Here is a 57074-nt window from a genome sequence, read left to right as displayed (position 1 = left end):
AGGGGGAGAGGGGGTGGGGCCTGAGGGGGGGGGGGGAAGGGGAGGTCCCCCGCCGCTTCTTCCCCCCCCTCCCGTTCGGGCCCCGCTTTTTCTTTGCCGGGACGGGGAGGGGGGCATCCACCGGCACCGGACCGGGGGCGGCTCGGCGCCGTAGCCGTGTGCGGCAACATGAGCTTCCGCACAACCCAACAGCGCTGCGGCCCGAACGAAGTCCGCAGAGACTGACCCCTGTTGGGCCGGATTTCACGTTGACCAACCCACCCAAGAAAGATAGATTTACCTATGTCGAAAGGGGGCAGGGCAAGGCCCCCGGAACCCACGATCCACCGAGGAGATCACCTTGGCCGAGGACACCGAGGACGCCGAGCAGACCGAGTTCTGGATGGTGTGCGAGACCGGCGACATCGAGACGTTCGACGACTACCACGACGCCTACGAGGCGCTGACCTCCGCCGTCAAGCGTGACGTCGAGGAGCACGGCGAGGAGACGGCCCGCGAGTCGGGTGTGGTGCACCCGTACGGCTACACGATCAACGTCATGCGCAACGGCCGTGACGTCACGGAGGACTGGGAGCGCAACGAGCCGGACAAGCCGCTGAGCATGGCCTGAGTGCCGCCCGGCTCCCGCTTGTCAGCAGCGAGCCGGGATCCACCGAATCGCCGGGATGCGGCTGCCCCACACGCGAGCTCGCTCGTGAACGTCGTCGGACGCACGAGCCGGCCGGAACGCCGCGCCCGGCACCCATCCCCTCTTCCGCCCTCCAGGGCGCCTTCCACGCGCCCCGCAGCTTCCGGCCGGGGAGCAACCGGCCTGCTTCGAAAGGACTCAATCATGCCTATCACCATCGCCCCGCACGCCCCCGAGGCGCGCGCCGCACACGGCGGATACACCGCCTTCCCCGTACGCGTGGCCCCTCTGCTCACCATGCGCCTGACCGTGATGCGGGAGTACGCGGCGGCCCGTAACCACGTCGCGGTCTGGGCCGAGACCGCCAAGCAGGTGCACGAGGCCATCGCCGCCGTGTGCTTCGCCCAGGTCGGCCGTCGCCGCAAGTACCGCCGGATCGCCAGCCGTGTCGCGCTGGAGGCCATCGTGGCGTACGAGAAGGCGTACGCCGTCTCTCTCGCGCGCGACGCAGCGGGCCACTACCACCCCGAGCCCGGCACCGAATACCCGTTCGCCGTCTCCGACATCGGCCGCGCAGCAGCCGATCTCCTCGGCGACGAGTGGTTCGCGGACTCCGGTTCGTGGGGCGTGCGCGGCTACGTCCAGGCAGACGGCGAGAACGGCGGCTACACCCTCGCCGTTTCCGACAGCGGAGTCCTGTACGTCGAGACCCTCCCCGAGGCACACCGCACCGACGTCGTCGACGTGTGGTCCAGCGACCGTCTCGGCGACATAGCCGCCCGCGTCGCCGACACCATCCGTGCGCTGCGCAAGGGCGACTGACCCGCCCTGCGCGGCCGTGCCCCGGCCACTAAACCGGCCGGGGCACGGCCGCCCCGCCCCGGCTCCACCACCCGCCCGGAGACCGACCGGGCAGTCCCCCCGAGTGAGAGGAACTCGCACGATGATCAGCAAGACCGAGCCCAACGGCTACACGGTGCACGCATTCAACGCGGCCGGTGACGTCCTCGGGCTCGACGGCCCCCAGTCGGCCGGAAAGGCGCGTGAGGGCGTGGACGGCCAGACCGCCGGACAGTCCCTGTTCATCGAGACCGGTCACCGGCTGGAGGGCAACGGCCTTCCGGTGCGCGACCGGATCCGCTGGTACGTCGTCACCGATCACAAGACCGGCCGCCACACCTGCCACGGACGGCCCGAAGGTGTCGAGCCGGGCACCCTAGGCGCCCTGGTGCGCTACCTCGAATTCTCACCGACTGAGCGGGTGGCGCTCGCGATGCTCGGACACGCCACCGAGGGCACCCCGTTTTGCGGCTCGTGCGAGGACACCGGCACCGTGACCCTGTACGACGGTTCCACCGACGGGGTCATCGGCAGCCGGGCGTGTGAGGACAAGGCATGCATCCAGCGCGGCCGGGCGCGGGCCCGGATCGCTGAACAGCGCCACACGGGAGAGCTGTTCATCGGGCATGAGGTATTCACGCCGCACATCTGCTCCGAGTGCCACTACGGCGGTTACACGCCCGTGCCCGGCCTGTACGCGAGCACAGGACCGGTCTACGTGTGCACGGCGTGGGAGTGCGGTCACACGGTCGACCGGAGCGCGTTCGAGGTCGCGGACGGCGAGAGGTTGGCCGAGGCGAACAACCGGCTTCACACCGCCCGTGCCCGCCGCCATGACGAGCCCCCCTTCTAGGCACCGCAGCCCCGCCACAGACGGTGCGCGGCCCGATCGAGTCGGGCCGGGGAGCACCGGACCACGCCATCCGGGGCACGGCCCCAACCCCACGGAGAGGAACACCACGACATGACCACGCAGGACGAACGCGGCGCGGCTCACCGACTCGCCACGGACGGCACCGACCGGCGGGAGTGGACGGAGGCTGAGGCGCTGAAGCGCGACCGGCGGGCGGAGGAGCGCACGCGGCCGGTGACGGCGGAGCTGGTACGAAACCGGGGCACCCGGGAAACGGTGGTGTGGCTGCTCGACGAGTCCGGCACTTTGTGCACCACGGCGCACGCAATCCGGCTGGACATCCGCCACGACGTCCGCCAGGACGACGCGGAGGCAGCGGCATCCCGTGCGCTGGTGAAGGCAGGGTTCCGTCCCGTGCTCGGCTGGACGTGGACAGAGGTAGGGGCCGAGAAGTCCCGGCGCCGGTGGCGTATCGCGATCGAGCCGACGGCCGACTACCTGTCGTACGTAGAGCGCCGCTACGGTCCGCGTCCGGAGATTCCGGCTATCGACGGCGCCACCGTCACGGCGCGCACGCAGCGCGGATGGTGGGACGTCACCACGTCCGACGGTGAACGGTACGCGCTGGCGTGGTCGCCGCAGATCGGCGGCGACCGGTGGACTGTGTGGGGCGGGGAGGACTTCACCCGGCTCGTTCGCTCCACCACCGACCAGGCGAAGGCGCTGTTCGTGCTCCGCCACCCGAGCCACGCTCGCGTGTGACGCGGTGTGGCCCCGGGGTGGTGCAGTCCCCGCGCCGCGTACGGGCCGGTGACCAGCTCGCAACGGCCTCACTCCGATCCCTCTCCGCTACTGACCATGCCCGCCCGGCCCGGGGTCGCGCCCCCGGGCCGGGCCCGCACCGAACGGAGCACACCCCGTGCGACTGCGCATCCCCAAGTTCCACCCCCTCTCCGACATGCCACTGTTCGAGTCGCAGCGCACGCTGCGCGGCCACGCCTTCTACCCGGGGGCGAGCGTGCTGCGCTCCCTCGCCCCCCGTGATCCTCGCCTCCCGGCCGAACAGGCGCCGTGCGTCGTCTACCACTCGCCATGGGGTCACCTGGTCGTCACCGAGATCGACCCGGAGAACCTGAACGGCTACGGCTGGACGTGCCTGTCGAACTACCCGGACGGCGCCGAGTGGGGAGACCTCGGGTACATGGGCGAGTTCGAGCGACGGCGTGGCACGCCGTACGAGTTCTGGGAGCGCGACCTGCACTCCAAGGACCGCAACGCGGCTGCCGCTATCACCCGCATCCTCATGCGCTACGACGACCCGCCCGCACGGCGTGACGTGCAGGAAGAGCCGGAGCCCGAGCACGCGCCCGCAGCCACGGCCGAATCGGCAACGCGCCCGGCCGCCGCACCCGTTGCCCGCGTACCCCGCGCGTCCCGTGGCGTGATGAGCGCCCGCCGCTGAAGCAGACAGCCGGCCCGGGGCACGCGCCCCGGGACACCACACCGAAGGGAGAACCGGCATGCCACTCATGTCGAGCGACGAATACCGACAGCTCCTCCGCGAAGTCGATGAGGAGATAGCCCGCGACCGGGCCCACATCCTGCCCAGAATCGCCGAGCATGACGGGCTTGCCCCTGAATTCCTGGACCGCGCGTTCCTTCAAGTCCGTGGCCTGTTCGGGTTCACGGCCGTGATTCCAGACACCCCGGAGAACCGGCGTGAGCTGGAGGGCCGGGAACTGACCTTCGGATACGACGTGATCAGCGGTCTGTGCGTGGCGCTCCTGGCGTTCCAAGACCTCCCGTGGATCACACCCCAAGACCTTCACCCCCTGGCCGACGGGCAGAGCGTCAACTGGCATCCCCGCGTGCCCTGGGACCGTCTCACGCGCTGCTCGTGCACGACTCCGCCCCACCACTGAGCCCGACAACCGGCCTGCCCGCACTCCACCGCGCCGTCTACAACGCCCTGCCCGCACCCACCGACCGCGCCGTGCGCCGAGACCGCTCTCTAGGCGGTGTCGGTCGAGCCTTGCTCCGGCAGCCGCTGACAGCCACCGCCCTCGCTGTCGTTTCTGCCGTGCCGCCGACCGCCAAACCCCCCTCGCACCCTCAGTCAATCGCGCGCCCTGCACACCCCGGAACGCCATGAGCGCCAGCCGCTGACGCAGGCGGCAGCGCGAAGCCGCGGCCCCCGTACCGACGTCCTCTTGGTCGGTACGGGGGCCGCGGCTTTGTTCGTTCGCTGCCTGTGCCGACGCCACCTACTGGCGCGGCTGGTTCACCCAGGACTGCGGGTTTCGAACAGTCGGCCCCGGCGGAGCTGATACGGGGTACTGGGGTACCTGCGGCGCCGGGTGGGCGGCCGGTACCGGCTGTTGTGCGTAGTGGCCGGTCTGGCTTGCCGGATTGGGGGGCTGGGATACGTAGCGGAGCTTGGTCCCTTCGTACACCGTGACGCTCCACGCGGGTTGGTCGCTGAAGAGGCGCCACATGGGCTTGCCGTCGACCGCCGTCTTCTCGTACCGGCCAAGCCGGAAGCCGATCGTCGCCCCCTGTTCGTCCTGCACCTCCATCTTGAGACCGATCCACTCGGGATCCAGGTCCTCGATCGGCCGTTCCGTCATCCCGTTACGGGTCATCCCTTCCCCTCTCATGCCGAGGCCGCGCGCTGCTCGGCCGGCCTGGGCGGCACCGGACCGGGAGGCGGCGTGGCCGCCGCGTTCGCGGGCGTGGTCGGATCGGTAACAGGCTGGCTCGTTGCCGACTCCTGTCCGGTCGACTGCGCCACTGCCGGGCCGTAATCCGGCTTCCCGGCTTGCTCTCCGCCGGGTCTGGCGGCGGCGACCTTGCGAACGGTCTCCGCGGACTCGCCGAGCCGATCGGCGACGGAACGGACGCCGTCGAGCTTGAGCATCTGACCGACGCTCTCGGCCTGCCGGTCCCACAGCTTCTGCTTTGCGGTCTCGGCTTCGCCGCGGAGCCGGGCGGCGTACGCGGCGATCTTCTCCTCGGCCTCCGTGGTGACGTCCTTGATTTCCTGCGCCGCCACTTCGTAGTCGGTCGCAAGGTCCTCCAGCTGACGCTCACGTGCCCAGTGCTCGGCCCGGCGCGCGCGTACTCTCTCGCGGGCCTCGACCTCGCGCGCCGATTTCCTCGGCCTGCGTTGAGCCATCGAACTTGCCTCCCCTGAGCGATGGGTTCTGGGCCATTGTGGCCGATGAATCCAGCCTCGCCACATGGGCAATTAGGGGCCTTCTCCGAATGACGCACCCAGAGGCATTCAGAGGCAATCAGAATGATTTGATCTTGCCTGTGGATAACGCGAACTGCGCGGTTTTCCGCAGGTCCGCTCGGGAGAGCGGACCTGCGGAAAACCGTGGCGCTTCGCGGTCCGCGAAGAAGGAAGGTGCAGGTCGGCTCGTTGGCTCGACTCGTTCCTCGCTCGCCAACTCCCCATCCCTGCACCCACCTTCTTCGCGGTCAAAGCTCTTGCATTCACAATGACACAAGGTAATCTGAGTGCATGATGACCATCCACAAGCTCTCAGCTGGGGATGGCTATCGCTATTACACGAGCGAGACCGTGACCGGTGATGTGCGCCGTTCTCCCGACCGCGACCTGGGCGATTACTACACGGCGGAAGGAAATCCGCCCGGGGTATGGGTCGGTGGCGGGATCGCGGAACTCGGCGTCTCCGGGACGGTGTCCGAGGAGCAGATGGAGGCCCTGTACGGCGAGGGGCTACACCCGAACGCGGACGAGATCATCAAGGCGGCAGTGGCCGAGGGACTCTCACCCGCCGAGGCCACCCGCCGGGCACGACTGGGACGCCGCTTCTACCGGTACGACCAGAACGCCGGCCCCCTCGCAGTGAAGATCCAGGACGAGATCGAGGCCTTCGAAGCCAGCAAGGGAGGGGAGGCCACGGCCGATGAGCGCAAGAAGGTGCGCGCCAAGGCCGGCGCCATCGCCTTCCGGGCGGACTTCGGCCGCTCTCCCAAGGATGCCGAGGAACTCGCCCGTTACATCAGCGCCAACACCGCTTCGAAGCAGCAGGCGGTTGTCGCGTATGACCTGGTTCTGCGTCCTCCGGAGGAGATCGGCAAGGGTCTGTTCGGTGAGGGTGACGAGGAGGTCTGTCGGATCACGATGGAGTGCGACGAAGAGGCGGTCCTTGAGACGATCGGCTGGATCGAGGAGCACGCGCTCGCCACCCGGACGGGCATCAACGGCGTTGCCCAGGAAGACGTGCGGGGCGGACTGGTCGCCACCCTCTTCAAGCACTACGACAACCGGCTTGGCGAACCCCTGCTCCACCATCACCTGGTCGTGGCGAACAAGGTCCGCGGGGCCGACGGCAAGTGGCGCTCGATCGACGGAAAGCTGCTGTACGCGATGGGAGTTGCCGCCTCCGAGTTCTACAACCAGGTCGTGGTCGAGAAGGTGTGCGCGCGGCTCGGGCTGGAGGCCGAGGAGCGTGAGGTCACCCCGGGCAAGCGGCCGGTCATGGGGATCAAAGGCTTCGACCGCGGGGTGCTGCAGCCGCATTCGAAACGCACGCGAGACATCGGCAGGCGGCTGGAGGAACTGCTACAGGCCTACCGCGAGGAGCACGGCAAGGAGCCGGGGACGGCGGCCCGGATGGCGCTCATCCAGCAGGCCACGCTGGAGACCAGGCCGGCCAAGAAGAAGGGACGGTCCCTGGCCCAGTTGCGTGCTGCGTGGCGCAGGCAGGCTGTCGCGGCGGTCGGCCAGGAACGGGTTGATGCGCTGCTGCGTACAGCGCAGGCCCAGGCGTCAGTATCAGGTGACGGCGGCAGCGATCTTGCCGAGATAGACGTAGTGCAGGCTGCTGAGGATGTCCTTGCCGTGGTCTCCGATTCGCGAGCGGTATGGGGCGAGCGACATGTGCTGGCCGAGGCGCGACGCCACGTCGTACGGCTCACCCGGGGCCGCAGCTCGGCTGCCGACGGGCTCGCCGAGCGGATCACCGAACGCGTGCTGGCTCATGGTTCGCTCAGCATCACACCGCCCGACCTGCACCGGCCGTTCGCCCCTCTGCTGCGGGCCGACGGCACAAGCATCTACCGGCGCCGCGAGTCCGTCCGCTACACCTCGCGGGAGGTTTTGGCCGCAGAGGACCGGGTCTTGAACGCGGCACGCACCGTGGTGGTCCCCGCGCTCGCCGGGGACCGGCTCACGGAGGTCGCCGACCGCTTCCAGGGCCATGAGCTGGATGCCGGGCAGCGTCGGCTCGCGAAGGCGTTCGCCTGCTCAGACCGGCTCGTTGTCGGCGGCATCGGCCCCGCCGGCGCGGGCAAGACCACCGCACTCCAGCTCGTCCGCGACGCCGTGGCCGCCGGGGGCGGACGGCTCATACCTCTTGCCCCCTCCTCGCGCGCGGCGAAGGTCATCGAAGGCGATCTCGACACCACGGCGTACACGCTTCATGGCTGGCTCGCCCAGCGCGACCGGCTGACCGAAGGCAGCATCGTCCACCGCGTGTTGAAACGGCGCAGAGGCAAACGCCGGAAGGCCGCCACCGAGGAGTACGCGCTGCGCCCGGGCGACGTCATCGTGGTGGACGAGGCGGGCATGGCGGGTTCACGGAATCTCGCGCGCGTGGTGGCCGAAGCGGAGTCCGCCGGCGCCTTGGTCCGGCTCATCGGCGATCCCGCACAGCTCGGTTCGGTCGAATCGGGAGGCCTGCTGCGCCAACTCGCCCGCGAAGGCGTCGTGGTGGAACTGGAAGAGCTCCACCGCTTCCAGATCGAGGGCGAAGGAGAGGCGACACTTGTCCTACGCGACGGTGACCCGGCCGACGCCTGGAGCTGGTACCTAGACCACGGGCGCGTCGTGGGCGGCAGCCGCGAGGAAATGCTCGGCGCCGTCTTCGCCGGGTGGCAGCGCGACGTCGAGGCCGGTTTGAAAGCGCTGATGATGGCCGACGACGCCGAGATGGTCCGCGAACTCAACCTACGGGCCCAGGCCTTCCAACTCGCCTCCGGCCGGCTCGACCTGAGCCGAACCGCCCAGTTGCGCGACGAGCTCCAAGCCGCGGTCGGCGACGTCATCGTGACCCGCAAGAACCAGCGCAAACTCTCCCTGCTCGGGGGCCGCGACTATGTGAAGAACGGCGACCAGTGGCTGATCGAACGGATCGACCGGCGCGGCAACGTCCACGTCCGACACAGCGGCCACGGCGGACGGATCGTTCTGCAGCGCGGCTACCTGCGCAGGCACGCCGAACTCGGGTACGCATACACCACACACCGTGCCCAGGGCGTCACCGTGGACGCCGCCCACGGCCTCATCACCGCGCGCACCTCGCGGGAGGCTGCGTACGTCGAGGCAACCCGGGGCCGCCAGTCCAACCACATCTACGTCGTCACCGACGACGCCCAGAACATGCGCGACGTGCTGGACACCGTGGCCCACAGCAGCCAGGCCTCCATCTCCGCTCACGAGATGATCGAGGCCGAACAGGAACGCGCCTACAGCATCAGCCAGCTCGTAGCCGAGTACACCGACGTCTACGCCCGTGCCACCAGCCAGCGGCTGCAGAGCCTCACCCGCCGTGTCCTTGGGCCTGAGGCTGAGATGTTCATCGCCGCGGACGCCTGGGAGGTCGCCGAGCGCTCGCTGCGCGCCGCCGAAGCCGAAGGCTGGGACCTCGGCCGGCTCATCCGGGTCGCCTTTGACGAGCGGGACTTCGCGGACGCGGAAGACCCGGCTGCCGTGCTGGCCTGGCGCATCGACTACCGCGTCGAAGTTGGAGGGCAGGCAGCCGAACGTGCCGCGCGCCGGGAGACCGAGCCGGGTCGCAGCCGCCCGCTGAAGACGCTCAGCACGGAACAGCTGCAGCGCCTCCTGGAACTCGCCGAGCAGCACCGGCGGACCGCCCTGGACGAACTGCTGCGTGCGGACGCCGCTGTCGACAGCCAGCCCCGGCCCATCGTGGCAAACGGACTTCCCCATCCCGCCTGGCCCGACCGGGCACACGGACACCTCACGCAAGCCCAACTCGCCGAGGCCATCGCCCAGGTGCGGGCCCGCATCCGCCGCGTGGAACACGAAGGGGACCACGAAACCGAACGCGCGGCTGCTGTGGAACACGCTCTGCTGCGGCGCGAGCAGCAGCTGCGCAGGGCGATGCCCGCGCGCGAACGGATGCGTGAGGACTGGCAGCGTGAACCTGGTCGTGGCGTCGGCCGCACCGCCCGCCAGCCGGTGGCGGCCACCCGCGCCGAGCGCACTGCCAACCTCCTCCGCCAGGACACGGCCCGGGAACGACTCAAGCGCGCCCACCTCATTGCCGCCAAGATCCGAGCCGAACAGCGGCTGCGCGACGAGCTCCCGCACGGTCCGGCACCGGTCCTGGACAACAGCGGTCACCTGCCCGACTGGATCGCTCCCTCTGCCGCCGTACGGGACTTGGACACTCCGGAGGGCTGGCGTCAACACTTGGTCGAGCGGCGCTTCGTGCTCTCCGAGCGCCTGGAGCAGATGGGACTTGCTCTGGCCGAGTCCCCACCGCCGTGGACCCGGGTCCTCGGACCGGTCCCCGTCGAGGGAACCGACCTTCGCGAACAGTGGGAGCGCACGGCGGCGGTGGCCGAGGTGTGGCGCATCCGCCACGCCCTGGGCGACGACGTTCCCGGCATTGGTGAGCAGCCGGCTGATCCCCGCGACGCCCATGCCTGGTCGATCTTCCAGCAGCGCATCGCCGAGGTCGGCCGCCGTGCCCGCGCGTCCGCCGCCGCGCGGCATCGGCCCGACGAGCCGTCCGGCGGGATACGGATCGCCGTCCGCACAGCCGAAAACTTCCAGTACCGACTGCTCGACGCCCACGTGTCCGAACCTGAGGACCGGGAGGCGGTATCGGCCGCCGCCGCAGCATTCGCCGAACTCGCCCTGCGCCAAGCCCTGGAGGGACAGGAAGCCCTTGAGGAGTGGGTCGAGCAGATACCTGCACCGGACACGGAGGACACCACTCAGCAGGAGCAGTGGCTGCAACTCATCGCAGCTCTCACCGCCTATCGGATGCTGAACCAGATCGACTCCGACGAGCCTTTGGGAGAGACTCCTGATGAGGCCGAAGAGCGTGAGCAGTGGACCGAGTTGCACGAGGCCATGACGCTCTTCCAGCGCTCCCGCATCCAGCAGCGCCTGGAGGAAGTCCACGCCCACCGCGACGCAGAACGAGCGCGGCGCGGCCTGGCCCCCGTCACACCTGGCGTGCCGGCGGACGACGCCCTCCGCCGGCGGCGGGCCGACAGTGCACAGGACGAACAGAACCATCACCGGCGCCGCGGACCCAACCCGGGACCGCGCAAGGGACCGGGAACGTGAGTGAGGAGAAGAGGGAATGGACGAGAAGGACGAGAACGTCACCACCAACGAAGGGCTCACCGAAGAGCAGCGGGAACTCCTCACGCAGTTCGCCGCCCGGCGAGCCGCCCGGCTCGCCGTAGCCGCCGGACGAGCACCGGAGCAGTCGGAACTTGAGGCTCGTCTGCGGGAGATGGACGAGGCCTTCGCGGCACACCCAGACCGCGACAGCCCGCTGGCCCAGGAGAATCACGAACTCAGGCGGTACACAGCGATCCTCGAAGAAGCCGTACGGGCCTTTATGGTTGGCGAGTTGGTCGCCGACACGAGGCAATAGCCAACTTTGCCACCGGGCTTCCCGAGCTTCGCCCGGGGCGTCGAGCCCGATGCGATGTCCACCGACGCGCCCGCCACGGTGATCGGGCGGGAAGCAGCCGCGTCCCTTTCCGGGGACTCCTTCCACGTCTTGGTCCACTGGAAGGTGACGCTGCAGCGGGCGAGCATTCACCATGACGCCTCGCGGCCGATCCGGATGACACGGCCGTGTGTACTTGCCGCAGGTAGCAGCGAGTCTGCGGATGGGCTGGCTTCATTGCGGATGCGCGGCTACTCCAAGGCGAAGCCGCCATCGATGTACCAGGAACTACTAGCCAGCGCCTGGTACATGGCGGCCCGCCACAGGTTCGGATCTTCCTCGGCCAAGCCGGCGGCCTCGTCCCGCAGGTGATCGCCGACCATCGACGGGGCCTTGCGTTTGAGGATGTAACGGAGGCTGCTCATTTCCCGAGCTGCCTGAGATCCGTACAGGGACGCGAGTCCGAATGTGCGGAAGTGCCGGTGAACCCGCGTCGTGAGGATGGTGTCCCACGCGGACGGCGGCTGCACATAGAATTCGACGGCTGCGGGGGCCACTTCGTGGACACGGGCGAAGAGCCACTTCTCTTTGCCGACGTCGTCGAAATAGGGGTGGAGTGTCTGCTCACCCGCGCTGTTCGGAGCGGTCTCGCCCTTCACCGTGTTGCACTTGTGGCACGCGGGAACCAGGTTGAACGGCACGACAGACAGCAGAGGATACGCCGTCTTTGGCAGCTGATGGTCGAGGGTCTCTACATCCCGGTGACCGCACAGAGGGCAGCGTCCCAAGGGCGCTGCGGCCTTCAGCTTGTCGTACTCGTCCCTGCCTGGATTACCCTTGCGGGACATGCGCTGCGTGTAGTTCTTGGTCAGCTCGGCTCTGTCGGCCTTGTCGGTGGGCTTGACCTTGAGGTCCGCCAGTGTGTGGAGGGCAGCCGCTGCAGCTGCGGTTTCGAACCGGTCGGCGGCGTTGACCACCTCCTCTTCCAGGGCCTTCAGTCGCGTCTTGGCCTTCGGCCGGGACTTGCTTATACAGGTCAGGTAGACCGTTCGGGCCGAGAGTTCAGGGATTGGCAGAGCCCACATCAGATCCGACGCTCCCAGTTCGCGGGTCCGTCTGAGTCTCGGACGGCGATAAGGGATCGGACGATAGCCTTGGCCTCGCCGCCAAGCTGGCCGTTGAACCGTCCAAGAACATGCTCGTACGAGAGCCCCTGGCGTACTGCGGCCTTCAGATCACGGTGGAATCCGGAGTCGGTCACTTCGAGCCCGAACACCTCGTGAGTGAGGACGCCGACATTCTCGCCGAACGTCTCGATGGTTGGGCGGTCGGCAACCAACTGGTTGCCATGGCGCCTCAGTTTCCACACGCAGGACGCCGGAACCTCTTGGAGGACGACGGGCGAGTGCGTGGCAACGACCGCCAGACCGTTACGGTCCGCGAGCAGGTCGGATAGAGCACGTATGAACGCGGCCAGTAGTGGCGGGTGCAGATGGGATTCCGGCTCGTCGATGATCACCAGCGAACGCTCAGTGACGTGCTCGACCAAGCGGGTCATGGTCAGCAGGACAACCTTGTGACCCGAGCTGAGGCTGCTGAACAACTGCCGCGCTTTGCGCCGGCGTGTATTCGCGCTCCGGGTGGCCTGGAAGTCCGCCAGCCATGTCTCGTCGAGGAGGCCGTTGCCAGCGTATTGCAAGGTTCGCAGGGCTTTCGCCCACCGATCTGCCCGCTCCCCGGTCAGGCATGCCTCCACGCTGTCCGCGAAGTCCTTCTTGATTTGGCCAGATGTTTTGACCCGTGGCGCACGCGATCCCCCAGTGGGGATCTTCAGCCCGACGTAGGCGTAGGAGATGGCCACATCGTCGTCGTGGATGAGCGGGAACTCGTCGAAGGCGCTGAAGGTGACGCTGACCAGGTTCGCGAAGGACCTGCGAGTGCCTCGGTTGTACTCAATGATGCGGCCGACGTCTTCCTCAGGAGCTTCGTAGTCGCCCACACAGCGTGTCAGGCTGTTCAGGAGGTAGGACTTGCCGACGCTGTTGCGGCCGGTTAGCACATGGATGTTCGTGGACGGTCGCGAGTTTGGAGACACCTCGAACGGAAGGATCACCGACTTTCCCCCACCTCCAGCGGGGACTGGTGCCTCGTAGGCCACTTGGAATCCTGAGACTCGAACGCCGCCCTGAGCGATGCGGCGGAACTGCTCCTCGACGGCGCTCGGTTTCACGAACCGCATGAGTGAATCGCGTGTCACTTGCTCGTGCTGGACGCGGTCGAAGATGCTCTCGTTGAAGGCTATGTCCTTCAGCGCGGTCAGGACTAGCACGCGAATGTCGTCGCCGAGTTGGCGCAGGCGTTCGTAGTACGAGTCATCTTGGCCCAATGAAAAGTGCCGCTCCCCGAGCACTTCGAAGCTCTCAGGCATGCGCGCAACTCGGCCCGGGCCCTCGTTGCTCTGATCGCGCCCTGGGTGCATCCCCAGCTCGCCGATCTTCACCTCGCCGATCCCGTGGCGGCGTCCGTCGTCGTCGTAGATCACCAGGTGGAACATGGTGACGAAGCCGTAGTCGTTCCATGAATCTCTGACAAGCAGGGCCTGCGACCGTACACCTTTCGGTTGTCGTTGGCCCCGCTCCACGACCGTGAACTGCACTCTTCCTCCGCGCCTTGTCCCGCCCGTGCTCCCACACGGCCGGCCACTGCTTGCACACGCGTGCAGCTGGACTCAGACAGATCAGCGTAGTCGTACCGGCCGCAACCACTCCAATGTGTGGCCTCCAGAGAAACGGACAACTCGGCCACGTCGCACGCTTTTCAGTTGGGTGATCGCCTCACTGCAAGCCCCCAGCGAGAAGCGTCTGTGCAGCGGAGCGAGGGCAACGTCGTACCACAAGGGGCGTCTGTCGGGGCGATGCTGATTGGTTATGCCTGCTCCGCAGCGTGGGCCTCGATGTAGAAGGTCGCAGCAGTGACGGCCGCGGACACCGCCAGCCGCGCCGTCGCAACATCCAGCGTGGGACGTTGACTTAGTCCGTGGCCTGTCCCGAACCCAGCGTTCCGTAGCTCCGCAATACTGTTCACGAGATTCGTGAGGGCACCAAGCGCCTTGCGGCGCTGTACGGCCCCTGGTTCGCTGCCCTTGGCTCCCGCCGGATCCAGGCCCAGAGCAATGTTGGCCTCCTTCAACAAGTACGGAATGTCCTTCTTCGTTTCTGGTCCGTTGCCGTGAAGGCCTAGCACTGCCTTAAGGACGGTCTCCACCAATTCCTTAGCTGAGCCGATTGCTTGCGCTGGGTCGTCTCGAATGCCACGCCGGATACGGGCGGCATGTTCGTCGACATCTGCAAGGCCGAGTTTTTTGGCTGCCGCCTGCAGTTCATCCACACCAACGTCAGCCACTTGGCTACCGTAGATGCCGCTGAAGAGGACAGGCTCGTGCTGGGCGAGCCACTCAGGAAGCCCAAGCATTCGCTCAGCGACGGCGAAGTTCACTGCATCGATGGCCCTGGTAGCGATCCTGTACGAACCGTCACCGACGGTTCGGCCGGACGGCCGGAGAATTTCCTCGACCATGTCGAGCACGTGACCCGAATAGTCCTCGTCATTCCAGTCCAGACTGCGCAGCAGTCTGGGGTGCTCCCGGACTCGGTCGGCGCAACCCGTCTCGTAGGCAAATGCTAGCCAGTCCCCACGAGTGAACTTGGCCTCAATAGCCTTCGCAACCGCGAGCACGACCTTCTCCGGCTTTACATCCTGCTGCATCGTCTCTCCCCGCACCAAGTCAATGACTCACCGTATCGACGAGCAGGCACTGCGCACTCGGATTTTCCAGCGACCGGCACCCTTCCTCTTGATGCAAGGGACTTGGCATCGGACGTCCAGGCCGCCGCCGCAGTGGCCCACCGTGCGCCCGCGAACTTCGAGCGCCTGGTCTGGGCCGCGCTGCAGGCGGCCTACGACTCGAACCAGGGCGCATCGGCTGCCTTGACTGGCGACCGAGCCGCGGTCACATACCCAGAGCTAGGCGACCCGTCGACTCGGCGCTCAACCTTCTGGCCAGCCGCGTATCGCTGGCCCATCTGGGGCAACCGTGCGTGCACTACTGCGTGTTGACGTCGAGATTCTCTGTTGCTTCCTCTAGGGGCTCTACCAAGCCGTTCCGGAAGGAGACCCGGTCGTACTCCCCCTCCGCGTGAATGTTGATCTCGATGTGAACTCGGCCCGGCTGATCCGAAAGCCAGGAAAGCGCGCGCCGCAGGTTGAACAGACCAGACTTATCGAGGACCGCTTCAATGTCGGCCACCCGAACGCTGTCACTGGGAGTCGGGGCAGAGGGAGCGTCGCCGCTTGACGTGCCCCCTTGCGGACTTGGAGTCGGCGACGGCGGCGTGGGCTGGGGCGCTGCGGGCTCATCGGAGCCGGGGGCATTGGGGGCGGGCTCAACGGTCGCCTGCAGACACTCACGGGCGTAGTCATGCCAGAAGATCGCTGCATCGTCTGAGAGGTCGATCTCATCGGCTGTGAGGCGTTCCCCGAAGCGGATTTGCCGAGCGTCGCGGGGAGCGATCTCTTCCCCTTCTCGCACAAGCCCGACCGCGTAGCCGAGTTCGGAGGTCTTGACTGCATTCGCGATGGCCGAGGCGATGACCTTCTTGTCCCAGAGCTTGGTGAACTCGTAGTAGCTGTAGAACCAGTCCACCAGGTCAGCGCAGATGACCGCCTTCCGGTCCGGCCCCAGGCCCGCCAAGGCGACGAGCTTAGCGGTGGTGACAGAACTGAACACGCGCTGGCTGAGGGCTTCCACTACGCGTTCGTGGAGGGCACGGCCTGCTGCCAGCATCGTGCGGAGATCTGAAGGCTCAAGCACATAGGGCGCGTCGCCTGACCTCGATCGCGTGGGGATGGCCACGGTACTGTAAGCGGCGCCGATGGCCGCAGAGCCGTCGCGTCGAGCGTTGGCCGCCTTATCCTGAAGTTCCTCGATCTGCTCGGCGCTGAAGTTGTACTTCTTGTGCTGGTCCAGGAGTGATTTGGCGGCCAATCGCAGCCTTATGGCATGTCGGGCGAGGTCGAACTGGGCCTTGTCCGGGAGAACCAGGGCCAGTCCGTTGCGGTATCGCCGTGGACTTCCCTTGCCGGCCAGTTCAATGAACTTCTCCGGCGAATCACGGTCTTCAGACCAGTCTGGATGCAAGTAGGCAACCGTGAACAGGGGACGCTCGTCAGGGATGCCGCCGGGCGTCTCTGGCCACAGAGCTACGCCCTTGTTGCCTTGCAGCTGCTTGTCGAGTTCCGCCCGAACCTCGGTGAGTACCTCATTGGAGTTGAGCTTGCTGGCTTCGTCCCGTACAAGTTTCGTCAGGTTGGGAGTCGGCTCGAACCGGTAGCGGCGTCCCGTGTAATGGAGGTAGAGCTCCTCCTCACGGAGATCGTGCAATGCGGAGATGACGATGTTCCGGGTCAGGCCGGGAACAAGGACACTTCGAACAAGGTCCGATTCGAGCACGCCGCGATCTTCGCCCTCACGTGCCCCGAAGCTGTAGAGCATGATGGCGGTGGCAACGCGCGTCCCCACCCGAAGCTGCGCGATCGTCGGGCTGTCAGCCCCGAGCGTCCGGTCCACCGTTGTGCACCCCGCACCCTCCGAGGTGACGTCGCTCGACAGCACCGACGTGTACCGCTCCCTCTCTCCGACCTGGGAGAAGAACGCACCGCGGGACGCCTCATCAGTGAAGTCGACGTCACCCGGCCCGATGAGCGGGCTTTTCGCTCCCGACTGCCACAGGGCGTGGACGACTGCCGCCAAGAACTGCAATGCGCCACGGGTTCGCTGGTACGAAGGCAGAGACCCCCAGCGGTGGTACATGAGATCAAGCAGGTCTGGGTGCAAGGGATACGCAGCCAGCACCCGCTTCTCCAGGGAGTCCGCCGCAGCCTCGGCTTCCCGGCGCGCGTCGCCGGTCTCCGCCGTAGCCAGCAGTTGCCTCCGAAGGACGTCGGAATACGACCGTGCGACCTCCCGGTGGATCTCCTCGTCGCCGAACTCCGCAAAGAGCCGCCGCTGAACAACGCGAAGCACCTCGTCGCCTGACACCGGCTCACGCTTGGCATCAACTCGGGCAACGAGCTTGTCCAGATCGCCCAACAACCCCTCAGCGCCGACTGCCTCGCCGACACTGGCCTGAAGGCTGTAGACCATCGCGGCACGCGGCTGCGCGCTGATGGCCTCCGTGAGCGCCTGAACGAACAGCATGGCCTGACGGCCCGCGGTGGACTCTGCCCGCTGAAGCGCCATGGCCTTCTCGACATAGATCAAGACTTCGTCGAGGAGGATGAGGGTCGGACCCTCACCAATGACCTGCCGGAGGACATCTCCGCCCGGGGCGGACCCCGTCAGGTCGTGTTGCTCAACCAGCTCGTAACGTCCGAGTTGCGCTGCGAGTTCTCCCCAAAGAGTGTGCGTCTCGACTCCTGTCGCGCTCATCGGCGAGAGAGGGTCGAGCTCCTCTCCAGACAGCACGGCAATCTGCACGTCGCCTGGATCAGCGATGTCCTTCAATTCCGGGCAAGCAGCAACGGAGGCGGCGCGGTCGCGAACCAGGTGAAGGAGGGCGACAAGGCTGTGGGTCTTACCGCCGCCGAAGGGGGTGCGGAGCTGCAGGACGTGGGAGCCGGTTCCACCCGCGAGGACGTCCATGACGTCCGTGAGCAACTCCCCCATTTTCTTGGTGAGATACGTCGCCTGATAGAACCTACCGGCGTCCGTGTAGACGGGTGCGATACCCGCCCGGCCTCTGAAGACCCCGGCCAGGTTGGCCGCGTAGGTCCCCATGTCGAGGACGCCTGCCGCAACGTCATCATGCGGACGTGCAACCTGCGTCCAAGGCGACAGCCGATAGCTCGAACTCACAGCGTTCCAACCCCCTGTACTTCAACGTTGTGGATGGCCAGCACCTCAGAGCAGCCCCCGTTCACCAACGATCGTCCTCCACGACACCAGCAGCCGCTCTGCCGCGCTGGCCTCTCGGCTCTTCGTCTCGTTTGAGCTGGAACGCAGGGCCCGACCTGCCAGGGTCTGGATGACTTGGCGGAGCGCGACAGCATCGACGTTCACGGACATCAGATAGGGGCGAACCTCTCCCGGACGGTGTTCTGCACGCCAAAGGACAGCATGCGCGACATCGATGAGGGGCGGCGCGACGGATGACTCCATCTCGTAGAGCGGCATCGTCCCGCTGGCTTCGGTGTCTGGCTGTCCCAGGCGACCGTCGTCGCCACGGTCTTCGAAGTCTCTGAGGACGACGGTGGATTTGACCTTATCCACGAGCGGATTGGGACCTGTAGTGAGACCGCCGGATCCGTCGAGGTTGGCGCCGGTCATCCGGGCGAGGTTGTTGGCCTCATCGAAGGGGACTGCCGCGTACCCATAGGAGTACTGGGCCGCCACGTAGTAGCGGGTAACGGGGTCCGTGCCGGCGAGCCCCTCGAAGAGCGCGTCCAGCACACGGCTCTGGACCATCTCCAAGAAGGTCTCAGCGGGCAGCACCTCGCCGTTGTCCTGCTCGACGCGTTCGTACCGTGTCAGGGCCCGAAGGCCAGCCCCAACGATGGCAATGACCAGGTCCGAGCCCGTGATGCCAAGCTCCTCCAGCCGTGCACGGCGCTCCAGGATGATCTGCCCGAGCTCGGCCATAACCTCGGCTTCACTGCCTACACTTGCGTCGGGCCTGCGCTTACGCGCGACAAGGAAGATCGACGAGGCAAGACTGGCCGTTCCGCGACCGACGGCCCTCTCCGGCATCTCGGTGTCCAAGGGCCACGCCTCAGTGATCGTGAAGCCTGCATTCCTGAGCGACTCGACCAGGCTGGACCACCCCGAGGTGGTCTTGTGCGCGTACACACATACGAGCGGTGCGCCAGGCTTGAGTACCCGATGAGCTTCCTTAAACGCCTTCTCCATGAGGTCTTCGTAGTGCCGACGCGCGTCATCCTTGCTGCCAGAGTGGCGATAGGCGGCGACCACTGCCTCATTCCTCTTTGGCGTCAGCTCCCCACCGAGATCCGTGGGGTACAGGAAACCGACCGACCGCTTCAGCCAGACATAGAAGAAGTCAGACAGGTCCGCGTACGAGATGTTGTCGTAGTACGGCGGGTCCGTGATGACCGCGTCCTGGGAGTCGCTGGCCAGCGGAAGAGAGGCTGCGGACCCACGCACACATTTTGCAGCGTTCGGAAGAGCAGACAGCCGTTCGATGAGATCGGCGGTTTCTTTGAGGTACTTACGCACGTCCCCAGAGGCCCCCGCGAACGGATTGGCCTCGTAGAAGTCCCATACCATCGGCAGCGCCTGGCGGGCGAACGTATTCGTTCCACCCTCATTCTTCGTGTCAAGGCGGCACAGGTTCGACAGTCGGTCCGCGACCCGGTTCAGTGCCATGGCCAATGCCGTCGACAATGCGGCTGCGCGACCCGGCTCCATGCCCTCGTCACAGGCCTTGTCGTGGACGGTGCGGATACCTGCGGCCAATGTGCTCAGCGCAAGAAGCTGCCGGGGAGTGAACAGATCACGGTACTGAGAGAACCCGTAAACCATGCATGTACCGCCTGTGATGCGCATGGTGCCGGGAAGCGGCTCGTTGAGCGGCTCAACGTCCAGTTCCTCAAGGCGCTTCAGGCACTCCGCATCGTCCGGGAGTTCATATTCGCCAACAGCCAGGTAGTCGCGTCCCCGCCGACCCGGCTTCGCCGCGAGGGCTGCCAGCGGTGCCGTACCCATGCGGCCGGCACGGGCCTCGTCCTTGACGTGCTTGCTCGTCACTGGTGCGCCGCAAATGCGGCAGGTAACTTGGCCACCTCGCGAGCCTTCAGCAGGGTCAAACCCAAGATCATCTTCAGTCGTTCCCGTAACCACTTCGTAGCGCAGCGACAATGCATCGCGGTCGACCACGGGCTTGAGGGCAACGACTCGATTCTTCTTCCGGCCAAGCCAGGTCTGCCGCACAAGATGGGCGTCGTGCTCCGGCGCCGCTGGGTTCGGGCAGCGCACGGTGCGTGTCCACAGGTAGGCCAGGGGGAGACGCTGCTCGGTTTCATCGTCGGCGAGGAAGTGCTGCTGTCCAGTGCCACCGTCGACGGTCGGGTAGAACTCCGACAGGTCGCGCCAGGCCGCGTCGACCCAGATCTGACCCCACTTACGCACGTCGTCAGCGAGACCGGGATAGCTCTGCGGAAACTCCAGGAGCATGCGTTCGATAAGGTGAGCCACTGGGTTCAGCTCATTGGCCGTAACCTCGCACCCCAGGCGCAGTGCCTCCAAGGGGATAGCGCCTCCGCCGGAGAAGAGGTCGACGACCTTCGGCGGGCCATCCTTGCTGGCGGCTAGTACCTCGCTACGCGCTGTGCGAATGGCGTGGTCTTCGGCACCCCACGTGCACAGCGCGTCGAAGAAGATCGACTCTTCATCGAGCGTGCGAGTCCGCCCTTCCGCCGGCGCAAGGGCGGAGTACACGGCAGCGCGGGAGGCTGCGAGAGGTCGACGAGCCCACCAGAGGTGCAGCGATGCGGGGTGGCCGACACGACCGCCCACCTTCTCGCTGGCGCTCGTGCGGCTGATGACGTCGATCGGGATGACGTCTTCGATGAGCCGCTTGTCACTGCTGTCGCGCACTCTATTCCTCTCGCTCCGCAGCTCTTGTGTCTATAACCGCGTGAGCTCGGATGCTAGCGCCTGGTACGCGATAGCCGGTAACCTGCCGGATTTCGGACACATTAGGCAGCGTGTGGTACGGGTCCTGCACCCTCATCAGTACAGGGTTCGTCGTCGCGCTGTAGACGACGTAGAGCCAGAAGCCTGCCGCCCATCGCTGGGCGGCGTACCACTCGGTCCGGTACAGGCCCACGTCGCCCGAGGCGGCGCTGCGGCCCTTCACCTCGATGCGGCGCACCTGTGAGCTGCCGTCGGGAAGCGTCCGTGTCGAGCGAATGTCAAAACCGCTGCCGTCCATCAGGTGTCCGAGGTATTCGGGCTCCCAGCCCTGCTCCGCCTCGAAAGCCATCGCGACCTCGACCGCGGCCTCCTCAACTTCCTTGCTGTTGGGACGCATGACGTCGACGTCTGGGTGCTCTGGCCTGTGCGGCGGCACCACAGAGGCAGAGCCGAGGTGCGTCACCTTGCCTGACCGCACGACACCGAGTCGGTTCAGGGACTCCAGTTTGGAGGCCCGTCGATGCTTCAGCTCCTTGAGCTGCCGTGCAGCATTGTCCCGCTGAAGGCGGTACGAGTCATCACCTGCAGCAACTTTGGCATCGTAGGTGTCCCATCGGCCCTCCAGCCGTCGCTTCTGCGCGTCCATCGCCTCCTCAAGATAGGAGGCGCGGAGTTTGGCTTGATCGAGCCGGCTGTTTCGCTCCGCCGTACTCCGCGCAAGCTGGACCTCCACTCGCAGCCAGTCAGTCGCGGTCTTGATCTGGTCCGGCGAAAGAGCGGCCGCCTTCCGCGCCTCCACGGGAGTCGCGGGCGTAAGCGTGTGAAGGACGTCTGCCGGTCCCCGGTGGAGGCCGTCCTGGTCCTCTATCACCGCCACAACCTCTGCGAACGCGAGCTCCGAGGCGCCGTGGACATCCTCACCTACCACCTCATACGCAAAGAGGTGGACGAAGTACGGGGCCAGAGCGCCCGGGTCTACGAACGCTGCAGCTCCCTGGGGGACGTTGTCAGCAGCGAGATCGCGTTCCAGCGACTCAGCAAGCGCCGCGAACAGCGGGTGGCCGGGCGAGCACAGCACCGAGTCCTCGTGCTCGACGCGACTTCGTTCCTCCTTCCGGAAGGTGAGCTTGCGGTATTCGGAATCCGGACGGCCCCGGTGCTTCACCGCCGCAAGGTCTTCGCTGCGCAGAGCGACGGGGACATGCTCGATGCGGAGCAGCTGATCCGCTCGGCGCTCAACACGAAGGCGCTGGCGACTGGCGGCACGCAGGAAGAACGCCTCCGCGTATTCCGGCATGAGCCGACGCTCGTCGGAGAGGAAGTTCTGGCCACGGACCCAGTCGATGTCCACATACTTCTTCGCCAGGGCGATCCCTGTGTCCTTCTCATACTCGGCCAATTTCTCCGAGTTGAGCCGATTGATCGCGGCGACTGCAGCATCCCTGTTGGCCCGGGTGGGGTTCGCGAGTGTCTCCTTGACGAGCCGTTCGAAGTCGATTCCGTTGATCGTGAGCAGCTCGCCGATCACGTCGTAGACGCGCCCATCCAGGTCGGCGCGCATCGCTTCGAGGCGGGCGTGGAGACCTGCCAGCAGCTGGCCCTCAACGGTATTGGTGGCACAGAAGTTGAAGATCCAGCAGTCTGCGCTCTGACCGATGCGGTGCACTCGGCCCATGCGCTGTTCCAGGCGTACCGGGTTCCAGGGAAGGTCATAGTTGATCATCAGGTGGCAGAACTGGAGGTTGATTCCCTCGCCGGCCGCTTCGGTGGCGATGCAAATCTGCTTGTTCTGCCGGAAGTCGTGCTGGATCCGCTTCCGCTCCGCTGGAGAGTGACCGCCATGGATGGTGCAGACGGAGTAGCCCTGCCGACGGAGGTTGTCTTCCAGGTAGCTCAGGGTGTCGCGGTGCTCCGTGAAGATGAGGAGCTTCCCGCGGCCGTCCCGCAACTCCTCGAACTCTGCCCTCGCTAGGCACTCTCGCAGAGCCACCAGCTTCCGCTCATCCCCCTGGGCTCGGACCCTGTCCGCGTGGGAGACCAGCTTGCGGAGTTCGCTTACTTCAGTACGCAGCTGGGAGATCTGTTCCGCGCTGCTTACCTCCGTGGCCAGGGCGTCATCGACGATCTCGTCGATGTCGTCCGACTCAGCTTCCCCATCGTCTTCGAAGTCTGAGTCCGCCGGCATACGCCCCAGCGCGGCCAAGCGCCGGTTTCGATCAGCGGGGTCCATTGCGGTCAGCTGATCGACCAGATCACTCAAGCGGTCGGCTCGCTTGGCCAGCGAGGACCTGATGGCACCCAGGCTCGACGCGAGACGACGCTGGAGAACGGTGCGCGCGAGAGCGACCGCGTTACCCCTCGATCCGCCGCTCGATCCGAGGTAGGTGTTCACATATTCAGTGACGTCCTGGTACAGCGCATATTCTGCGGTCGAGAGTTGGAACGGCTGAGTGCGGACATGCCTTTCAACGAAGAGCGCGTGATTCTGCTCGTCTACCAGATCTTCCTTCTGGCGCCGCAAGAAGTACGGATTCCCGTCATTCGAAATCTGCTTCTTCACGAGGTCAGGTGTTGAGAACTGATCGGGATCCAGCAGTCCCAAGAAGCGTGTAAACCTGTCCTCGTCACCTGAGTGCGGTGTCGCCGTAAGCAGCAGCAACCGGTCTGCCTGTTGCGCTACCCCCTCCACCAGGACGTACCGCTTCGTCTTGACGACCCGCTCGTCACGGCCACGCTTCGTGAATGCCGATGCTTTGTGGGCTTCATCAACGATGACCAGGTCCCACTGGGCACGGAGAAGTTCATCGCGCACGTCGTCACGCTTGGCAAAGTCGATACTGCTGATGGCCATAGGGAAGCGCTCCCAAGGGCTTTGTCCGAGCTGATGACGAACCTGCTCACCTGACACGATCTCGAACTGCTCGTCGAACTTGTCGAGCATTTCATCTTGCCACTGCGTGGTGAGCGGAGCGGGACTGAGGATCAGAATTCGCTCCACCGCCCCTCGGAGTTTCAGCTCCTTGAGTAGCAGCCCAGCCATGATCGTCTTACCTGCACCAGGGTCATCCGCGAGCACAAAACGCAGCCTGGGCTGAGGCAGCATGTGCCGATAGACCGCTTCAATCTGATGCGGCAGACCGCGAACGCCACTCATTGAAACAGCGAAGAGCGGATCGTGAGCAAATGCGTGCTTAATTCGCTGCGACTCTACCCACAGGAACAGATCTTGCGCGTTGACCAGCTCAGGTTTTGGCGCGACCTTCGCAAGAGCCGCCTCAAGCTCAGATTCCAGCACCTGTGTTTCATCGGGCGCCCCATTGGCATGACGGACCCTGACGAGAAACACGCCGGTCCCGATCGACTCGACGTGCTCCACTCTCACGGGGTGCGCGAAGTGACCATCGAGCATGATCAAGCGATTTTTGGCCCGCTCGCCCACATCACTCACGGTCCGTCCCTCCGTCACTCCCGTAGCAGCCAAGCCCAAACCTAACCGATGCCAGTGACAAGGCCGCCGGGCTCATGGCGTCCCAACCGAAACGACGGAGGACACGACTACTCCGGAGCAGACCGCACCCTGCGGACAAGACTCCCGACCACCCTCGTCACGCCCCCGAACGGTGCGAGACCCGGCCAGCACGCCAAGCCACATTCCCTAGATCGACCACCAGTGACGTGACAACGGTCGCGAGGGATGGGGCGCTCTCCCCGATCAGTACGGTCGCCGCTCGGACGGCGACGACGGCCCCGTAGCCCAGAAGACAGCGGAGGGGTCAGCTACTCGGCCGTAAACGCAATGCCGCGTAGCTATGGTCAGGTTTGGCTGGAACGCGGGGTGCACGCAGACCACAGCGCCACCCAACTCGCGCGTGACGCGGGTACTCCGCTCACAACTAGCGGCGCCGAACCTCAGGAATCGAGTCGCCTACGTCCCACTCGATCAACCCGGCACCTTGGCGTTGGTAGTGGGCCTGCTTCACACGCTTGCGCTGGTCATAAGACTCCCTGCCATGGATTCCGTACACCTCTACATAGGTGTGAGGGTGGGTGTCGGTGAGGACGAAGTCCGGGAATACGAGATCGCTGCCGTCGTACCGCACCGGCTTGACGTAGGCACGGCCAGCTTCGGCGAGGGCGTTGGCCATGACGACTTCATGGGAGGAGTCGGCGGGTATGTAGAGCTTGCTGACCAGCATGGCAGCCATGTCGACCACCCGGACGTTGCCCTTCGGGCTGAGTTCGACGAGGAACAGGCCGATGCGGCGGGCTCCGTGTTCGGCTGCGGCCTCGGAGAAGGCGGGACGGTATGAGCGGCGAAGCCGTTCGTCGAGGGCTGTGGTGGCGAATAGAGCGCCGCGGTGGTGAGCCAGGGCGTACCGGACGCCGTACCGGGTCGGTCGGGCATCTCTGATTTCGCCGAGGATGAGCCCCCGGAGCTGCGTGTCTCCGCGTCGTTTCAGGCGCGCGATGCGGAACGTCTCAAAGACGGCAGCGTTGCGGCGGGCGTGCTCCTCCCGGAATGGGGGCACGACGTACAGGGCCCCGGTCAACTCCTCGTGGTTGATGGAGCATCCGGCGATCTGCTCGCTCAACCGGGCGTGGCAGACCCACCAGGTGCGTCGTCGCCAGCACGGATGCCAGGCAGTGAGTTGGGCTTCCTCCCACAACCAGTGGAGAAGGCCGAGCAGGCCGACGGTACGGCGGGCGCGGCCGTCGCGTAGTTCGGTGGAGGCTTTGGCCGGCTCCGGGGCGCTCAGCTTTCGGGCGAGTGCGGCGGAGAAGCGGATCGCGACGCCGTCGTCGGACTCGTGGATGGCTTCCGTGCTGTAGGCGTCGCGGCCGGTCAGCTCCGAGGCGAGTTTGTGGAAGCTGCAGCTGGGGTCGTGGAGTTCGCCTTCGCCTGGCCATCCGGCCAGGTGGTAGCGGCCGGCCCGGCTGCAACGGATGACCAGCCGGAGGGCTGGTGTCTGGCAGAGGCATTGGCCGTGGCCAACTTCGGCCCTGGCCCGGGCGAAGAGTGCGGCGTAGTCGGTGGCGCGCTCGCGCAGCACGAACAGCGGAAGCGACTTGTCCGCGAGCCGTACCCGGTCGGCTCGGTCACCGCGGGCTGCGCCGTCACCCTGGGAGCTGTCCGTGTCCGACCGAGGGCGGCCGGGCTGGTCTCGCAGCGGGACGGCCTTCGAGGCGGTCATGTCCGCACGCCTCCGTAGCTGGGACCGGTCATCGGCCGATGGTGCTGAAGTTCTTCCTCTGCCTCGGCGTGCCGACGCCGTCGGCCGACCTGCAGCATCAGCTGGGCCGCCGCGTGGTGAGGGTCGGGGGTCTCGGCGACATCGAGCTGCTCGGCCAGGGCACGCCGTACGGCGGCCTCTTCCGCCCGCTGGCGTGCTGTGAGCCGGGAGCGACGTTGGATTTCCAGCGTGATGCGCTGCACCTCTTCCATGAGTTCCTGGACACGGTGCATCGCCTCGGCTGCGGCCTGGGGAACCGGTGCGTGTTCGGGGAGTTGCTCGGCCAGTTGTCGGAGTCCATAGGAGGCGGTCAGCGCCCGGTCCATGACCTGACCGCGTTGGCTGCTCAGCTCGCGAGGAGTCAGCAAGGCCAGAGAGTCCGCGCGCGCCAGTCGGGCCAGGGTAGCCAGCACGTCCGCCTGTCCCATGCCCTCCAGACCGGCGGCTACACCTGGCTCCAGGCGGCTCTCCTTGAGCTCGGCCGGTTCGATCCGGTCTGCCCAGGCCAGCAGGTCGGAGCGCAGCAGCGTCACGGCCTGCGGGTCCAGCCCGTAACCGGTGAACGCCGCGTCCGGGATGTCGGCCACCTGGGCCAGCCGGACGTACAGGTCTTGGCGTACCCGCGTCTCGGGGAGCTGTCGGAGCCCCGCGATTCCGCTCGCATAGTCGGCCAGGTAGGAGTCGACGTCTCCTTGCCCCAAATGCCGACTCAGCACAGTTAGGTCCACGAAGTCCTTGGCCGCCAGGCGGTGTTCAGGAGCATCCAGCTTGGCGTAGAGGAGGTCGCCCATGGCCACGACCGGCATGCCCGCGGCGGTGTGGGAGCCGAAGTAGCGCGGCATGCGGGCCATTTGAATGGTGACCGTGCCGTACTCGGCGTGCGTGACCAGCAGGTCGCTGTTCTGGTCGCATTGCGCGAGCGGGTGGAAGGCCCAGGTCCGGACCTCTTCAACTCGGTACCCGTGGGCGGCCAGCGCCCCGGCAACGGCCGCCCGCACTGCCGGTGTGTCCTGGACCTGGTCCGTGAACACGTCGATGTCGTGTGCGGGCCGGGCGCCGGCGACGCCGAGGGCATGGAGTGCCAGCGAGCCGGACAGGTGGTAGCCGTTCGGGCCGCATGCGGCCAGCACGATACGGGCGACCGCGAGCATTCCCTCGGCGTTCATGGCGCCGTCAGCTCCGTGAACCGCCGCTCCCACACCTGCACGACCGCTTGCGGGGCGAGCCGTTGGGGCCACAGGCGGAGCAGAACGTCACGGTTGATCAGCGCTGCCTGCTCTGTCGCGGTTGCGCGTACGAGGAGTCTGCGATACAGCGCGGCACACTCTGCTGCATCCGCCACGTCTACGAGCGCGGGCATCTCGCCGTCGACGAGATGACGGGGAACGTCTACGAATCCCGATCCCGGGCCCGCGAGGGCGCCGAGGTCTGCTACCACGTCGAACCCCTGGAACAGGAGAAGGTCACCTACGCCAGGCGCGGTAAGAGCGTGAGCGATGTCCGCGGGTATCAGCCCCTGGCGGGCCGCTTCGTCGATCACTCCCTGCTCGGCGCCCCGCAGGCGTGCCACGCGCGCGAAATCGGGCCGGGGTGTGCTGGCCATGTGATCCGTTCTCCTTTGGTGATGCAGCAAGTACACGTATTGATTGACTAGTTGCAGCGAAGTCGCCGGTAATCCGCGCCGTTCACCTCTAACGTCACCGAACGGCGGCTTCCCCTTGTAGAGAAGTCATCCGACTGTCGCGCCAACCCCACCACAAAATACCCCCCAGGGGTATGCAAAGGTGTGAGAGTGTGGCTTCGACCGGCTGCGATGCACGTCCCAGAACGGAGGACTTGATGACTGACTGCCCCATACTCGTGCCGACCGGTGCACCTAGCGCGTTCCGGGCACCAAGATCGCGCCGCACACGGGCGGTCGCTGCGGGAATCGCTGCACTCGTCCTCAGCGCGCTGGCCGGCTGCAGCGACGCCTCGGGCGGCGAGGCCGACCCGACAGCCGGGCCAACGCACAAGGCCGCCGCCCCCGTCCGGCTCCCGGTACCGGACGGATTCGCCACGGAGACTGGATGGAGCACGTCGGCGAGCCCCGAGGCCACCGATGCCGAGGCGGGATCCAGCGGCTTCCCCCTGGTTGCCGTCGCGCCCAAGAGCGGTCTGGTGATTCAGGCAGCCGCCGACGGCTCGCGCGTGCGTGCCTTCTCCCTCGCCAGCGGCAAGACCGTGTGGACCTTCACCCCCAAGGCCCTCATGAGTGCCCGTGCCGGTGTCTTCGTTCAGGAGGGCAATGCGAGCGAGAAGGTGCTGCTGGCCCGCCAGGGCAAGACCAGCGGAAGCGGCCTGAACACGTCGCGCCGTACGACCACGATCGATGTCATCGGGGCAGACTCGGCCAGCAAGGCGACCGCTGACCACCATCTCGACCTGGCGGCGCCTGACGACACCGCTTCCTCCTTCACGGCCACCGATTCTGGCTTCCTGGTCGGCCCGGTGACCGACGGCGTGCACGACAAGGCCGTCGCCATCGACGCGGCCACAGGCGCCCAGCGCACTGTGCAGAAGAAGACGGTGACGGTTTCCGGCTGCGGCTCGGGGTCCTGCACCGTCCATGCCTCCCCTGCCTTCGCCACCGCCAAGGGCGTCGTCTCCGCCTTCCAGCAGCAGGACGGCTGCGACCAGTGGGCCGAGGGCAGCACCCCGTGCACATACGGATTCCAGGTCGGTGATGCCTGGACCAGCACCAGCGTTGCCCCCCGCGGCATGCACATCGGCATCCCGCTCGCAGTAACCGGGCAGTACCTGGTGGCCGCCTGGCACACCAGCGACACGCAGACCGACCCGCCGGCGCTCTCCGATACGAAGAAGACCACCCTGGCGGTGCACGATCTCGCGACGGGGAAGATCAAGGCGCAGGTCAGCTGCACCTCCGCCGACGCGCTGACCCTTCAGCCCGGATCCGCGCAGTCCTCCACCCGCCTTTCGCCGAACGGTGACTTCCTTGTCTCCGGGCAGGCCGGGTTCGACCTTGCCACCGGCCGCGGGCACTGCTTCACCAGCACCGCCAGCACCAAGGGCATCGATCTGACCGCCGTGGCCGACGACGGCGCGGCGTACGGCATCGTGCACGCCGTCGACGACACGGAAGCCACCTCCCTGTACGGGCGGCTGCCGATCGCCCAGGACGGGACGGACACGCCCGAGCGCGGCGCGGCCCGCGTCAGCGTGCGGAGCGGGACGGCCAAGGCGCTGGCCGCCGGGGCCGAGGTCCCGCTGTATGTGGCGGCTGACGGGAACGGCGTCTTCCGTACCCGCGACGTGGTCGCGGTCTATCCCGCTTCCTGACCGCCCACCGCGCTGAGCCCCGAGCATCGTCGTGCCCTACCTGCGGCCGACGCCGCTCGGGGCATTTTGCTGCCCGTGAAGTCGGTGCTCGGCCTGCTCTCGCTCAGCCTGTCCCTTGCGTGTCGGGCGAGGCGCTGCTGCGGCGGAGCCCGTGGAACGCTGCGGCTGCGCGGCGACCGCCTCTTGGGCCGCTTCCATGGCGCTTGTCAGCAGATCGTCGGGGATCTGCGCCCCCCGCGCCTGGGCCGTGGTCCGCAGCGCCGCAAGGAAGGCCTCGGCGGTCAGCCCCGCCTGTGGAGAGGCTGGCGTTCCCTCGGCGGGGGCCACTCCGGCGATCCGGTCAGCAGTGGCCCGCGAGTTCGCCGCGATCGTCTGCAGGACTCCCGCGGCCCGTTCCTCGGCCGGGCTGGTCGCGGCAGACCGCGCGAAGTCCGCGCGGTCCTGCATCCGTTGAGCCTGAGCTGCGAACGTGTTCACGGTGACCGCCGACCGGTTTCCCTCGGTGGGAGTCGGCTGGCGCCGCCGTCCGACAGCCGCCTGCTCGATCTTCGATGGACCGTCCGTCGGCGTCGGCCGACGCCGACGCGGCAACTTCGGCCCCGCAGCGGCCTCCTGCTCTCCTGCTGTCGATGCCTGCCCGCGGGCAGGCATCGGCGAGGCCGGGGCGGGCGCGGCCTCCCGGAGCGTCCAGTCCCTGTTCGTCCCGCCCCGCACGTAGGCGAAGCCCTCGCCCGCCAAATGCTGAGGTACCTCGTCGCCGCGGCCCTGCAGGAAGAGGTCAACGCACTCGTTCGCCCGGCGACCGGCGTCCGTCCGGTTGCCCGGTCGAGAGTTCTCATGGTTGAGCAGGCTCATCAAGTCCCGGCGGGACAGCCCGCGATCGGGCTGGACGTCACGTCGTACTGCGGTCCTGACTTCGTCGAACCAGGCAGGGGTCAGTGGTTCGTTGACCGGCTGCCACCGAGGCGCGGGGCCGTCGGCCGCCGGGCTCGCGTCCATGAAGCTCTCCGCCTCGCCGGGCGTGACCAGGACGTCCCGGACGCCGCCTTCGCGCTGGGGCCCGACGACGCCGAGTTCCTCCATGCGCGCCAGTAGGGCGTCCGCCTCGGCGGCCGAGATGCCGTAGTCGTAGCTCAGGTCCAGAGCCAGGGTGTACTCCTTCGCCGCCACCTGGAGCACGACCGCACGGAACCGGTCCGGATCCTCCGCCAGGGTCTCGCCGGCCAGCGCGGGCTCGGTCTCTTCTGCGGAACGTCCCTCCGGGGCGGGTGCTTGCGGTGCGGTCTCCTCGCCCGCTGCGGGCGTCTGCTCGGCCGCCTCGTCGACTGCGGATTCGTAGGTGCCGAGCGGGGTGCTCACTTCCTCAGGCAGGTGACCGTGGAGGTGAGCGATGTGGTCTTCGGCAGCGTGGCGCAGGACGCGCAGCAGGTTCCACCGCAGGCCGTTTTGGCCGCCGTTCGCTGACAGCCGGTTGATCAACGCTTGGGCCCCGGATGAGATGATCTCCAATGTCCGGACCCACAACGCCCGCCCGGTGCCCAGGGTTGAGCGGTCTGCCATGAAGCGGCCTACCCCGAGCCAGCCGTTGTTGACGGCTTCGCGGGCTGCGGACCACACGGACGCGATCCGGCGCCACACCGGATGCTGCGCCAGGTCCCCGAGCCGCTCCGAGACCGCACCGTAGAGGCGGCCGATCGACCCGACACTGTTCGACAGCATCACGCGCATACGGCCCTGGTCGTCCCCGCCCGTGCTGTTCCCCGTGCCTTGGCGTCGGGCGGCGAGCCGCTCGGTGAACCAGTGCCAGGCGCGGCCCAGTTGGTCGGCCAGGTCGATGCGCTGGCCGGCGGGCAGCAGCCCGGTCAACCGGTCTGCTCGGGTCGCGGCGGCCCGGTGAAGACCCCAGACCGCCCGCCAACCACGCGAGTCCCGCTGGCCCGACCGTTCCAGGCGTCGCGCCAGGTGCATCGCTCCGTGGGAGATGGCCCGCGCCGTACGGGCTTCGATTGTCCGGTTGATGCCGTGCGCGCGGATGTCGCGCAGCGTCGTCTCCGCGTAGGTCAGCAACGCCTCCCGGACGGCGCCTCGAAGCTGCTGTCCTGCCTGGCCGATCGATCGGATCATCGTCCATTCAGGGGCGCCCCAGTAGTAGCCCGCCTCGGCCTCTGCGTTGCCCAGCGCGGCTTCGAGGGCGGCAGCGTCACCGGCCTCGACCGCCGGATCCTCAGCCGCCGGCAGGATCGGGTCTGCGTCGACGCTGGTGAGGATCCCGGACAGCGCCTGACGTGTGGCGGCGTACTGTTCCCGCAGCCGCTGTTCGTCCTCGGCGCTGAATCGCGGCCGCGGTATGGGGGCTTGCGTCTCGGCCGGAGGTTCAGCGCCCCGCAGGAGGGCGACGATGTCCTCGAAGTGCCGGTCGAAGTCGTCCTGCCCCGGAACCTCATCTCCCGTGACTGCTTCGGCCGCAGCCATGCGTTCCTCCTCGATCAGGGCCTCGTACTCCCGGTCCACTTCCATCGCTGCCAGTTCCTCGGCGGACACCGGCTCGTCTTCTTCCTCTGTACGGCGGCGAACACCCTCTTCCGGGTCCGGCTCCCACTCGGCGCTGCTGTAGACGACCCCGTTGACGACCAGGTCGTCGCCGATGACGTCCCTGAAGAATTCGAAGTCGTCGTCCGCATCTGGTTCGGCCGGCGAAGCCGTCTCCGTTTCCTGGGCCTCGGCTACAAGGCCGGCCTCCGGGGTGCTCTCGTCCTGTGCTATCGGCAGCTCGGCGACCACGGCGGTCGTCATCGGCTCGTCCGGATCGGTCGGGCCGGATTCCGCTTCCGTGTTTGCCGTGGCAGCGTCGGCCTCCAGAAGCGAAGTGGACTCCGCACTCGGCGGTTCCTGACCGAGTCCTTGCGCTTGCACGGGCGCAGCTTCGGGACCAGCAGCAGCGTTGGGGCCCTCCGCCAAACGCGTCTCTTTGAAGCGGGAGAGCAGCCTGGCCCCGTCGTGTTCGCTGTCGAGCAGGGCCTGTACGTCTGCGGTGGCCTCCAGACGGGCGAGCTGTTCCTGTGCCTGCGTGTACACCCCGAGAAGTAGCTGTCGATCTTGCTCGGAGGCGAACGCCGTGCGTGTCGCCAGGGAACGGCCGGCTTCGGCGACGGTCGTGTGCAGGCCCCGGCAGGCGCTGAGCACGTCGTCAGCCGAGGACCGCGTGGTGTCGGCTGCGAGGATGGCGTCGCGGAAGGCCGTCTGGATACGGGCCGCTTCGTTGGCTTCCGTGACCCCGGTTTCTTCCTGCAATTCCCGGGCTTCCGACAGCAGCAACTGGCCCGTGGCCGAGTTGGCCCAGGCGTCGTAGCTGCTTTCCGTTGCACAGAGGTCGTCGAGGAACTCCTCCTGGCTCGCGTACGGCAGGTGCTGCGGCACGGTGTTGGTGCCGGGTGCCGGGCCGGTGGCCTCAGTCGCCACTGGCACCTCGGACTGGTGCTCGTTGGCACGAAAAGCCTCTTCGAGCGCGGTTGAGGAGTCCGGCTCGGTAGTTGGCGATCCGGCAACGGGGGGCGTCGTCTCCCCCCCGGTTTCCGCCGCGGGGAGCGCGTCGCGTGCTGTCACTGGGGCTGCGGGTGCGGGCGCGGGCGCGGGGAAGCGTGGTGCGTCCGGGGGCAGGTCGACGAGCCCAGCCAGCGACTGCGGAAGCAGGAGGGGCTCGACGTGGTCGTCCGGGTAGCCGCCGGTTTCCCACGTGTACGGACGCAAGTCACCCGGCCCAGCGACGAGGTCTCCGACGATGAAGACTTCGGTGTCCGCGGCGACGACGGGGCTCTCTCGCACGATGAACGGCAGCCGCTCCTTGGACACATCGGTGATGCAGTCACCCGGTTTGAGCTCGCTGAGGCGGCAGACGCCGTTGCGTCGGTCGGGCAGCACTGCCCTGAGCGCGGTCACACGCTCCAACGTGGCGATGTCGGCAAAGGAGTCCTGCATGCCGTCGAAGTCGATCGGCAGCATCTGCCCCTGTTCCCAGTTCTCGGCGGCCCGGATCCGTGCGACTCGTTCGTCTGCCGTCCCCGTGAGGTGAGCCTCCAGGGCCTCCTTGATCACGGTCGCCTTGGTGTCGCTGAGGATTCGCCGTAGCTCCTTGTCGGCTGCCTTCCAGCGGCCCGACTCGCCGATGACCTCAAAGCCCCGCTCACTGCGGGACATGGCGTTCCCGGCCCGCCACGCCGCCGCCACCAGTTCACGCCGTTCCGGCGGCAGAGCCGGACGGAGCCACGCAACGACCTTGGCCAGGGTCAGCCGTCCGGCGCGGATCGGCGCCATGACGTCGTCGGAGGTCTTGACCTCGATCTCGATGGCTCCGCTTCGGGAGTAGGCGCTGGCGAACTCGTTGCCCGCCTCGTTGGAACCAGGCTCCGACGGCAGGCGAATCCAGCCCTCGTACAACTGCGGGGTCGCCCTCTTCTTCTGGTCCATTTCGAAGATCAGTTTTCCGAAGTCGAACGGGCTGATCTTGCTCAGTGCCGCGCCGATGTCCCGGTCACTCAGTGGCTCAGGTGCGCGCTCCTCCTGCTCGGCGGAGGCCGGTGCGTCGCCGGTGTTCTCGGTTGCCTTGGGAGAGAGTGCCGGAGCGTCTGTGGCCTGGGGCGCCCCAGCCGGCGGCGCCTCGTGGGTGGCGATGAGCGCGCGGAGGCGGGCGTACTGCTCGGTGACCGGCGAGTTGGACAGCTCGGCCATGCGTTCGCGGGCCCGATCCACCTGCACCTTGACCGGGGCCAGGGCCGCGTCGACGTTCGGCCACATCTGCTGGCCGTCGGGGCTGTACGCGGTGCCGGCCAGCCCCATGACCTGCTCCAGGGCATCCCGTGCGGCGGCGGGCCTGACCTTGCGACTGCGCGCGGTGCGCTCGATCGCGTCCACGGCCTCCAGGCAGAGGATCAGGGCCTGGCGAACGAGCGGGTCGGTAAGTTCCGGCAGACGGTGCGCTTCAGCAAGCTGGGTGTCGAGCGCGGCCAGTTGGTCAGGGTCGTCAGCGCGAGCCTGGATCAGCGTCTCGAAGGCGTTGAAGGCCTCGGCTGCGAGCTGGTCGATTTGAGTGCGCAGTTCTTCGGCGGCCTCCGTCACCAAGGTGTTCAGGGCGGAGTCCGACTGCGCGAGCTCGTCCTGGGTGTGCCGGAGGTTCTCCTCGAACTGAGCCCAGGGGTTGTCCTGTTCCCAAACGTCGCGTACCTGGTTGTCACCGAGAGCCTCGCGCATCTCTCGGGCGAGGTTGGGGATCTCCTTCTTCTGTCCGCGGCGGATTCCAGCAGTGCCGCGCTTTTTGATCTTTTGGTCGTCCCACGGCAAGGGCGCGATGTCCGGTTCAGCGTCCTGTGCTGTGGGGGCGGTTGTCTGTTCGCCAGCGGGCGTGTTGCCTGCCCCACGTGCGAAGAGGGACGGCTGGTCTGCGCCGTTGAGTGGTTCGCCCGGGTCCTGCAAGGTGGGGGCGGCCGTCTCGGGCTGCTCCTCGACGCTGGCCTCCGTCTGGAGGGTCCGTGCGGTCGCCTCCGTCGCGGCTTCAGTGTCGTCTGTCGGCTCAGGCTCCGCGATGGCGGCAGCGGCCTGGTGAACCGAGGCTGCGGGCTCGTTGTCTGTCGCCTCGGTGATCGCGCGCTCCGGCTGCTCTTCGGGGACGGCGTCCGGCGTCTCGGTCTCCGTGGCCTCAGGGGACGTCGGGGGCAGAGGCGGCTCCGGGGCGGCGGCGGGCTCGTCAGCGACCCCGACAGGGACGGGTGCGGTCTGCTGGGGTGCCGGGGTGGCAGTGATCTCAGTTGGGAAGGTGTCCGCGAGAGAGCCGATGGAGTGGATCCAGCCGAGGGAGCCGATGTCGAGGCGTTTCCTGGCTCGGGTCACCGTGACGTAGGCCAGGCGCAGCTTGTCCTGTGCGGGCAAGATGAGTTCGCCGGTCTTGGTGTCTTCCTTGGGCTGGGGGAAGTCGCTCCAGATCTGGACCTGGTCCCATTCGCGGCCCTTGGACTTGTGGGCGGTGGAGACGACCAGTTCGGGGCGGGTTTCCTCGTCGCGAGCTTCCTCCGGGACCAGGTCGCGGATCATGTTGATCAGGCCCTGGGGGGTGTAGCGGTCGACGAGCCGTACGAACGTCTGCAGGGTGGTCGCGTCCTCGTCGGATTCCGCGTACTCCTTGACCTCGTTCCAGTTCTCGAAGGCCGACAGCTCGGGGTGCTTGGTGCGGCGGCCCTGTTGGAGATCTCGGGCGGCCCGGGCGATGTCTTCGATGTCCCGGCCGCCGCCGACGAGTGCCACCCGCTTGCCGGCCTCGAATCCCGCGAAGACAGCGGAGATGGCACCGACGTTGGTGTGAGTCAAAATCGCATCGGGCTCTTCGACGGTTCCCAGGACGGTGTCGAGTGTGGGTGCGCCTTCCAGACGGAGGTCGGATTCGAGGAGAGCGAGGTATGCGTTGCCCACCTCGGCGACGGCGGGGCCGAACCGCCAACTCTGTGTCAAGGGCAGAACCACCTCGGCCGGCCAGTCCTGCAGAGCATCGACGGCACCGCGGAATTCGTAGATCGCCTGATTGCTGTCGCCGACGACGATGATCTGGGCGTCCTGGTCCTGGATCACCTTCTTCAACACGGGATTGATGTCCTGGGCCTCGTCGAAGAAGATCGTGTCGAAGTTCAGGCGCGGGTCTGACAGGGCCCAGATCTTGAGATAGTCGTCGTGGTCGAAGAAGATCTTGTTGCTGTTCGGATCCGCGATGTCCGCCCAGGCCCGGCGGGCGTACTCCAGCAGCGTGCGCGCGGCGGGGACGTGCGCCCACTTCTCCCCGAGGTGCTGGCGCCCGAGTTCGGCATCATCGCTCTGCCGGTAGCGGCGGAGCGCCCCCATCACGATCTTGGCGATGTCCTCGGGCCCGACGTACTGGAGGTTGCCGTCGCGGTCGCCGACCCGTATCTCAGTGGTGATGCCGAGCGCAGCCGCGACGTCCTTGGGACGCCGGGCGCCGCTGTTGCGCGAGCCAGCGATGGACACCTTGTGCCGGTAGGGGGTGTTGCGCAGATCCTGCAGGGCGAAGGAGTGGCTGGTTCGGGCGGTGACGTTGCGACCGAACTTCTGGCCCGCTTCGTCGGCGATGGACCGGTTGAAGGCGATGTAGCCGATGCGCCGTTCCAGCATCTGCGCAGCGATCATCACCAACGTGGAGGTCTTCCCGGTGCCCGCGAGCGCCTGCACGGCAACGTGCTTGCCCTCGACGGCCGCATCGATGATCGCCTGCTGCTGAGCGGTTGGCGGGTACTTCCCGCTGGCCACGGCCGCGACGGCGCCTTCTTGTGCATCCCTGGCCGCGAGGAAGGCCCGGACTTCCTCCAGGACCTGCTCCTTCTGCCCGCGCATGCCGTTGTAGCGCCAACGGCCCTTCTCATACTTGAAGTTCCGATCCCGCTTCAACAGTTCGCGAAGACCGTCTTCCGCGGGGGCGCCTGTCGTGCCCGTGACGTAGGTACCGGTCCTGTCGCTGACGATCTTGATCCGGCTCGTCCAGGGTCCTTCGGCCGCCGTCTCCGGCTCGGTTGCCGTCACGCTCTCCTCCTGTTGCTCGTCGGCCGGGGACATCGGCGCAGGTGCAGGTTCCGGCGCCGGAGCCGGTGCGGCATTCCCTCCTTGTGCGGGGCTGCTGGGGCCGACGTGACCGATGACGACGCGGTCGCCGAGGGCGCCGATCAGCTCTCGCAGAGGCGCGGCCTCTGGCTCGGGCCGGTCGGCCCGCTGCTGGGTATCCCGAGCGGCTACGCCTGTGGAGGGGTCGTTCTCGGCGGCGAGCGGCAGCCGTCCCAGGGCCTGCGTATAGGGCAGCTGGACGAGTTCCTCCACCTGCTTCCAGGTCAGGCCGTCCCCAAGGGGCAGCAGCCGGGCGTTGGTCCGATGAAGCAGGTCACGGGGGAACACCGTGAACCCGGTCTTGGAGGTGAGGTTGAGTTCGCTCTCCGGGGCGATCAGGACACCGTGCAGCAAGTCGCCGTACCGCCGGTCTTCCTCAGCGGCCTGAAGCAGGATCACGGCGTCGGGGATCACACCGTTGGGAAACGTGAGGGTGGCCACGACACCGAACTGGATCTCCGCGTCATTCGGGGGGCGTTCGTCGTAGCGAGGCAGTGCACCAAGATGCTCCTGGGTGAGCGGTTCGACCGCGATACTCAACAGCTGCTGAGCGTCGATGAGTGCAGGCGGAGCGGGAGCGATCTGTTGGGGAGCATGGACGGTGGCCTCGTCCGGGGCGGCGGTCACCGCCGCGGCGGTCTGTTCCTCGGCCGGGTCTGCCTGATCCGCAAAGGCGGGCCTCTCGGTCGGCGCGAGCGCCTCCGGCGTGCGCCGGTTGCCCTCGTCTGCGCCGGTCATGGGAAGGCACCGCACCGCCTCCTCGTACGGCAGCGCGGCCAGGGCCTCGGCTTCTGCCCAGGGGATCGGGCGTGCGAGCGGCAGTACGCGGGAGTCGGGCAAGAACAGCAGGTCTTCGGGAGTCCAACGGGCATCCACACTGCTGCCGACGTGATCGTTCGCCGGCACGATCTGCGCCCCGTACACGAGGAGATCGTCGCCGTCGTCCTCTACTTGTTGCAGCAGCAGGAGCGCGTCGCCAACCTGTCCGTCGCGGAAAGGCAGTGTCGCCAGGACGGCGAGACTGACGTCTTCACCGGGTCGGTGCTCGGGACCGCGGGGCAGCGACTGCAGGTGCTCTTCGGTCAGGGAAGGCCCGGTGAGCGTACCGGTCGAGGCCTCGCTGACCGCCTGGGCCGAGGGCCCGGCGGTGTTGCTGTTGCGCGGAGCGGTCGCCGCGCTGGCTTGGCGGGCTGCGCCTGCTTCGGCGGGCTGATCGGTCGGCTCTGCAGCCACGGCTGCATACACCTGTTCGAAGGCGGCTTCCGCGTACTGCTCCTCCAGTTCCTGGCGGGTGTATTGGAACCAGTCCCGGAACCTGTCACCTCCTGCGCCTGTTGCCGACAGATCGGCGTCGCTGAGCCAGGCCATGAACAGCTGACGGGCTTCCTCGCGGGGCCGCCCGTCCACCAGCAGCGCCCGCAGGTGGTCATCGGCGAGGGCCGCTCGCACCGCCCGTTCCTGGGCGTCGTCGCGCATTCCGGCGGCCCATCGGGCGCTCTCGGCCTGAAACTCGGCACGCTTCCGCTCGCGTTCGCTCTCGCCGTCGGCGGGCGAAGCCGCCGGCTGCTCATCGGGGACGGGCTGGGCGGGCTCTTGCGGCACGGGGGCCACGGCCTGCGCACGCAGTTCCCGGTGTGCACGGGGGCATGCCAGATCGAGGACCTGGCGGCGTCCGTCCTCCTTGAGGTAGGTCCACAGCAGGTGTTCTGAGCCGCCGTCCGTGATCAGTTCGTCGGCGGCGGTCGCGAAGACAGCGAGGAAGTCGGCCTGTTCGTTGGCGTGCGCGGCCTGGACCAGGGCAGGGTTCTCGCTCGCTGCGTTCACCAGCCACGCCGCGACGTCCTCGGGGTCGGGGGCCATGGAGTCGCGCAGCAGATCGCGGACCGTTTGCTGGATCACCGCGCGCACGGCGGGAGCGTTCCAGGCCGCGGCTACCGGACTGTCGGGCAGGTGCTCGCTGAGCCAGGCGTCGACCTCCTCGTCGGACACGAGTGATTCGGCAAGCTTCGCCGGTCGTTCCAGGAGGGGCAGCGCGGTATGAGCGGGCAGTGTCAGGCCCGGTATGTCCGCGCCGCTCAGGTCGGGAACCTCTTGGGCGGCGCCGGTGCGCTCTGCGGGGAGGGCGACGTTGACCAGCAGGTGTCCCGCGGCGCTCCTGGCCGCCACGGTGATCTCGATGCGCCGCTGCTGCACCTTTGCCTGTTCATGCCCAGCCGTCTGGCCGGTTGGCACGGAGGCCTGCTCGTCCTCACGCACGTCGGGATGACGGGCGCTGTCCGGTGTGGGGTCGGTCTCCTGTACGACCGGTTCCGAGCGTTCGCCCTCGGTCTGTGCTGCCGGGAGGGCAGGAGTCCCGAAGATCTCCTGCCAGTCGTCTCCCTGTTGGGCGGTAGCGGTGATACGCGAGGCCAACTGCACGGCGAACTGTGTCATCTTGCGGAAGTGGCCCATCACCACGGGGGCCCGGTAGCGCTCCTCCTCCAGATTCCGGGCGAGGACCAGGACGGTGTGGGCGAGCTTGGTGCAGCGCTCGACCACGGTGTTGGCCGGATGCGTGAACGGATCACGCACTCGCCCCACTGGCCCGTCGCACAGCTCCTCCATAGCCAGCCAGACCGCCTGGCCGTCCGGGCGGGTCTGCACTCCTTGGTCTGTGAGGCCCCGTCCGATCAGACGTCGGCCCGCCGGGGTGTCTTTGAGCCCCGAGAGCGCGCCGTACATCTCCCAGAAGTCGTGCTGGGCATCGTCCTTCGACGTGTACGGCTGACCAACGGGGATGACGATCTCGGGAGCCGTGTCCTGTTCGGGCTCCTCGACCATGCGGAACCGGCGTCCCATGCGGGTCAGCTCGTCGGTGAGATTCCGTACGTGGAGGTCCCGCGTGGGGCGGCTCATGTTCCGCTTCAGGTACCAGAATCCCTGGTTGCGGCTCCACCGGAATTTGTGGCGGTCCAGAGCAGCACGTACGGGCGCGTCGGAGTCCTCGCTGGTGGTGCCGCGGACCACGGTGCCCCGGTAGTGGTGCTCGATCTCCAGGACGGTGCCGGTGGACGGAGGGGTTTGTTGCGGTTCGGGAGCGGGGCCATTTTCGGCGTCGAGCCGCTGACGGCGCTGGGCAACGCCTGCCTGCACGGCGGCGACGGTCTCCGGGCGTGCGGTGGAGGCCCGGCAGGCGACTGCGTGTTCGTAGGAGTGGCGGACGAGGTCGTCCAGCCGTTTGGCGTCGTCGGGATGCCGGTAGTCGCTGGCGCGCAGGTTCAGCGCCAGGTCGTACGCTGCGTGCGCCATCGCCGTCACGTGCCGGTTGACCTCGTCCAGGGTCTCGGCGGCGAGTGTGACGAAATCGGCGGCATACCGGGTGTCCCGGGCGGCGTCGAGGGCCTCGCGGGCTGCGGACCCTTCAGGCGTGCTGTCGAGCAGCGCCTTGGCGGTGTCGCTTGCCATCCACCAGTTCCACGCGGATTCCGCCTTGTTGGCGCCGCCGACGAAGTCGTCGGCTGCCTCGTACGGAATCTCCTCCATGCCCAGCTCGTGGGCCGCGAGGCGCTGCTGGTGCTGGAAGGCCTTGCGGGCCAGGTCGCGCAGCGCGTACCGGCTGACTCCGTCCTCGGCCTCCCCCGCGGCGCCGAGGGCGTAGGAGGTGACCTCCATCCAGTCGGTCAGAGCTGAGGCGACCGTGTCGTGTGGCCGGCGCAGCATGAGCATGGCTCCGCGCAACTGGTCGGAGTACGGCCCGCCATGGTCGTCGTAGGCGTGCGGCCACTTCGGGAAGCTGTCGAAGATGTCAGACAGAGCACGGGCAATCTCGGTGCTGTCCTGGTACCAGGGAGCAGTCAGCCGGAGTGGGTCGTCGTGGTCGAGGACGGCGGCGTGGTCGTCGTCGAGGTCGGCTGCGTCCAGGAGCAGGTCGGCGAGGTCGTTACGTCGTGCCTGCATACGGGCCAGGTGGCGCTCCGTGTACTGGACGGCCTTCTGAGCAGCCGCCCTCACGTCGTGACGGGGGTCGTCAGCGAGCTGTACAGCGGTCTCGGCGAGGCGGTCGTAGGGGCTGAACACGTCGGCGGGCGTGTCCGGCTCACTCTCGATGACCGCCGCGGCAGCCGCGGCGGCCTCGTGGTGTGCCGGTGTCGAGCCCGGGGAGTCGCTCTCGTGTCGTGCGAGGACTTGCCGGAGCTGCTCGGCGGCCATAGCTACGTAGTGGCGTCCGCCGACCAGTTCCGCGGCGTCCGCGTAGCCTTCGAGGACGATCGCGAGGTTCGCCACCTTGGTCAGTGCCGAGCCGAACCCCTCGCCCCCCGCGCCCACCGCACTGGCCAGCGGGGCGGAAGCTGCGGCTACGGGGGTCTCGGTCTGCGGATCGGTTGTCGAATCCGGCTCCGGTGAGGGGGCGGCGCTCGTCTCCGGTTGCGGTGCTGGTGTGGTCGTCGCGGCGGACGACGGCTCAGGGGTGGCCGGTTGGCCTGTAGCGAGCTCAACGGAGAACCGCAGACCGTCGGGGCCGGAGACCACGAGTCCGTCCTCGGTTGCTTCCAAATCCGTACCATCGGCGGCAAGTTGCGCCAGGCCGGCCGCAAGGTCACGGCCGCTGACCGGGCCGGCGCGGAGGCCCCGGGGCCCGGAGATGGTGTACTGGTCCCACGGGAGGATGCCGGGGATGAATTCCACGGCGTCTTCGTCGAGCGTGAGAGGTTCTGGGGAGCGGACCCACTGCTGGTAGGCGTCGCTGCTGCGGTCTTCCACGGTGCTGCGGTACCGGGATGCGTGGTCGCGCAGGCCCGTATAGATCTCCCAGTTCCCCTCGGTGCTCCGTCCGTCTTCCCGCTCCCATTGTTCGACCACGGAACGGCATTGGTCGGCCAAGCGCAGCAGGTGCGCCCAATCAGTTGCCAACTCCACGCCGAGGAGGCGGGCGATCCGGCCCGTTCGGCTGGAGGTCATCGCGGTGTCGGCCGCCGCCATCAGGCCGTCCGCCCGTTCGCCTGTGGCCAGGCGCCGGGCATGGTCGGACGCCCATCGGCGGTAGGCGGTCAGTGCCGCTTGCTCGGCGGCCCAGGCCTCGGATCGGTCGGTGTAGGGGGTGTTCGGTACGTGCCCGGGTCCCTGGGTGGTCGCGTGTGGTGTCGTCGCTGGGACATGCTCCGGTTCGGCTGCGGAGTCGGGGGGTTCCTGTACTGTCCGGGCGGTGTCTGCCGTGGGTGCTCTGTCCTGACGGTCATCTCCTGCGGCGGGCGGGTTCTCGGCCGGCGCGCCTGGGGACGCGGAGGCTCCGTCATCTGGTGTCTGTTCCGGGGCGCGGGCGCGGGACAGTTGCGGGGCATCGGCCAGTTCGGCGTCGGCCGCGGTTTCCTGCTGTGTTCGGCCCGGCTGGGGACGGTCGGCCGTGTCAGGGTGGGCCCATGGCGCGATCTCATAGAAGCGCACCCGCATCGCCTGCCGGAAGGCGGTTTCGTCGCCATCACCCGTGAGGGCGGCCTTCAACGACGTGGCCCGGCTTTCGAGTTGGTCGGTCAGCCAGGCATCGAACAGGTCACCGGCCTGGCTGCCGTTGACGCGCAGAGCACGCTGGGCGTCCTGAATGAGCTGGTCGATGGCCGCCTCGTACGCCTGGGCCACGCTGGCAGGAAACTCTTCGGTGAGCGGTGTGACCTTCACCGACCCGATGGGTCCGGTGATCACGACCGCGCCCGTGGCGTCCGGTTCGATCGCGACATCCGACCCGTCATGGCCGAGCTGTTGCACGATGTCGTTGAGGAACGTGCCTCGCGAGTCGCTGAGGGTTCCGCCGAGCATGGTGTGCTGATACCAGCGGTCTGGATCGAACGGTCCGCCCCCCTCGGGCGAAGAGGCGCCGGGCGCCGTTTGACGTGAAGGGGAAAGATTCGCTGGTGCTGTGGTCGGCCGTGCAGGGCGTCGTCGGCCTTCCAACGGGGCGATGGAAGTGGCGTGCTCGCGGGCGGAGCGGGCCACCTTCTCGGTGAGGTCCCTCATCGCGCGCCCGGTCGCGTTGAGCCGGAAGCGTGGAGAGTCCAGGTGGGACAGGAAGTCCTCGCAGGCGCGAGCAAGACCATGGAAGAGATCCCGGGCCCACGGATCGCCGCCGGGCGCAGGGGGCTCGTCGGCGGACTCACTTGCATGGTGCAAGGCCTCGGTCAGCTCATTCCCGGCCTGCTCCATCTGACGGGCCAGTTCCTGGCCCCGGCCGGACATCCCCTCGACGACGTCCAAGTTCTGCCAGGCGGCGAAGTCCGCCAAGACGGCGTCTTCACCCGCAACGGCGGCAGCCTCATCGGGATACGGCTGCGGGACCGAGGCGACATGGCCAGGTTCTCCGCCCGGACTGGTCGCAGCGCGTTCCGTCGTACCGGCATCCGAGCCGGCGGGCGCGGCATCTGGCGTGGCCCGGGCGCGCGTGCCGTCGGCCAACGCGTCCAGGAGTCCGCGGGTGGTATCGCTCAGGTCGTCGGGCGTGAGGGTCGCCGGATCGACCTCGATCCAGCCGTCGGTGGAGCCGCCCGCCATGACCATGGCGTCGTGGACCGCTGCGTCGACCAGGTCGGCGCCGGGTTCGGTGACCGCCGCATCGTGGACTTCTGGCTCGTTTGTTTCCGCGGCTCCCTGCACGCCGAGGGCTTTGGTCAGCTTGCGGTGCTGGGCCTCGATCTTGTCGAGTTCGGCTTGCTGCGGGAAGGGCTTGCCGACCAGTTCCTTGGCCCGCGCGATGTTCGCCTCGATCCGGGCGATGTGCTGCTCTGCCTTGGCGTGAACGGTCTCCAAGCTGTCCAGGGCGTTTTCCAGCTTGCGGATCAGGCCGACGCGATCTTGTTTGGCCAGGCCGCTAGCCGACAGCCAGATGGTGTCGACGGGAACGTCCTGGAAGGACACCCCCACGATCAGGCCCTCGAAGCTGCGCTCTACGAGGGCGTGGACGGGGATGCCGCCGAGTTTCCCGACGGCGGCGTCCTGCGGTCGGCCGCCGGCGTTGACCGAGGAGCGGACAAGTCGTTCGAGTCGCTGGGCCAGCGCCTCGCCGGCCTCCCGGCGCTCGTCGTAGGCGCGGCCGTCGACGGTCATCGTGAAGGCGTCGCCTCGGGTGGCGGTGCGCCGCTCCATGGCGGCCTGGGCCTCCTGCATGCGAGCGTTGAGGTCCTGGACGCGCCGTCGCCCCTGCTCGCCGGTGACTTCGTAGGCGAATTGCTCGTCGTGCCACATCTGCTGGTCCAGGCGCAGTTTGGCGAGCATGCCTTCGACGCGCTCCAGCTGTTCCAGCTCTGGCTTGTCCGCGGCGACGGCGAACATCACGCCAGCGGGGATGCGTCCGTCGTCGCCGTCCTCGGCGGCTTCCAGGATGCGGCTGGTGTCGTTGATGTCGAGGATGGCCTCGGCGAACGCCTGCTTGGTGGCGACCTTCTGCCACAGGAAGGGGTCGTACGACTTCTTGGTGACGATCGCGGTGTGGTGGATTGCCTTGTTCTGGTTGCCCTGGCGTTTGCCTCGCCCCAGGCTCTGGATGATCGGTGTGGCCTTCCAGGTGGGGTCGATCTGCATCACGTGGATGACGCGTTTTTGCAGATTGCGGCCCGTGCCCAGGCCGGAGCGGCTGCCGACCAGCACGGCGATCCGTCCCTCGCGGGCGTCCTTGTCGAGCCGGGCCTTCTGCTGCGGGTTTTTCGCCTCTTGGTCGAAGCGGATGAGGCTGCCCGGCATGCCGCGAGCGGTCAGCGCCTCTCGCAGCGCCTCGTAAAAAACGAACTCCTTGTCCGGGCCGGGCACGCCGAGGTCACAGAAGGCGAGTTGCAGGCTGCCGCGGTTGGGTTCCTCGTTGCCGTCGTCGTCGTAGTAGACGTCGTCCTTATGCAGCTGCCAGAGGCGGAACAGCTCGTCGGCGGCGACGTCGACCTTCTGGGCTTCGTCGGTGCTCTTGTTGACCAGCCGTACGTCGAGCGAGGCCAGGCGCCCGTCCGTGGAAATCCACAAGGTGTTGTCCTCGACCAGCTTGCCCTTGCGGTTGTACTTCAGGTCCGGGCTGCCGAGGCGGATGCCCATCATCCGCTTGCCCAGCGACTGCATGAGCTGGCGCAGTTCCGGAGAGGCCTCGGCTTCCAGGATCCGCATCTCGCCGCCGATGATGGCGGGTTCGCCGAGCTGGAGATCGCGCTTGAGTTTGACGTCGGCGACCGTGAACAACACGCGTTTGAGCTCGGTCTGGTTGACGTAGCGGGCGTAACGGGCGCGAGTGGAGAAGGAGTTGCCGTCCGGGCTCATCTCGACCCGGTTGACGGGCTGGATGTAGGTGGAGACGAACTGGTCGTCCTCCTCGATGCCCCATTCGTCGCGCAGCAGGTCAGGGGCGAGGTATTTAATGGCGGTCAGGATCTCCATCGGGGAGTTGTCCACCGGCGTGGCGGTGGCGTGGGTCGTGACCCGGCCGCCGTAGTTCTTGCGCAGGTAGGACAGCTTCATGTCCATGTCCGCGGTGATCTGGTTGCCTTCGAGGGCGAGTTCGCGGATAGAGGAGATCACCCGGAGGTTCTTCAGGGTGTGCGCTTCGTCGTAGAAGATGTACGTCGAGCCGGTGCGCTCGAACTCGACGCCCGAGTCGCCTGGCGTCTTGAGTTCGTCCTCGATCCGCCCTTTCAGCGTGGCGATCTGGTTCTCGATGTCCTTGACGGTGTACTTGTCGTCGCCATCGGCGTTGTCGAGGTGCGCCTCCAGGCGCTTGACCTCCCGGTTGATGTAGTCCAGGCGGGCTGTTTTGGACATCGGGATCTTTTTGAACGCGGTGTGGCTGATGATGACCGCGTCCCAGTTGCCGGTCGACCAGCGGGCAACGAACTTGTGGCGGCGTTCTCCAGTGAGGTCGGAGGAGTCGGCCACCAGGATCCGGGCCCGCGGGTAGGCCTGGAGGAACTCGCGCTGGAACTGGCCCAGAACACCCTTGGGCACCGCGTAGACCGGCTTCTTGGCCAAGCCGAGACGGGTCAGTTCCATCCCGCCGACGATCATTTCGAGGGTCTTGCCAGCACCAGTGCCGTGGTAGAGCCCGACGCCGTGCTTGGATGCGCGGATCCGGGCGACCGCAGCCTTCTGGTGGGGGTGCAGGGTGTAGGCCTTGGACAGTCCTGGGGCCGTGATCTGCACGCCGTTGTAGGTCGGGGGGACGATGGCGTTGTAGCGGTCGTTGTAGTACCGCAGCAGGGTTTCGGCCCGGTCGGGGTCCTCCCACAGCCACATCCGGAAGCGGTCGTCCAGCTGCTTGGACTTCGCCAAGGCGAAGGCCGTCGCCTGCCGGTCCGTCACCACCTGTCCGTCGGGCGGTATTTTCTTGGTGACCAGGATTTCCTGGTTGTTGAGCAGGTTGCTGGCAATGGCTTGGGCGGAGCGGGCCTGGGTACCCCAGACGGTGCGGGCCAGCAGGCTGCTCGCGTCGCCGCCCTTGACGCTCCAGCGGGCGCCGAGGTTGCTGACCTTGATGTCGTCGTCTTCCAGGATTTCGCGCAGGAACTGCTGTACGTACTTGGCGCTGACCCAGGCGGCGCCGAGCCGGCTCTGGATCTCCGCGGGCTGCAGGTCGCGGGGGATGACCTCGCGCAGGGCCTCGACGTTGACGGCGAACGTGGGGTCCTTGGCCGCGGCTTTCTCGGCTGCGGCGAGCTTGCGGCGAACGTTGCCCGACAGGTACTCCATGCGGCGCACCAGACCGCCGGCCGGATCGTCGTAGACGAGGGTGCCCAGCGCCTCACGTGCTGCGCGTTCGCTGTCCAGGCCGAGCAGGGCGGCCACGATGTCGAGGCGGATCTCGTTGTGCTGGTCCCAGCAGATCAGCGCCGCGTCTTCCGGGCTCTCCGCCCGGGTCAGCGGCTCGGGCGGGGCCACGACCCGCTTGGCGAACAGGTCGGCCTTCGTCGCACCCTGGTGGTCCTCGTCGAACTTCTCCAGCGCGAAGACGTACGGGGCGAAGGGATCGTTGCGGAACCCGCCCATGCGCGGGTAGGTCCGGCGCTCGGTCGCGTTGTCATCCTGCGCTGCTTCGCCGGACGGCGGGTTGTTGACCTTGAAGCGGTTGATCGGGCCGAACCGTGCCACGTACGCGTCGTAGCGGCGGTTGAGTTCGGCCCGCAGCTGCGTCATGCGCGGGGTGATGAGGTGGTGCTCGGACTCCTCGTCCAGCAGGGCCACCGCGATGTCGCGCAGGCCGATCAGCTCGCGTAGTTCCCTGGCCTGCGCCTTGGCAGGTACGTGCGGGACGGGCCGGCCGTTGCGGATCTCGGTGAAGGTGCCCTCGGGGCCGAGTTCCAGCAGTCCGTCGTACTTCTCCAGCGCCCCGTGGAAGACCATCCGCTCGGTGAACGTGCGGCCCGTCTCCTGGGCACGCTGCGCCACCTGGTCCAGGGCTGCGGCGAGGGCGGTGTCCACCGGCTGGTCTGGTTGCACGACGAGATCGGGGCCGTGCCGGGCGATGTCGGCCTTGGGTGTGCCGAGCACCATCTCCGGGTGCTGCACGAAATAGTTGTTGATCTCGATGGGCTGCGGTGCCACGCCCTGCCGCGAGCCGGGCAGGACGGTCGGCTCGATGTCCAGCCAGTCGGCTTCGGCGGCGGGCTCTGACTCGGCGCGGCGCCGGAAGATGAGCATGTCGGTCACGACCGGTGTGCCGGCGGCCTCCTGGTGGGCGCCGCTGGGCAGGCGGACCGCGCCGAGGAGGTCGCCCAGGGCGGCCATGCGCTCCCGGGCCTCTTTGTGGGTCTGGTCGGTGCCGTCGAGGGTGTAGCGGCTGGTGATCAGGACGACGATGCCGCCGGGTCGGGTGAACTCCAGGCTTTTGAGGATGAAGTGGTTGTGGATCGAGTGGCGCCGCCCGGGGTTGTACTTGCGGTCGGTGACCTTGTACTTGCCGAACGGGACATTGCCAACAACGACGTCGAAGTCCTCTTCGGGTGGCCGGGTGTCGGCGAAGGACTCGGTGAGGATCTGCGCGTTCGGGTAGAGGGCACGGGCGACGGCTGCGGTGATGGGGTCGACCTCGACGCCGAGGATCTCGGCGTCGGCGGGGGCATCGGCGAGGAAGCGCCCTGCGCCCACGCCGGGCTCCAGCACCCGCAGTTGGGCTCCGGCCGGCACACCGAACCGCTGCAGGGCCTGCCAGACGACGCGGGCGTAGGCAGGATCGGTGTAGTGGGCGTTCAGGGTCGAGGAGCGGGCCTTGGCGTACTCGTCGTCCGACAGGATGTCCCGCAGATGGGCACGTTCGGCCGCGAACGTGGCGGCGAACTTCTTGCGCTCGTCGAACAAATACGGGGTGGCGCCCCAGCCCGTCCACTGCTGGAGCACCTGCCGCTCGGCCTCGGTGGCCGGCCGGTTCTCCGCCCGCAGCCGCAGCACGACGTGCACGGCCGCGATGTTCGCGGCGACCCGCTCCCGCTCCGTACGCGGCCCGGGCCGTGCTACTCCTGGTCCGGCTCCACGTCCAGGAGCACCCTCTCCCGCAGCACTTCGCCCTCCGCTGTCAGCCGGGAGGTGTTCAGCCGCTGCAGGCGCTGCAGGTATCCCTCCCCGTCCGGCTCCTGGCCCGCCAGATTCCGGGCCCGCGTCTCGATCTCCGCCGAGATCTCCTCCCCGAATTCCGTGAAGAACTCCTCCGGGTTCTCCAGCTCCCCGAACGCCCGGGGCTTGTGCTCCTTCCAGTGCGTCATCGCCTGTTCCCCGTACCGGTTCATCGTCGAACTCCCCTGCCTGCTCAGCACTGTTGGACGGGGCGGGGTGCCCCGTCTCATCCTCTCCCGCCGCCGGGCCGTCCGGGCGTGCCACAGCCCCTTCCCGCGCCGGAGGGCCCTGGTCACCGAAATCCAGGCCGGGCAGGAAGCCGCTGTCGTTGATCGAATTGTCGTCGGCGGGCTGCTGCGGAGTACTCAACGCCTGCTCCCAACGTCGAAAAGGGCAGTTGTGTGCATCGGGGCCCCAACGGGCTGCTGGTGGGCTGAGTCAGATAGGGGATGGCGGCACGGTGAGATCTCGGGCTGCGGTGGCGTCGTCCAGGGAAGGAGCGGCGGGTGAGCGGATCAGCTCGCGGAGCACGACCTGTTCGGCCTCGTCCCTGGCCGCAAGGAGCCGTCGGGAGCGCTGTTCACCGGTCTCACCGCCGGCGGGCGTGCCGGCGAGGACCATCGCGTCCGCCAGTTCCCCGCCCTGCCGCGCGGCCTTCTCTCCGAGGCGGGTGAAATACGCCAGCGGGTCCGGCAGCATCCCGTACTGGGCAGGCAGATGCTCACGCCAGTGGGCCAGAGCGGCGCGCCCGTACCTGTTCATGACCATGCCTAACTCCCGGCTCGTGTCGTCATCCGCTGCCGTCCTCGTCCGGATCGGGCTGGTCGTCGTCGCGCGGGCCTGATGCCTCGCCGTCGGGTTCGGGGCCCCCGGCCAGGAGCAGGGCGAGGTAGTCCGCGTCTTCGCCCCACGGGGCATCGCGGTGGCGGGCACGGTGCTGGCCGTTTCGGCACGCGCCGAGCCAAAACCGGCCCATCCGCTCCACGGCCCGAGCGAGGGCGTCTTGCCACAGGTACGGCGCCGACCCCCCGTCGTCCCCGCTGGCGTAGGCCGACTCGTGGGAGGTCCACAGCGCCGTGAGTTCCTCGACGACCGCGCCGTGCTTCCACCAGCACTGGCGGGGCAGCTGATCCGTGGTCATCTCGTACCGGTCGGCGACCCAGATCACCCAGCGGACGAACTGGGGCCAGAGCACGGCTCGTTCCTCGGCATCGAGTTCGTCCCACCGCACGGGGGCACCGACCGGGCGTTCCTGCTCGCCGTCGGCCTCCCCGCTGCCGGATCCTCCGGCCAGCTGCTCCTCCAGCAGCTTGACGCGCTCGCTGAGAAGCACCTGCTCGGCGTTGATATTGGTGAGTTCGGCAAAGATGTCATCGAAGCCGCTAGCCATGGCCGCCCGCCTTCTCCAGCCGGACGCGGTCCTCGACCATCTCGTGCGCCCTGCGGGTGGCTTCCTTGATCTCCGCTGCCCGCGGCCCCTCGTGGGCACGGACGAACGTGACGAGCGTGGCGGGAGTGCGGCGGTGGAAGACCATCCCGCCGCGCTCCGGGATCATCCGGATCGTGGCTGGCTCCACCACGGCACGGCGGCGCACCGACGTGGACACCGAGACCCGGTCCCCGTCATCGGAGACCGTCTCCACGTCCTCGTCGAATTCACCCGCGAGAGAGCTGTAGGACTTCAGCTCCTCGGGGTCGCTGATACCGCCCAGGAAAACCTTCACAGTGCCGCTGGCGAACATCTTCCGCACGCCCAGGGCACCCCAGCGCTCCTCGGCTTGGGCATAGCCCTGAAGAACCGCCATGATGAAAATGTTCTGCGAGCCGCTGACACTCATCAGGCTCGGAATTTCCGGCAGAGGCGCCACGTTGGCCAGCTCGTCCAGGAAGCAGCCGAGAGGAATCGGAAGACGCCCATTTGGACTGCGGGCCGCAACCCTCTTTGCAGTGTCGAACATCGCTTTGGCGAACGCGGCATTGAGCGGTGCCAACGCGCTGCTCTCTTCGTCCTCGCCGATCAGGAAGAGCGTTCCGGACTGCCGGAGGTAGGTTTCGATGTCGAAGACCTCCACGTCCCCCTGCGGGGCGAAGATTGCCGCGACCTTCTCGTCGTAGAGCGCGATGAATGACTGCTCTGCGGTCCTCCAGGTGGCGGATCGTTCCTCCTCGGCCGCGGCGTGCTGGCCGGCGAGCGCGGCGGCGAGCAGATGCTTGCCCTTGGCTGCCAGAAGGTCGACGGCCTCGCGGTTGTCGGGGTCCGTCGCCCAGGCCAGCACGTCGAGGACGGGCCGGTTGTGGAGGGCTGCGGCATGCAGCCAGCAGGTAATAAGGGTTTTCGCATTGAGCGCGAAATAACCGCCATTCTTTGTCCCTTCTTCGCTTTTTGTGGTCGCTGCGAGGGTCTCGGCACGCTTGCGCGCGACCTGGTATTCCTCGCAGCCTGCGGTCAACGGCCAGCGCAGCTGATTCGGCCAGCCGGACAGGCCTGTCGGGTCCAGGACCCAGACAGGGCCGTGTTCCTGCCGCAGAAGTGCAGTGTTGTAGAGGACGTCTGTCTTGCTGCTGGTGGCGAGGACCGTTCCGCGGAATTCGAGAATCTCGGGAAGGATGATCTGGGATGTCTTTCCCTCGCGCGGCGGGGCGACCAGGATCATCGATTCCTCGATCGTGATCCAGAGATGGATTTCCGAGGGGTCTGCGCTGCCGATGTAGACGGCGACGTCGCGGATGGTGATGCCTTTGGGGTGCTGCTCGTCGAGCGTGGGACGCAGCGATCCGGCACGGGACAGGGCCTGTTGCTCGCCCATGGCCTTCTCCAGCTGGGGACGGGTGGCCATCCCGTCGGCGCCGTCTGCGCCCCGGTGCTTCCACCACCAGTACGTCTTCCATGTCCCCCAGGTCGCTGCGGCGAGCAGGAGGAGGAAGGTGGGCCAGAACACGAACGGGCCGGCCACACCCGCACGCGGTGGCCAGGCGGCTGCCGGGGAGCCGGGGTGGCGGAAGACGGCGACGACCGCGTGGCCTGCGGAGTCCCAGCTGATGGCCGCCGGCCGTCCGTGTGTCAGGAGGCCGGACAGGAGCGCGGTCAGCCACAGCAGCGCGGTGAGCACGAACGCCGCGATCAGCGGGAGGATCCACACGGCATCGCGGCCGAGGCGCAGGCGTGCCGCGGTCTTCGGGGTAGCTGCTTTCGGCATCATGCGGCAGCCCCCTTGCGGAGGCGGATCATGGGAGCCGATGCCTGTGCGCCGTGGTGGTCCGTGAGCTCCCGAGGCCCTGTCTCGGACATCCGGCGGTTGGTGTCCGTTAGACGGATCTCCAACGGTGTCCGGATGTGTTCCACGAGGTTGATCCGCGAGCCCACCTGCCAGATACCCCGCCCCGGCGCGCACACGTTGGATCCATCCGCCAGCGCCTTGCGCGCCCAGTCGGGAAGTCCCAGGTAATCGGCCGTGGTCTCGGCCTCGTCCCGGTCCATGTGATACAAGACCCGGGTGGCCGTCAATTTCAGGATGGCCGCCGCCTCAGGAGCCTGCTCCAGAAGCAGATCCCCGAGGTGATGCAGGACCGCCCAGAAGGACAGGCCCAAGCGCCTGCCGTACCTGACCAGCTCTTCAAACAATCGCGCGACCGGCCGGTGGGCGAGAATGTGCCACGCTTCCTCAACGACCAAAGTGCGTTTGATCCGGTCGTTCGGCTTGATCCAGCCGAACCTCAGCCAGGGCCCGATGACCGCCATCAGCAGCGGCATGGCTTCGCCCTCGCGTGGCAGCTTCGTCAAATCGAAGATGATCAAACGTGCGTCGAGATCGATCCCTGACGTCGTCGGCCCGTCGAACATGCCCGACAAGTCCCTGCTGGGATTGCACAGCTCGTCCAGGGCCAGTGCTGCCGGCTGGCCCCACTCCACCAAGTCCTCGGGCGTGACCGGCTGTTGCCCGAGGAGTGTCGGCTTCGGAGCCGTCAGGGCGTCCAGAACGTCGGAGAGGATCACCACACGCTGCTGCTCGCGCGCGGCAGCGGTTGCTGTCTTGTGGGCCTCGGCCAGGGCAAACTTGGTCTGGGAGGAGATGGTGCCGGTGAGGATCTCCATCATGGACACGAGCACCTTGAACTGGTGCTCGGCAGGTATCCGGGGGTCGAGCGGGTTTATCCGCACCCCTTCACCGACGTCACCCGCGCCGTAGACCAGGCGGATCGGCGTGATGCCTAGCTGCCGGGCGATGCCGTCCCATTCACCGGCACCGTCTTCGCCCTGCGCGTCCAGAACGGCGAAGTTCCGGTTCTTGAACCGCAGTTGGCGCAGGACGTAGGTCTTCTCCAGTGCGGACTTGCCGTATCCGCTTTTACCCAAGATCAGCGCGTGCCCGCTGGCGAGCCGGACGCGTGCCTGCGGGTTGTACAGGATGAACGGGTCGTAGATGTAGGCCTTGCCGCTGTAGGCCTCGCGGCCGATGATCACGCCGCGGGGGTCCATGCTGGCAGCGCCGACCGCCGGGTAGAGACCGCAGGCGTGGCTGGTGGTCGAGCGCATCGCCCGCCGCCGAGTCTGTGACTGCCGCCGCAGCATCTCCAGCATCGCTACAGCCCTTCCTTCAGGAGTCCGGCGGTGAAGGGCAGGGTGTTGGCGAAGGCTCGGTAGTGCTCGGCGTCGCACCATTCCAGGCGCAGTCCGGCGCGGGTTGCACCGGCGCGTACGGTGTCGGCATCCCTGCGCAGAGCCTCAAGGGTGGGCGAGGTGACAGTGATCCAGGCTGCGAGCCGCGTTCCCGCCGCGCCGTCGGCGATGTCGCGCATGGTGCTGAGCGAGGCGCGCTGGGCTTTCTGCTCCCGCGGGTCCTCGATGCGTCCGGCCTTTTTGTCCGCCTGGCCCAGCTCGTTGGTGGCGTCGGCCATCGCCTCGGTGATCGCCTTGTCGGTGCTGACGAGGTCCATGACCACGGACACCGACAGGATGATGTCCTGGATGTAGAGCAAGACAGGTGCGAGGAAGTTGATGCCTACCGGGAGCACGGGCAGTTCCTTCACCCAGGCGGTCATCGAGTACCAGTTGTCCTCGGAGGCCTCCCAGCTGCGGGAGGCCATGTACCTCTTGTTCCGGGCATCCAGTACGGCCGGCCAGCACGTGACCCGGTCCATTCCGGTGGTGTCGTCGATCCAATGGCTGGGGTCGTACGAGTGATGCAGGTAGGAGGCCAAACCGGCTTCGTCGAAGTTACGCACGTGGCGCAGCTGTCCGCGCCCCAGCGTCCGGATGAAGCTCTCGATCTCCTGCCCGAGAGTGATCGCATAGCCCTCGTGGAGGGTGTTGTAGCGGCGGGCCTCAGCGACCAGATCGGAGGTATAGGGGATGCCCACCACGAGCAGCAGCCGACGGTCTTCTGCTGTGACCGCGACGCGTCGGATCAAGTCGTCGTACGACTGTTGCAGCCACGACGGACTGTCGGCATCGCGTCGGTCGGCGGCATCCCGGGCGTGGGCGTTGGGGTCGGTGGGGATGACCCGGCTGATCCACTGAAGGCGACGGATTCGGCCTCCGCTGTCGGCCGTGGTCTTGAGCAGGTGCTCGTAGGCCCGGATCAGAGCCTCTTTGTCTGCGGTGTCGAGGCTGCCGAAGTCGCGCTGGCCTTCCACCTCGACGACGGCCGTGAACATGAGCTCGTCCGGTTGCAGCACGATCGCGATCTCGCCGAAGGCGGTGCGTGCCGTGATCCACTGCATGTTCCGGGGTACGCCGACGGGCACGTCGACGGGGACGCGGCGGCCGTCGGCGAATCGGCCTGCGTACGGCGCCTTCGACTTGTACAGCAGTGAGCCGTCGCGCAGCAGCTTCTTGTAGGTCCGCTTGATCTCGAACCACCGGACGTAGGTCCGCCCTTTGTACGGCGCCAGAGTTGCCCAGGCGCAGGTGCCCGCGATCAGTACGAAGCCGACGATCTTCAGCACGATGCCCGCGAGGATCCAGGCCGCGAGGAGTCCGCCGACGAGCCCGGCTCCCAAGACGAGCTGCTCATCGGCTTCGAGCTTCCGGCCGAGGAGTCCGCGAGGCCTCGGCCGGGGGTATGTGAAAGTGCGTGCCACAACTACTCCTGGGCGTGCGACGGGACGGGCATCAGCGCATCTCCTCGTCCGGCGGAGGTGGTTCCGGCTGCTCGTCGGGGGGTTCTGGCGGCGGCCAGGACTGCGGGCCCGCCGGATCCATCGGCTCCTCGCCGGCCGTCGGGCTGCCCGGTCCTCCGGCTCCGGGAGCGCTGCCGGGAGACAGCGGTTCCCCTCCGCCGGCGGGGCCACCGCTGCCGTCGGAGTCACTGCTGTCGGACGACGGTGCAGCTGAGCCGCCGGAGTCGAGACCGGCGGTCGCCCCGTCGACACCGCGCTCGACTGCGGCTTCCGTCTCGTTCTTGGCCTTGTCGACGCCCTTCTCCGCGGCGACGGCTGCCGCGCCGACACCGGTCGCGGCAGCTGCTCCTTCGGCCGCTCCGGCTTCGGTGGCTCCCTCGGTTTCTCCGCCGCTCATGGCGTCGCCGTCCGCCGCGTCGGCCTCTTCTCCGTCGCCGTCCTCGCCGGATCCGCCGCCGTCGCCCCCGCCCATACGCGACTTGAGTTCTCCGTAGGAGTCGCCCGCCTGGTTTCCGAGGTTCTTGGTTCGACCCTTGAGGTCGTCGCGGGCTGCGTACATGTCGCGCAGCTCGTCGCCGAATCCGGGGATGAACTTCGAGAGCTGGAAGGGCATGTAGAAGGCAAGGAACAACAGCGCGAGAGCGGTGAAGACGGTGGCAAAGGACTGCGCCAAGCTCTTGTTGGGGCTGTCGGAGGCGAGCGTGCCTGAGGCGAGCGCGATGACCGTGAATGTCACGTATTTCGAGGCGATGATCGCGGCCATGACGCCGAACCATCGTTTGGTGTGCCCCCACAGGTCACGGTCCACCAGTCCGCTGAAGACGGTCGGACCGAAGACGAGTCCGGACAGGATCAGTGCGTTGCGGACGATGAGTTCCAGCCACACGCCGGCGACCGCCGCCAGTAGCGCCAGGGCGAAGAAGATCACGATGATGGCGCCGCCGGGGATCGTCATCAGCGCGAGCATCGCCGTCGTGACGGTGACCACCATGTCGGCGGCGTCTCCGGCCACGGGCTTGAACATGGCTTCGGCAGCCTCATCGACGATGCGCACGGTGTAGGCAATGGCCAGCGGCGCGAAGGCGGAGACCAGCACCGACATCAGGAGAAAGCCGATCGACTCCCCCAGCGCCTGAAGCGGCGGCACTCCCTGAATCGCCCTTTTGGCCACGGCGATCAGCCAATAGATCACGGTCAATACCGTGGACGCGGCGAACGCCATGGTGTAGGTCCGGATGAAACCGGGGTCCTGCCAGTCGATCCTCGTGGTCGACCCCAACGCCTTCATCATCTGGGTGAAGATGCTGGTCACGGCGTTGTTGAAGAACTGAGCGATGTACCCCAAGGGATCGCTCGCGAAGTCGATCGCCTGATTGGTCTTCTCGACGACATTGCAGACCTTGTCTGCAAACGGGATGTTCTGGCATGACCAGTCGCTGAAGTCGTTCGCCTCGGCCTGGCTCGGGGCGAGCATCAAGGAGATCGTGGCGGTGAGGCCGGTGACCCAGGTCAGCCGGGTGCGTACCCGGTAGCGAGTCTCAGCCGACATAAGGGGGCGCATTGAACTCCCGATCTGCCGTGCGGAACTCGTCGACGCTCGTGGGGTCGTCGCCGCCTGCATCCAGAGGGGTCGGGCCGTTGACGGATGTGATCGAGGCCAACTTCCAGTCACCGGACTGCCACTGCAGCGTCATCGCGTAGGTGGTCCACGACGCGGACACGGGCATCGGGGCGCTCTTGGCCGTGACACCGACGAGCCCGGCCATCCACACCTCAACGGTGGCCACTTGATCGGTATAGGTGGTGACCCGGGTGCCCATCGCCGCACCTCGTGCGACCAGCTCGTCCTCGTTGGCACTGGTGACACCCAGTGACGTGAGGACCTGCTGCATCCCGTTGTCGTCGTTGCGGATCTGCCGGTCCAGCGCCTGGCTTGTCATCATCGCGGCGAGAGTCGCGTGCCGGGCCTTCTCATCGGTGAAGTAGGCGGCAGACGATCGTGCCACCTGGTAGTTCACCGCTGCCTGGACAGCGCCGGCCTGGTTGTGGGTGTAGCCGATCGGGACACCGTTGACGAGCTTCCTCGCTGTGTTCTTGGTGTCCCCTCCAGTGGTGTTCCTCTCCGCTGGTGCGGTCTGGCTCGGGCTGCCAGGCGAGCCATCGGACGTCGATCCGCTGCTTCCGCCGGACAGGCTCATGAACACGGCGAGGATGACCAGTGCGAGGAAGATCGCTCCAGTGATGGCCATCCCACGCCACCAGGGCTTGCCGCTCTTCGCGTCCGTCGGGGTCTCGTCTACCAGGACTCGCGTACCCCTACCAGGGATGCTCTGGCGGGCCATCAGATGCCCATCCCGTACACGATCGTGAAGATTGTCCCTATTGAGGCGACGACGAAGGCCCCCACGAGGCTGCCGGCGATCTCCTTCTTGCCCTTGCTGACCTGGGCCACGTCGTGCTGACCCTCACC

General features: G+C 67.4%; 30 protein-coding genes (1 of these 30 running past the window's edge). 9 read left to right on the top strand and 21 right to left on the bottom strand.

The genetic code is table 11. From position 1 onward, the window contains the following. The first annotated feature begins 340 nt into the window (after positions 1 to 340). The 6 genes from ACZ4WS_RS38830 to ACZ4WS_RS38805 all read left to right on the top strand — a co-directional run bounded on the left by ACZ4WS_RS38830 (position 341) and on the right by ACZ4WS_RS38805 (position 4243). Positions 341 to 610, top strand: coding sequence for a hypothetical protein (locus tag ACZ4WS_RS38830; RefSeq protein ID WP_467987771.1), 270 nt, complete (start codon positions 341 to 343; stop codon positions 608 to 610). Positions 611 to 832: 222 nt separating this feature from the next. Further along, positions 833 to 1450, top strand: coding sequence for a hypothetical protein (locus tag ACZ4WS_RS38825; RefSeq protein WP_467987770.1), 618 nt, complete (start codon positions 833 to 835; stop codon positions 1448 to 1450). Between the two features lie 121 nt (positions 1451 to 1571). Further along, positions 1572 to 2321 (top strand): hypothetical protein, encoded by a 750-nt coding sequence (locus tag ACZ4WS_RS38820; protein WP_467987769.1) that lies wholly within the window; start codon positions 1572 to 1574, stop codon positions 2319 to 2321. A 111-nt stretch (positions 2322 to 2432) separates the two neighbouring features. Next, positions 2433 to 3083, top strand: coding sequence for a hypothetical protein (locus ACZ4WS_RS38815; RefSeq protein ID WP_467987768.1), 651 nt, complete (start codon positions 2433 to 2435; stop codon positions 3081 to 3083). A 157-nt stretch (positions 3084 to 3240) separates the two neighbouring features. Continuing rightward, the gene (locus tag ACZ4WS_RS38810; protein WP_467987766.1) at positions 3241 to 3783 is read left to right on the top strand and encodes a hypothetical protein; all 543 of its coding nucleotides are present in this window, start codon (positions 3241 to 3243) and stop codon (positions 3781 to 3783) included. Between the two features lie 58 nt (positions 3784 to 3841). Further along, complete coding sequence (locus ACZ4WS_RS38805) at positions 3842 to 4243, top strand: hypothetical protein (protein ID WP_467987764.1); 402 nt, start codon at positions 3842 to 3844, stop codon at positions 4241 to 4243. Between the two features lie 342 nt (positions 4244 to 4585). On the opposite strand, the gene ACZ4WS_RS38800 is transcribed toward ACZ4WS_RS38805, so the two are convergent. Both ACZ4WS_RS38800 and ACZ4WS_RS38795 read right to left on the bottom strand, forming a co-directional pair. Then, on the bottom strand, positions 4586 to 4963 hold the full coding sequence (locus tag ACZ4WS_RS38800; protein WP_467987762.1) for a hypothetical protein: 378 nt from the start codon (positions 4961 to 4963) through the stop codon (positions 4586 to 4588). 11 nt (positions 4964 to 4974) lie between these two features. Next, the gene (locus tag ACZ4WS_RS38795; protein ID WP_467987760.1) at positions 4975 to 5496 is read right to left on the bottom strand and encodes a hypothetical protein; all 522 of its coding nucleotides are present in this window, start codon (positions 5494 to 5496) and stop codon (positions 4975 to 4977) included. 351 nt (positions 5497 to 5847) lie between these two features. Between ACZ4WS_RS38795 and mobF the strand changes: the two genes are divergently transcribed. Further along, positions 5848 to 10677, top strand: a complete 4830-nt coding sequence (gene mobF / locus ACZ4WS_RS38790) for a MobF family relaxase (RefSeq protein WP_467987758.1) — start codon at positions 5848 to 5850, stop codon at positions 10675 to 10677. A gap of 16 nt (positions 10678 to 10693) precedes the next feature. Next, positions 10694 to 10993, top strand: coding sequence for a hypothetical protein (locus ACZ4WS_RS38785; RefSeq protein ID WP_467987756.1), 300 nt, complete (start codon positions 10694 to 10696; stop codon positions 10991 to 10993). Between the two features lie 269 nt (positions 10994 to 11262). Here ACZ4WS_RS38785 and ACZ4WS_RS38780 read toward each other — a convergent pair whose 3' ends face one another. The 9 genes from ACZ4WS_RS38780 to ACZ4WS_RS38740 all read right to left on the bottom strand — a co-directional run bounded on the left by ACZ4WS_RS38780 (position 11263) and on the right by ACZ4WS_RS38740 (position 27554). Continuing rightward, on the bottom strand, positions 11263 to 12096 hold the full coding sequence (locus ACZ4WS_RS38780; RefSeq protein WP_467987754.1) for an HNH endonuclease: 834 nt from the start codon (positions 12094 to 12096) through the stop codon (positions 11263 to 11265). After that, positions 12096 to 13667: an AAA family ATPase gene (locus tag ACZ4WS_RS38775; RefSeq protein ID WP_467987752.1), complete on the bottom strand. Its 1572-nt coding sequence runs from the start codon at positions 13665 to 13667 to the stop codon at positions 12096 to 12098. The genes ACZ4WS_RS38780 and ACZ4WS_RS38775 overlap by 1 nt, the downstream gene beginning before the upstream one ends. A 269-nt stretch (positions 13668 to 13936) precedes the next feature. Continuing rightward, a complete protein-coding gene (locus ACZ4WS_RS38770; protein WP_467987750.1) occupies positions 13937 to 14776 on the bottom strand; it encodes an abortive infection family protein in 840 nt (279 codons plus the stop codon). A gap of 337 nt (positions 14777 to 15113) precedes the next feature. Then, positions 15114 to 17846 (bottom strand): ATP-binding protein, encoded by a 2733-nt coding sequence (locus tag ACZ4WS_RS38765; protein ID WP_467987749.1) that lies wholly within the window; start codon positions 17844 to 17846, stop codon positions 15114 to 15116. 123 nt (positions 17847 to 17969) lie between these two features. Continuing rightward, the gene (locus ACZ4WS_RS38760) at positions 17970 to 20681 is read right to left on the bottom strand and encodes a DUF1156 domain-containing protein (protein WP_467987747.1); all 2712 of its coding nucleotides are present in this window, start codon (positions 20679 to 20681) and stop codon (positions 17970 to 17972) included. 1 nt (position 20682) lies between these two features. Then, positions 20683 to 24168, bottom strand: a complete 3486-nt coding sequence (locus ACZ4WS_RS38755) for a helicase-related protein (RefSeq protein ID WP_467987745.1) — start codon at positions 24166 to 24168, stop codon at positions 20683 to 20685. 445 nt (positions 24169 to 24613) lie between these two features. Beyond that, complete coding sequence (locus ACZ4WS_RS38750; RefSeq protein WP_467987743.1) at positions 24614 to 25912, bottom strand: DUF1173 family protein; 1299 nt, start codon at positions 25910 to 25912, stop codon at positions 24614 to 24616. Next, a complete protein-coding gene (locus ACZ4WS_RS38745) occupies positions 25909 to 27117 on the bottom strand; it encodes a hypothetical protein (protein WP_467987742.1) in 1209 nt (402 codons plus the stop codon). The genes ACZ4WS_RS38750 and ACZ4WS_RS38745 overlap by 4 nt, the downstream gene beginning before the upstream one ends. Continuing rightward, positions 27114 to 27554 carry a hypothetical protein gene (locus ACZ4WS_RS38740; RefSeq protein WP_467987741.1) on the bottom strand — a complete coding sequence of 147 codons (441 nt, stop codon included), beginning with the start codon at positions 27552 to 27554 and terminating at the stop codon, positions 27114 to 27116. Before ACZ4WS_RS38740 ends, ACZ4WS_RS38745 begins: the two co-directional genes overlap by 4 nt. 236 nt (positions 27555 to 27790) lie before the next feature. On the opposite strand from ACZ4WS_RS38740, the gene ACZ4WS_RS38735 reads away from it, so the two are divergent. After that, on the top strand, positions 27791 to 29293 hold the full coding sequence (locus ACZ4WS_RS38735) for a hypothetical protein (RefSeq protein WP_467987740.1): 1503 nt from the start codon (positions 27791 to 27793) through the stop codon (positions 29291 to 29293). 36 nt (positions 29294 to 29329) lie between these two features. On the opposite strand, the gene ACZ4WS_RS38730 is transcribed toward ACZ4WS_RS38735, so the two are convergent. The 10 genes from ACZ4WS_RS38730 to ACZ4WS_RS38685 form a co-directional block, all read right to left on the bottom strand. Next, complete coding sequence (locus ACZ4WS_RS38730) at positions 29330 to 48331, bottom strand: UvrD-helicase domain-containing protein (protein ID WP_467987738.1); 19002 nt, start codon at positions 48329 to 48331, stop codon at positions 29330 to 29332. A 53-nt stretch (positions 48332 to 48384) separates the two neighbouring features. Further along, positions 48385 to 48657, bottom strand: a complete 273-nt coding sequence (locus tag ACZ4WS_RS38725; protein ID WP_467987736.1) for a hypothetical protein — start codon at positions 48655 to 48657, stop codon at positions 48385 to 48387. A 265-nt stretch (positions 48658 to 48922) separates the two neighbouring features. Beyond that, a complete protein-coding gene (locus ACZ4WS_RS38720; RefSeq protein WP_467987734.1) occupies positions 48923 to 49252 on the bottom strand; it encodes a hypothetical protein in 330 nt (109 codons plus the stop codon). A 22-nt stretch (positions 49253 to 49274) separates the two neighbouring features. Further along, positions 49275 to 49874 carry a hypothetical protein gene (locus ACZ4WS_RS38715; RefSeq protein ID WP_467987732.1) on the bottom strand — a complete coding sequence of 200 codons (600 nt, stop codon included), beginning with the start codon at positions 49872 to 49874 and terminating at the stop codon, positions 49275 to 49277. After that, positions 49867 to 51684, bottom strand: a complete 1818-nt coding sequence (locus ACZ4WS_RS38710) for a type IV secretory system conjugative DNA transfer family protein (RefSeq protein ID WP_467987730.1) — start codon at positions 51682 to 51684, stop codon at positions 49867 to 49869. Before ACZ4WS_RS38710 ends, ACZ4WS_RS38715 begins: the two co-directional genes overlap by 8 nt. Then, positions 51681 to 53063, bottom strand: coding sequence for an ATP/GTP-binding protein (locus tag ACZ4WS_RS38705; protein WP_467987728.1), 1383 nt, complete (start codon positions 53061 to 53063; stop codon positions 51681 to 51683). The genes ACZ4WS_RS38710 and ACZ4WS_RS38705 overlap by 4 nt, the downstream gene beginning before the upstream one ends. 2 nt (positions 53064 to 53065) lie before the next feature. Further along, a complete protein-coding gene (locus ACZ4WS_RS38700; protein WP_467987726.1) occupies positions 53066 to 54565 on the bottom strand; it encodes an SCO6880 family protein in 1500 nt (499 codons plus the stop codon). Between the two features lie 31 nt (positions 54566 to 54596). Beyond that, entirely contained in the window at positions 54597 to 56153 is a 1557-nt protein-coding gene (locus tag ACZ4WS_RS38695; RefSeq protein WP_467987725.1) for a hypothetical protein, read from the bottom strand. After that, positions 56143 to 56853: a DUF8175 domain-containg protein gene (locus tag ACZ4WS_RS38690; protein ID WP_467987724.1), complete on the bottom strand. Its 711-nt coding sequence runs from the start codon at positions 56851 to 56853 to the stop codon at positions 56143 to 56145. The genes ACZ4WS_RS38695 and ACZ4WS_RS38690 overlap by 11 nt, the downstream gene beginning before the upstream one ends. Positions 56854 to 56945: 92 nt before the next feature. Continuing rightward, positions 56946 to 57074, bottom strand: the 3' end of a protein-coding gene (locus ACZ4WS_RS38685) for a hypothetical protein (protein ID WP_262505522.1). The gene runs 195 nt beyond the window's last position; only the last 129 of its 324 coding nucleotides appear in the window; its start codon lies off the right edge, out of view; its stop codon occupies positions 56946 to 56948.

It is taken from the genome of Streptomyces sp. NPDC029292, from assembly GCF_055569295.1.
The sequence above is the reverse complement of the archived record's forward strand: the minus strand, read 5'-3'. Positions and strand labels throughout refer to the sequence as shown.

What these genes read in the sequence shown, in the direction of transcription:
- ACZ4WS_RS38710 (WP_467987730.1), bottom strand. Translation starts at nt 51,684, where the DNA reads ATGATGCCGAAAGCAGCTACCCCGAAGACCGCGGCACGCCTGCGCCTC.
- ACZ4WS_RS38785 (WP_467987756.1), top strand. Translation starts at nt 10,694, where the DNA reads ATGGACGAGAAGGACGAGAACGTCACCACCAACGAAGGGCTCACCGAA.
- ACZ4WS_RS38750 (WP_467987743.1), bottom strand. Translation starts at nt 25,912, where the DNA reads ATGACCGCCTCGAAGGCCGTCCCGCTGCGAGACCAGCCCGGCCGCCCT.
- ACZ4WS_RS38690 (WP_467987724.1), bottom strand. Translation starts at nt 56,853, where the DNA reads ATGGCCATCACTGGAGCGATCTTCCTCGCACTGGTCATCCTCGCCGTG.
- ACZ4WS_RS38780 (WP_467987754.1), bottom strand. Translation starts at nt 12,096, where the DNA reads ATGTGGGCTCTGCCAATCCCTGAACTCTCGGCCCGAACGGTCTACCTG.
- mobF (WP_467987758.1), top strand. Translation starts at nt 5,848, where the DNA reads ATGATGACCATCCACAAGCTCTCAGCTGGGGATGGCTATCGCTATTAC.
- ACZ4WS_RS38770 (WP_467987750.1), bottom strand. Translation starts at nt 14,776, where the DNA reads ATGCAGCAGGATGTAAAGCCGGAGAAGGTCGTGCTCGCGGTTGCGAAG.
- ACZ4WS_RS38740 (WP_467987741.1), bottom strand. Translation starts at nt 27,554, where the DNA reads ATGGCCAGCACACCCCGGCCCGATTTCGCGCGCGTGGCACGCCTGCGG.
- ACZ4WS_RS38745 (WP_467987742.1), bottom strand. Translation starts at nt 27,117, where the DNA reads ATGAACGCCGAGGGAATGCTCGCGGTCGCCCGTATCGTGCTGGCCGCA.
- ACZ4WS_RS38765 (WP_467987749.1), bottom strand. Translation starts at nt 17,846, where the DNA reads ATGGGGACCTACGCGGCCAACCTGGCCGGGGTCTTCAGAGGCCGGGCG.
- ACZ4WS_RS38815 (WP_467987768.1), top strand. Translation starts at nt 2,433, where the DNA reads ATGACCACGCAGGACGAACGCGGCGCGGCTCACCGACTCGCCACGGAC.
- ACZ4WS_RS38800 (WP_467987762.1), bottom strand. Translation starts at nt 4,963, where the DNA reads ATGACCCGTAACGGGATGACGGAACGGCCGATCGAGGACCTGGATCCC.
- ACZ4WS_RS38705 (WP_467987728.1), bottom strand. Translation starts at nt 53,063, where the DNA reads ATGCTGGAGATGCTGCGGCGGCAGTCACAGACTCGGCGGCGGGCGATG.
- ACZ4WS_RS38825 (WP_467987770.1), top strand. Translation starts at nt 833, where the DNA reads ATGCCTATCACCATCGCCCCGCACGCCCCCGAGGCGCGCGCCGCACAC.
- ACZ4WS_RS38735 (WP_467987740.1), top strand. Translation starts at nt 27,791, where the DNA reads ATGACTGACTGCCCCATACTCGTGCCGACCGGTGCACCTAGCGCGTTC.
- ACZ4WS_RS38805 (WP_467987764.1), top strand. Translation starts at nt 3,842, where the DNA reads ATGCCACTCATGTCGAGCGACGAATACCGACAGCTCCTCCGCGAAGTC.
- ACZ4WS_RS38695 (WP_467987725.1), bottom strand. Translation starts at nt 56,153, where the DNA reads ATGTCGGCTGAGACTCGCTACCGGGTACGCACCCGGCTGACCTGGGTC.
- ACZ4WS_RS38795 (WP_467987760.1), bottom strand. Translation starts at nt 5,496, where the DNA reads ATGGCTCAACGCAGGCCGAGGAAATCGGCGCGCGAGGTCGAGGCCCGC.
- ACZ4WS_RS38720 (WP_467987734.1), bottom strand. Translation starts at nt 49,252, where the DNA reads ATGGTCATGAACAGGTACGGGCGCGCCGCTCTGGCCCACTGGCGTGAG.
- ACZ4WS_RS38820 (WP_467987769.1), top strand. Translation starts at nt 1,572, where the DNA reads ATGATCAGCAAGACCGAGCCCAACGGCTACACGGTGCACGCATTCAAC.
- ACZ4WS_RS38715 (WP_467987732.1), bottom strand. Translation starts at nt 49,874, where the DNA reads ATGGCTAGCGGCTTCGATGACATCTTTGCCGAACTCACCAATATCAAC.
- ACZ4WS_RS38725 (WP_467987736.1), bottom strand. Translation starts at nt 48,657, where the DNA reads ATGAACCGGTACGGGGAACAGGCGATGACGCACTGGAAGGAGCACAAG.